This is a genomic window from Streptomyces sp. NBC_00490 (assembly GCF_036013645.1).
Lineage (GTDB): Bacteria > Actinomycetota > Actinomycetes > Streptomycetales > Streptomycetaceae > Streptomyces > Streptomyces canus_F.
On sequence record NZ_CP107869.1, the window covers coordinates 4,435,407 to 4,493,077 of the forward strand.

General features: G+C 69.3%; 39 protein-coding genes, 3 rRNA genes and 3 pseudogenes (2 of these 45 cut by a window edge). 23 read left to right on the plus strand and 22 right to left on the minus strand.

Annotation, left to right across the window (positions count from 1 at the left end; genetic code table 11):
* From OG381_RS19955 to OG381_RS19975, 5 genes are all read left to right on the plus strand, one after another.
* Positions 1-476, plus strand: the end of a protein-coding gene (locus OG381_RS19955; RefSeq protein WP_327717427.1) for an ABC transporter substrate-binding protein. Its footprint begins 898 nt before the window's first position; only the last 476 of its 1,374 coding nucleotides appear in the window; the start codon falls outside the window, past its left edge; it ends in the stop codon at positions 474-476.
* 4 nt (positions 477-480) lie between these two features.
* Positions 481-1,833 carry a carbohydrate ABC transporter permease gene (locus OG381_RS19960; RefSeq protein WP_327717428.1) on the plus strand — a complete coding sequence of 451 codons (1,353 nt, stop codon included), beginning with the start codon at positions 481-483 and terminating at the stop codon, positions 1,831-1,833.
* Positions 1,830-2,711 (plus strand): carbohydrate ABC transporter permease, encoded by an 882-nt coding sequence (locus OG381_RS19965; protein WP_327717429.1) that lies wholly within the window; start codon positions 1,830-1,832, stop codon positions 2,709-2,711. The genes OG381_RS19960 and OG381_RS19965 overlap by 4 nt, the downstream gene beginning before the upstream one ends.
* A 164-nt stretch (positions 2,712-2,875) precedes the next feature.
* Positions 2,876-5,134, plus strand: a complete 2,259-nt coding sequence (locus OG381_RS19970) for a bifunctional glycosyltransferase/CDP-glycerol:glycerophosphate glycerophosphotransferase (RefSeq protein ID WP_327717430.1) — start codon at positions 2,876-2,878, stop codon at positions 5,132-5,134.
* Positions 5,135-5,321: 187 nt separating this feature from the next.
* On the plus strand, positions 5,322-6,710 hold the full coding sequence (locus tag OG381_RS19975; RefSeq protein ID WP_327717431.1) for a hypothetical protein: 1,389 nt from the start codon (positions 5,322-5,324) through the stop codon (positions 6,708-6,710).
* On the opposite strand, the gene OG381_RS19980 is transcribed toward OG381_RS19975, so the two are convergent.
* Positions 6,700-7,113 carry an organic hydroperoxide resistance protein gene (locus OG381_RS19980; protein ID WP_327717432.1) on the minus strand — a complete coding sequence of 138 codons (414 nt, stop codon included), beginning with the start codon at positions 7,111-7,113 and terminating at the stop codon, positions 6,700-6,702. The genes OG381_RS19975 and OG381_RS19980 overlap by 11 nt on opposite strands.
* A gap of 137 nt (positions 7,114-7,250) precedes the next feature.
* Here OG381_RS19980 and OG381_RS19985 point away from each other — a divergent pair, with 137 nt between their 5' ends.
* From OG381_RS19985 to OG381_RS20000, 4 genes and pseudogenes are all read left to right on the plus strand, one after another.
* Positions 7,251-7,718, plus strand: a complete 468-nt coding sequence (locus tag OG381_RS19985; RefSeq protein ID WP_307029931.1) for a MarR family winged helix-turn-helix transcriptional regulator — start codon at positions 7,251-7,253, stop codon at positions 7,716-7,718.
* 163 nt (positions 7,719-7,881) lie between these two features.
* A pseudogene (locus OG381_RS19990) lies at positions 7,882-8,541 on the plus strand (glycosyltransferase family 2 protein); the annotation flags it as partial.
* Between the two features lie 159 nt (positions 8,542-8,700).
* Entirely contained in the window at positions 8,701-9,717 is a 1,017-nt protein-coding gene (gene galE, locus OG381_RS19995) for a UDP-glucose 4-epimerase GalE (RefSeq protein ID WP_327717433.1), read from the plus strand.
* A 99-nt stretch (positions 9,718-9,816) separates the two neighbouring features.
* Positions 9,817-10,749, plus strand: a complete 933-nt coding sequence (locus OG381_RS20000; RefSeq protein WP_327717434.1) for an ADP-ribosylglycohydrolase family protein — start codon at positions 9,817-9,819, stop codon at positions 10,747-10,749.
* Positions 10,750-10,940: 191 nt separating this feature from the next.
* Here the strand turns inward: OG381_RS20000 and OG381_RS20005 are convergent, their stop codons facing one another.
* Positions 10,941-11,567, minus strand: coding sequence for a TetR/AcrR family transcriptional regulator (locus OG381_RS20005; protein WP_327717435.1), 627 nt, complete (start codon positions 11,565-11,567; stop codon positions 10,941-10,943).
* A gap of 197 nt (positions 11,568-11,764) precedes the next feature.
* Here OG381_RS20005 and OG381_RS20010 point away from each other — a divergent pair, with 197 nt between their 5' ends.
* Positions 11,765-12,694 (plus strand): ABC transporter permease, encoded by a 930-nt coding sequence (locus OG381_RS20010; RefSeq protein WP_327717436.1) that lies wholly within the window; start codon positions 11,765-11,767, stop codon positions 12,692-12,694.
* Positions 12,687-13,547: an ABC transporter ATP-binding protein gene (locus tag OG381_RS20015; protein WP_327717437.1), complete on the plus strand. Its 861-nt coding sequence runs from the start codon at positions 12,687-12,689 to the stop codon at positions 13,545-13,547. Before OG381_RS20010 ends, OG381_RS20015 begins: the two co-directional genes overlap by 8 nt.
* Here the strand turns inward: OG381_RS20015 and OG381_RS20020 are convergent.
* Together OG381_RS20020 and OG381_RS20025 are read right to left on the minus strand one after the other, a co-directional pair.
* Positions 13,544-14,005, minus strand: a complete 462-nt coding sequence (locus tag OG381_RS20020) for a GtrA family protein (RefSeq protein ID WP_327717438.1) — start codon at positions 14,003-14,005, stop codon at positions 13,544-13,546. The genes OG381_RS20015 and OG381_RS20020 overlap by 4 nt on opposite strands.
* A 126-nt stretch (positions 14,006-14,131) precedes the next feature.
* Positions 14,132-19,063 (minus strand): NAD-glutamate dehydrogenase, encoded by a 4,932-nt coding sequence (locus OG381_RS20025; RefSeq protein ID WP_327717439.1) that lies wholly within the window; start codon positions 19,061-19,063, stop codon positions 14,132-14,134.
* 509 nt (positions 19,064-19,572) lie between these two features.
* Between OG381_RS20025 and OG381_RS20030 the strand changes: the two genes are divergently transcribed.
* Positions 19,573-20,139 carry a DJ-1/PfpI family protein gene (locus OG381_RS20030; protein WP_327717440.1) on the plus strand — a complete coding sequence of 189 codons (567 nt, stop codon included), beginning with the start codon at positions 19,573-19,575 and terminating at the stop codon, positions 20,137-20,139.
* Positions 20,140-20,282: 143 nt separating this feature from the next.
* Here the strand turns inward: OG381_RS20030 and OG381_RS20035 are convergent, their stop codons facing one another.
* Together OG381_RS20035 and OG381_RS20040 are read right to left on the minus strand one after the other, a co-directional pair.
* Entirely contained in the window at positions 20,283-20,957 is a 675-nt protein-coding gene (locus OG381_RS20035) for an HAD family hydrolase (protein ID WP_327717441.1), read from the minus strand.
* A gap of 69 nt (positions 20,958-21,026) precedes the next feature.
* Positions 21,027-21,542 carry a DUF6912 family protein gene (locus OG381_RS20040; RefSeq protein WP_327717442.1) on the minus strand — a complete coding sequence of 172 codons (516 nt, stop codon included), beginning with the start codon at positions 21,540-21,542 and terminating at the stop codon, positions 21,027-21,029.
* A gap of 317 nt (positions 21,543-21,859) precedes the next feature.
* On the opposite strand from OG381_RS20040, the pseudogene OG381_RS20045 reads away from it, so the two are divergent.
* Positions 21,860-22,470 (plus strand): annotated as a pseudogene (locus OG381_RS20045) (Rv3235 family protein); the annotation flags it as partial.
* 77 nt (positions 22,471-22,547) lie between these two features.
* Here OG381_RS20045 and secA read toward each other — a convergent pair.
* Complete coding sequence (gene secA / locus OG381_RS20050) at positions 22,548-25,385, minus strand: preprotein translocase subunit SecA (protein ID WP_327717443.1); 2,838 nt, start codon at positions 25,383-25,385, stop codon at positions 22,548-22,550.
* A gap of 270 nt (positions 25,386-25,655) precedes the next feature.
* Between secA and OG381_RS20055 the strand changes: the two genes are divergently transcribed.
* Positions 25,656-26,249: a GNAT family N-acetyltransferase gene (locus tag OG381_RS20055; protein WP_327717444.1), complete on the plus strand. Its 594-nt coding sequence runs from the start codon at positions 25,656-25,658 to the stop codon at positions 26,247-26,249.
* A gap of 137 nt (positions 26,250-26,386) precedes the next feature.
* Positions 26,387-27,559, plus strand: coding sequence for a winged helix-turn-helix domain-containing protein (locus OG381_RS20060; RefSeq protein WP_327717445.1), 1,173 nt, complete (start codon positions 26,387-26,389; stop codon positions 27,557-27,559).
* 25 nt (positions 27,560-27,584) lie between these two features.
* Here OG381_RS20060 and OG381_RS20065 read toward each other — a convergent pair whose 3' ends face one another.
* The 7 genes and pseudogenes from OG381_RS20065 to mtnA all read right to left on the minus strand — a co-directional run bounded on the left by OG381_RS20065 (position 27,585) and on the right by mtnA (position 37,107).
* Positions 27,585-28,331 carry a response regulator transcription factor gene (locus tag OG381_RS20065; protein ID WP_327717446.1) on the minus strand — a complete coding sequence of 249 codons (747 nt, stop codon included), beginning with the start codon at positions 28,329-28,331 and terminating at the stop codon, positions 27,585-27,587.
* Between the two features lie 203 nt (positions 28,332-28,534).
* Positions 28,535-29,227 carry a ribosome hibernation-promoting factor, HPF/YfiA family gene (hpf, locus tag OG381_RS20070; protein WP_373463824.1) on the minus strand — a complete coding sequence of 231 codons (693 nt, stop codon included), beginning with the start codon at positions 29,225-29,227 and terminating at the stop codon, positions 28,535-28,537.
* A 1,517-nt stretch (positions 29,228-30,744) separates the two neighbouring features.
* Positions 30,745-31,065 (minus strand): annotated as a pseudogene (locus tag OG381_RS20080) (ComF family protein); the annotation flags it as partial.
* Positions 31,066-31,197: 132 nt separating this feature from the next.
* Positions 31,198-33,042 (minus strand): LpqB family beta-propeller domain-containing protein, encoded by a 1,845-nt coding sequence (locus OG381_RS20085; RefSeq protein ID WP_327717447.1) that lies wholly within the window; start codon positions 33,040-33,042, stop codon positions 31,198-31,200.
* Complete coding sequence (gene mtrB, locus OG381_RS20090; RefSeq protein WP_327717448.1) at positions 33,032-35,062, minus strand: MtrAB system histidine kinase MtrB; 2,031 nt, start codon at positions 35,060-35,062, stop codon at positions 33,032-33,034. The genes OG381_RS20085 and mtrB overlap by 11 nt, the downstream gene beginning before the upstream one ends.
* A 1-nt stretch (position 35,063) precedes the next feature.
* Complete coding sequence (gene mtrA / locus OG381_RS20095) at positions 35,064-35,753, minus strand: two-component system response regulator MtrA (RefSeq protein WP_199924729.1); 690 nt, start codon at positions 35,751-35,753, stop codon at positions 35,064-35,066.
* A gap of 211 nt (positions 35,754-35,964) precedes the next feature.
* Positions 35,965-37,107 carry an S-methyl-5-thioribose-1-phosphate isomerase gene (mtnA, locus tag OG381_RS20100; protein WP_327717449.1) on the minus strand — a complete coding sequence of 381 codons (1,143 nt, stop codon included), beginning with the start codon at positions 37,105-37,107 and terminating at the stop codon, positions 35,965-35,967.
* 140 nt (positions 37,108-37,247) lie between these two features.
* Here mtnA and OG381_RS20105 point away from each other — a divergent pair, with 140 nt between their 5' ends.
* Genes OG381_RS20105 through OG381_RS20125 form a run of 5 tightly spaced genes read left to right on the plus strand, consistent with a single transcriptional unit; the run spans position 37,248 to position 42,825 of the window.
* Positions 37,248-38,576, plus strand: a complete 1,329-nt coding sequence (locus tag OG381_RS20105; protein WP_327717450.1) for a hypothetical protein — start codon at positions 37,248-37,250, stop codon at positions 38,574-38,576.
* Positions 38,577-38,619: 43 nt separating this feature from the next.
* Entirely contained in the window at positions 38,620-39,342 is a 723-nt protein-coding gene (locus OG381_RS20110) for a DUF4129 domain-containing protein (RefSeq protein ID WP_327722514.1), read from the plus strand.
* Complete coding sequence (locus OG381_RS20115) at positions 39,339-40,526, plus strand: DUF4350 domain-containing protein (protein ID WP_327717451.1); 1,188 nt, start codon at positions 39,339-39,341, stop codon at positions 40,524-40,526. The genes OG381_RS20110 and OG381_RS20115 overlap by 4 nt, the downstream gene beginning before the upstream one ends.
* Positions 40,526-41,515 carry an AAA family ATPase gene (locus tag OG381_RS20120; protein WP_327717452.1) on the plus strand — a complete coding sequence of 330 codons (990 nt, stop codon included), beginning with the start codon at positions 40,526-40,528 and terminating at the stop codon, positions 41,513-41,515. The genes OG381_RS20115 and OG381_RS20120 overlap by 1 nt, the downstream gene beginning before the upstream one ends.
* A complete protein-coding gene (locus tag OG381_RS20125; RefSeq protein ID WP_327717453.1) occupies positions 41,515-42,825 on the plus strand; it encodes a DUF58 domain-containing protein in 1,311 nt (436 codons plus the stop codon). Before OG381_RS20120 ends, OG381_RS20125 begins: the two co-directional genes overlap by 1 nt.
* 91 nt (positions 42,826-42,916) lie before the next feature.
* Here the strand turns inward: OG381_RS20125 and rrf are convergent.
* The 4 genes from rrf to OG381_RS20145 all read right to left on the minus strand — a co-directional run bounded on the left by rrf (position 42,917) and on the right by OG381_RS20145 (position 49,650).
* Positions 42,917-43,033, minus strand: a 5S ribosomal RNA gene (rrf, locus tag OG381_RS20130).
* A 96-nt stretch (positions 43,034-43,129) separates the two neighbouring features.
* Positions 43,130-46,253 (minus strand): 23S ribosomal RNA (locus tag OG381_RS20135).
* Between the two features lie 304 nt (positions 46,254-46,557).
* Positions 46,558-48,083: ribosomal RNA gene (locus OG381_RS20140) — 16S ribosomal RNA — on the minus strand.
* Together the 16S, 23S and 5S rRNA genes form the textbook arrangement of a ribosomal RNA operon.
* 559 nt (positions 48,084-48,642) lie before the next feature.
* Positions 48,643-49,650, minus strand: a complete 1,008-nt coding sequence (locus OG381_RS20145; protein ID WP_327717454.1) for a stage II sporulation protein M — start codon at positions 49,648-49,650, stop codon at positions 48,643-48,645.
* 127 nt (positions 49,651-49,777) lie between these two features.
* Here OG381_RS20145 and OG381_RS20150 point away from each other — a divergent pair, with 127 nt between their 5' ends.
* On the plus strand, positions 49,778-50,710 hold the full coding sequence (locus OG381_RS20150; protein WP_327717455.1) for an RDD family protein: 933 nt from the start codon (positions 49,778-49,780) through the stop codon (positions 50,708-50,710).
* Positions 50,711-50,737: 27 nt separating this feature from the next.
* Here the strand turns inward: OG381_RS20150 and OG381_RS20155 are convergent, their stop codons facing one another.
* Together OG381_RS20155 and ahcY are read right to left on the minus strand one after the other, a co-directional pair.
* Positions 50,738-51,352 (minus strand): hypothetical protein, encoded by a 615-nt coding sequence (locus OG381_RS20155; RefSeq protein WP_327717456.1) that lies wholly within the window; start codon positions 51,350-51,352, stop codon positions 50,738-50,740.
* A 110-nt stretch (positions 51,353-51,462) separates the two neighbouring features.
* Positions 51,463-52,920, minus strand: a complete 1,458-nt coding sequence (gene ahcY / locus OG381_RS20160; RefSeq protein ID WP_327717457.1) for an adenosylhomocysteinase — start codon at positions 52,918-52,920, stop codon at positions 51,463-51,465.
* 471 nt (positions 52,921-53,391) lie between these two features.
* Here ahcY and OG381_RS20165 point away from each other — a divergent pair, with 471 nt between their 5' ends.
* The gene (locus OG381_RS20165; RefSeq protein ID WP_327717458.1) at positions 53,392-55,446 is read left to right on the plus strand and encodes a fructose-specific PTS transporter subunit EIIC; all 2,055 of its coding nucleotides are present in this window, start codon (positions 53,392-53,394) and stop codon (positions 55,444-55,446) included.
* A 115-nt stretch (positions 55,447-55,561) separates the two neighbouring features.
* On the plus strand, positions 55,562-56,230 hold the full coding sequence (gene lepB / locus OG381_RS20170) for a signal peptidase I (protein ID WP_327717459.1): 669 nt from the start codon (positions 55,562-55,564) through the stop codon (positions 56,228-56,230).
* A 47-nt stretch (positions 56,231-56,277) separates the two neighbouring features.
* Here lepB and OG381_RS20175 read toward each other — a convergent pair whose 3' ends face one another.
* A complete protein-coding gene (locus tag OG381_RS20175) occupies positions 56,278-57,261 on the minus strand; it encodes a cation diffusion facilitator family transporter (protein WP_327717460.1) in 984 nt (327 codons plus the stop codon).
* A gap of 116 nt (positions 57,262-57,377) precedes the next feature.
* Positions 57,378-57,671, minus strand: partial view of a mannose-6-phosphate isomerase, class I gene (gene manA, locus OG381_RS20180; protein WP_327717461.1) — the 3' portion only. It continues 858 nt past the right edge of the window; 294 of the gene's 1,152 nt are visible here — the last part of the coding sequence; the start codon falls outside the window, past its right edge — the gene reads right to left on this strand; it ends in the stop codon at positions 57,378-57,380.

The window sequence follows — 57,671 nt, forward strand, 5'->3', positions numbered from 1 at the left end:
TCTTCGAGGGCGACTTCGTCACCGCGAACATCAACGCCGACACCAAGGCGAAGGTGGGCACGGACGCCAAGGTGTTCCCGTTCCCGGCGGTGGGCTCCGACTCCCCGGTGGTCAGCGGCGGCGACGTGGCCGTGGCGCTGAAGGACAGCAAGGGCGCCCAGGCGCTGCTGACCTTCCTCGCCTCGACGGACGCGGCCGAGGTCTGGGCGGCGCAGGGCGGCGTGCTCTCACCGAACAAGGAGATGGACCAGGGCACGTACAAGGACGACGTGACCCGGCAGATCGCGAAGGCGCTCATCGACGCGGGTGACGACTTCCGGTTCGACATGTCCGACCAGGCACCGGCGGCCTTCGGCGGCACCCAGGGCACCGGCGAGTGGAAGGACCTGCAGGACTTCCTCAACAACCCGAGCGATGTCGCGGGCGCCCAGCGGAAGCTGGAGGCCGACGCCGCCAAGGCGTACGGGGCCGGCTGACGCCATGGCCTCCGTGGCGAACTCGACGGGGGGCGCCGGCGCACTGCCGACGCCCTCCGTGTCTCCGCGCAAGAGCGTGACGAAGACGCGGCTGTGGGTGGCGGTGCTGTTCCTGCTGCCCGCGCTGGTCCTTCTCGGCGCGCTCGTGGTCTACCCGATCGGGTGGTCGGTCTGGCGCAGTCTCTACGACGCCGACGGCTCCGGCTTCGTCGGCCTGGACAACTACGGCGACATCTTCAGCAACGACGCGACGCTGACCGCGGTCAAGAACACCGCGATCTGGGTCGCGGTCGCCCCGGCCGTGGTCACGGCGCTCGGTCTGATCTTCGCGGTGCTCACCGAACGGGTGCGCTGGGGCACGGCGTTCAAGCTGATCGTCTTCATGCCGATGGCGATCTCGATGCTGGCCGCGGGCATCATCTTCCGGCTGGTGTACTCGGCGGACCCGGACCAGGGTGTCGCCAACGCGGTGGTGACGACCGTGCACGACACGTTCGTGGACTCCTCGGTCTATCCGAAGGCCCGGCCGAACGCGGCGGTGAGCGATCTGAAGGCCTCGGGCGGCGGCTCGTTCACCTCGACCGGCACGGTGCGGGCGGGCACGCCGGCGCTGCTCCCGCTCGTCGGTATCGCGCCCAACAAGCTCCCCGGCAGCCCCGAGGGCGCCAAGGCGGCCACCGGTGACGGTGTCACGGGCACCGTCTGGCTGGACTTCAAACTGGGCGGCGGCGGCACGAAGGGGCAGATCGACGCCGGTGAGAAGGCGCTGAAGGGCGTGAAGGTCGAGGCGGTGAAGGACGGCAAGGTCGTCGCCTCGACGAAGAGCGGCGCCGACGGCACCTTCAATCTGCCCGGCGAGGCCGACGGGGCCCAACTGCGGCTGCCCGGCTCGAACTTCTCGGCGCCCTACAACGGCATCGACTGGCTCGGCCCGGCGCTGATCACCCCGGCGATCATCGGGGCGTACGTGTGGATGTGGGCGGGCTTCGCGATGATCCTCATCGCGGCCGGACTCGCGGGGGTGGACCGCAACCTCCTGGAGGCGGCCCGGGTCGACGGTGCCAACGAGTGGCAGGTGTTCAGAAAGGTCACGGTGCCCATGCTGGCGCCGGTCCTGGTCGTCGTCCTCGTCACGCTGATGATCAACGTGATGAAGATCTTCGACCTGGTCTACATCATCGCCCCGCAGCCCAGTCAGGACGACGCCAACGTGCTGGCGCTGCAACTGTTCCAGTCGTCGTTCGGCGGCGGCGCCAGCTACGGCATCGGCAGCGCGATCGGCGTCATCCTGCTGCTGCTCGTGCTGCCGGTGATGTGGGTCAACCTCCGTCGGCTGCGGAAGGAGCGTGAGCGGTGACCGTTCTCGACACGACCGTGCGCGCCAAGCGCTCGCTCGCCGCCCGGGTGGTGAGCGGGGCGGCCGGCGGGGCGATGCGGGTCTTCCTGATCGTCATCGCGCTGGTGTGGCTGGTGCCGACCTTCGGGCTGCTGGTCTCCTCGTTCCGCGATCCGACCGACATCGCCACCTCGGGCTGGTGGAAGGTGTTCACGGCACCGGGCCAGCTGACCGCGAACAGCTACGAGACGATCCTGAAGAACGACACGATCACCAGCTCCCTGTTCAACACCATCTGGATCACCGTCCCCTCGACCCTGCTCGTCGTGATCATCGGGGCGATGGCGGGATACGCCTTCGCGTGGATGGACTTCAAGGGCCGGGACACGTGGTTCATGGTCGTGGTGGGGCTGCTGGTGGTGCCGGTGCAGATCGCGCTGATCCCGCTGACGTTCCTCTTCCGCGACATCGGGATCTTCGGCGACATCATCGCCGCCGTCCTCTTCCACGTCGCCTTCGGACTGCCGTTCGCGATCTTCCTGCTGCGCAACTTCTTCGCGGAGATCCCCCGGGAGCTCCTGGAGGCGGCGCGCCTGGACGGGGCGGGCGAGGCCCGGCTGTTCACGACGGTGGTCATGCCGCTGGCGGCACCCGCGCTCGCCTCGCTGGGCATCTTCCAGTTCCTGTGGGTGTGGAACGACATGCTGGTGGCGCTGGTGTTCACCAACGCCGACTCGCAGCCGCTGACGGTCGCCCTGCAGCAGCAGGTACGGCAGTTCGGCAGCAACATCGAGATCCTGGCGACCGGCGCCTTCATCTCGATGGTGATCCCGCTGCTCGTGTTCTTCGCGTTCCAGCGGCAGTTCGTGACCGGGGTGATGGCGGGCGCGGTCAAGTAGCCCGTACGGCAGCCCAATTGAGGGGGCGGACCGGAGCCGGTCCGCCTCTTCGTTTTCCCCGGAATTCCCCCGTATGCCGCACACCACGTAACCAAGTCACCTCACCGGCGGTTCCCGGGCAAGGCCGACACGGCCCACCGTCCGCGCCGACTCTTGGATGTGCCTTGCCCCGGTTCAGTGTCATCGTCCCCGCATACAAGGTTCAGGCGTATCTGCACGAGTGCCTGGACTCGGTGCTCTCCCAGTCGTGTCCTGATCTGGAACTGATCGCCGTCGACGACCGCTCGCCGGACGCCTGTGGGGCGATCGTCGACGAGTTCGCGGCCCGGGACCCGCGTGTGCGGCCCGTGCACCTGGTCGGAAACCGGGGACCGGGCGGCGCGCGCAACGCCGGTCTGGCGGCGGCGACCGGTGACTACCTGGTGTTCCTGGACGGCGACGACACCCTCACCCCGGACGCGCTGCGGGCGATCGCCGACCGGCTGAAGGAGACGGGCGACCCGGATGTCCTGGTGCACGACCACGCGCTGACCGACTGGACGGGCGCGGCGGTCCGCGACGGCTTCGCCACGCAGCTCACCGAGGAGGGCCCGGCGCCCTTCCGGCTGGAGGACCGCCCGGGTCTGCTGCGCCTGCCGGCGGTGGCCTGGAACAAGGTGTACCGCCGGGAGTTCGTGGAGCGCGCGGACTTCTCCTTCCCGCCGGGCCGGCACCAGGACATCGCCTGGACGTATCCGGCCCTGATGGCGGCGGAGACCCTCGCGACCCTGGACCGGGTGTGCGTCCACCACCGCCGACGCCGCCAGGGCACCGCCCCCGGCACGAGCCGCGGCCACTTCGATGTCTTCGACCAGTACGACAGGGTCTTCGCGTACGTCGACCAGCACCCCGAACTCGACCGGTGGCGCCCGGTGTTGTCCCGCCGCATGGTCGACCACCTGTCGGCGCTCTTCACCGACCGGCACCGGCTGCCGCGCCGTGTCCGGGCCGAGTTCCTGCTCAAGGCCCGCGCCCACTACCGCCGTTACCGCACCCCGGGCCACCCCGTCCCGGTGCGCGCCCGCCTGCGCCACACCCTGGTCCGTCTGGGTCTGCACCGCACCTACCGGGCACTGGAGTTGGCCAAGAGGCTCAGCCGCCGGACCGCCCACCGTGCCACCCGCCTCGCCAAGGCCCTGCGCACCGCGGCCCTCCGCCTCCACTACCGCGTCCAGCGCCGCCTCCCCCTGCGCGCGGACCACGCCGTCTTCGCCGCCTACGGCAACCGCGGCCACAGCTGCAACCCGGGCGCCCTGGAGCAGGCGTTCCGCACCCACGCGCCGCACATCCGCACGGCGTGGATCGCCGGCGCCGAGCACCACCACACGATCCCCACCGCCACCCGCCGGCTGCGCCCCGGCTCGGCCGCGTACTGGACGGCACTCGCCCGCTCCAAGTACCTGGTCAACAACACCGACTTCGACCACCGCCTGGTCAAGCGCCCCGGCCAGGTCCTGGTCCAGACCCAGCACGGCACGCCCCTCAAGCACATGGGCCTGGACCTCCAGGAACGCCCGGCGGCCGCCCGCGGCATGGACTTCACGGCCCTCCTCGACGACGTCGACAAGTGGGACTACCTGCTGTCCGCCAACCGCCACACCACCCTGACCTGGGAGCGCGTCTACCCGGGCACGTACACGACGCTCGAGTACGGCTACCCCCGCAACGACGTGTTCCAGCAGGCGACTTCACAGGACGTACGCCGGCTGCGCGAGTCGCTCGGCATCCCGGAGGGCACGGTCGCGATCCTGTACGCCCCCACCCACCGCGACTACCGCCGCACCCAGCGCCCCGCCCTCGACCTGGACCGCGTGCTGCGCCGCCTGGGCCCCCGCTTCGTCGTCCTGGCCCGCGCCCACCACCGGCACGGCGGCCCCCTCGCGACGAGCACCGGCAGGATCATCGACGTCACCGACCACCCGAGCGTCGAGTCCCTGTGTCTGGCCTCGGACGCCCTGGTGACGGACTACTCGTCCCTGATGTTCGACTACGCCAACCTGGACCGCCCGATCGTGATCCACTCCGACGACCGGGAGGCGTACGAGGCGTCCCGCGGCACCTACTTCGACCTGCGCGCCTTCCCGCCGGGCGCGGTCGCGCGCAGCGAGGACGAGTTGACCGACATCTTCGCCAGCGGCCACTGGCGGGGCTCGCGCTCCACACAGCTGCGCTCGGCGTTCCGTGAGCGCTTCTGCCCTTACGACGACGGACGCGCCGCCGAGCGGGTCGTACGCCATGTGGTTCTGGGCCAGACCGAACCGGCACCCTTCCTGCCGCTCGCCGAGCGCTTCCCGGTACCGTCCGCGGCGGCGGTGCTCGAACTGCCGCCGCAGGCGACCGTGGAGCGGGCCGCGGCTCCGTCGCTCGTCGCCGAAACCGTCTGAACGCCGTCCTCATCCAGGGGAGTTCCCATGCCCTCCAGCCCGTCGCGGCCCACCCCGACCCGCCCCCACACCTGGCGCCCGGCCGGCCGCCCCGGCCGCTGACCCGCCGGGCGACCGGGGAGAGCGGCGCTGCGCCAGGCGTGTGATGCCAGGCGCGGCGGCCGGCCCGGACGGGAAGGCTGGGGCGGTGAGCAGCGGTCTTCTGAGCCGGCGGTCTCTTCGTGGCGCGACGGCGCTGCGCGGCGGCCGTTCCTGGCGTCCCGGCCCGTATCCAGTCTTCGGCTTCCTGTGCTGGCTGGTGATGTCGCTGGCGTACTGGGCGGCGCCGCTGTGCTGCGAGGCGGGTCTGCACGCGGCGGTGATCGAGCGGCTGCGGGTGGACCTGTGGCATCCGCGGCATCCCCTGGCGGATCTGCCGGGTGCGGGCAGCCCGTACTACTCGCCGTACGCGGTGGCGCAGGGCCTGTTCGCGCGGCTGACGGGGCTGGGTGGCTGGGAGGTCGTGCGACTGGCCGGGCCACTGAACCTGTTGGTGCTGCTGACCGGCCTCGGCCGTCTGGCGCGGGTGCTGACGTCCCGGCCGTGGGCACCGGTCCTGGCGCTGCCGCTCCTGCTGATGGCTGGGGATCCCAGCTCCCCGGTCGTTTTCGCGGCCGGGCTGAGCCTGTGGGCCTGGGCGCTGACGGGGGCGCGGGCGCGGAACGACGGGGCGCTGCGGTATGTGGGCCCGAGCGGGCTGCCGGGGATCGCCGGGTACGCGGGGGCGGGCGTGCTGTACGGGGCGGTCCTGCTGATCGCTCCGGTCTCGGCGGTGGGGGCGGTCGCGGGGGCCGTCGCCTTTGTCGCGGGGTGGCAGCGGGGGTGGGGGCGGGCCGTCGGGGTGCGCTGGGCGGTGACGGCCGGTGTGGCGGTGCTGGTCGCCGTGGGGTGGCCGTACTTCGACCTGGTCGCGCCGGAGCGGGTGCCGGTGCCCTGGCGGTTCTGGCCGGTGCTGGCGGGGCTGCCGGCGCTGTGGGCGCGGGGGCGGCGGGATCCGCTGACGGTGATGTTCGTCCTCGGCTGCGCGGTCGCGGCGTGCGGGTACGGCGGGATCGCCGGGGTCGCGGCCCTGGTGTGCGCGGCAGCCGTGGAACTGGCGGCGCCCCGGCCGTGGGGTGCGCGGCGCGGGGTGTACGGCGGGGTGGTGGCCGCGGCGGCCTGTCTCGGGCTTCTCACGGCGCCGAGGCCGGCGGCGCCGTCGACGTACGAGTGGGCGGCGCGGCACATCGGCCGCGGTGAGGTGGTCCTCACGGCCGACCGCCACGCCGCCCTGGCGCTCGCGGGGTTCGGGGCGAATCTCGTCCCGCCCGGCCCGGTGGCGAAGGGCCACGTGCCGGACGTACGGGACTATCTCTCCCCGGCGTCGACCCGCGCCGACCGTGCCGCCGTGGTCCGGCGCCACCAGGTGCGCTGGCTGCTGCTGACGCGGCAGGACAGGGTGCCCGGGGAGGCGGTGGTGGTGGCGTGGAGCGCGCGCACGGGGGATGTGCTGGCGCGAGTCGTCGGAGCGGCGCCGGTGGCGGTGACTACTCGATGACGAGCTCGACCTCGATGTTGCCGCGGGTGGCGTTGGAGTAGGGGCAGACCTGGTGGGCGGCCTCGACGAGCTTGCGGCCGGTCGCCTCGTCCAGGGTGTCGGGCAGCTCGACGCGGAGCACGACGGCGAGACCGAAGCCCTCGCCCTCCTTGCCTATGGAGACCTCGGCGGTCACCGCGGCGTCGCTGACGTCGACCTTGGCCTGGCGGCCGACGAGACCGAGGGCGCTGCCGAAACAGGCGGCGTAGCCGGCGGCGAACAGCTGCTCGGGGTTGGTGCCCTGACCGTTGCCGCCCAGCGCGGCCGGCGGGGCCAGCTGGAGGTCGATCTGACCGTCGTTGCTGACGGCACGACCGTCGCGGCCGTGGGTGGCGGTGGCGACAGCGGTGTAGAGCGCGTCCATGGGTTCCATCCCTCTCAAAACGTGGTGACGGGGGCGGCCGGCCCGTTCTCTGCGGTCCGGGCCGTCTCACGACCACAAGTAGAGCACACAATTCAGTTGTGCACAACTAAATGGTGGACTAGCGCTACTCTGGAGGCATGACCACGCCTCCGCCCACCACCGACTGGCTCCGCCTCGACCAGCAGATCTGCTTCTCCCTGAACGCCGCCTCGCGCGCCTTCGGCGGCGTCTACCGCGTGATCCTCAAGGACCTCGGGCTCACGTATCCGCAGTACCTGGTGATGCTGGTGCTGTGGGAGCACGGCGACCTGCCCGTCAAGAAGCTCGGCGAGCACCTCCGCCTCGACTCCGGCACGCTCTCCCCGCTGCTCAAGCGGCTGGAGTCGGCGGGCCTGGTGCGCCGTGAGCGCAGCGCCCGCGACGAGCGTTCCGTGGAGGTCCGGCTCACCGAGGAGGGCGTCGCGCTGCGCGAGCGCGCGCTGGAGGTGCCGCGCCGGATCGCCGCGGCGACCTCCTTCGACATGGACGAGATCCGCGAGCTGCGGGCACGGCTGGACGAGCTGACCACGGCGCTGGACTCGGCTCAGCTGGACGAGAACTCCTGACGCCTGCGACGTAGCGGCGGAAGGCGGAAGGTCACACCGCCACGGCCGTACTCCCCCTTCGGTGTGCATTCCCGTCCCGCGCCCGCGGATGAACCCGGCGTGCCTTCCCACCGTCTTCCGGATCGAGCGCCTCCCCTTCACGCGATTCCGGAACACGACCCCCATGGACGCTCACGCCCCCCAGGCCTGTGCCGTCGTGGCCGGCTACGACGACGCCCCGCGCGTGCGGGCCACCGTGCGCTCCGTGCTCGCCCAGGGGCCCGCGGTCCGCGAGGTCCTCGTCGTCGACGACGGCTCGACGGACGGCGGCGCGGTGCTGGCCCGCCTCGCTTCGATCGACCCACGCGTGCGCGTGCTCCGGCGCCGGGTGCACAGCGGCGGCCGGGGCACCCCGCGCAACACCGGGCTGGACCGGGTGACGTCGCCGTACGTGATGTTCCTGGACGGCGGGGACGCGCTGCTGCCCGGCGCGGTGCGGGCGCTGCTGGGGGCGCGCGCGGAGGTCGCGAGCGGGTTGTGCGCGCGTCCCGCGCAGCGCCCTCCCCTGGTGCACGACACCGTCTGCGGCAACAAGCTCTACCGCACCGACTTCCTGCACGACCACGGCATCCGCTTCCCCGAGGGCCGCTTCGCCCACGAGGACGTCGTCTTCCACGCGCGCGTGCTGGCCGCGAGCCCGGACATCGCGCTCGTGCCGAAGCGGGTGTACGTGCCGCGCGCCCCGCAGGCCCCCGACAGCGGAGCCCTCACGGAGGCGTACCGGCTGGCGTACGACATCCTGCTGGCCGCCGGACGGGAGGAGCTGGCGCGGGCGGTGCGCGCCGGGCAGGGGGCGGCGGAACCGGTACCGCACGTGGTGTCCCGCTCACGGGGAGTTGTCGCGGTTGTCCGCGGTGTGCTCCGGCGCCTGGTTGACTGAAGCCGGTGTCCGACCGCGCACCACACGCACATCTCGCTCCATCTGACGAGGGGACGGCCGTACATGACCTGGCTGATCACCGGCGGCGCCGGCTACATCGGAGCGCACGTCGTACGGGCGATGACCGAGGCGGGCGAGCGCGCGGTGGTGTACGACGACCTGTCCACGGGAATCGCCGAGCGCGTCCCGGACGGGGTGCCGCTGGTCGTGGGTTCCACCCTGGACGCGGAGCGCGTGTCGCGCGCCCTCGCGGACCACGCCGTCACCGGGGTCGTGCATCTGGCGGCGAAGAAGCAGGTGGGCGAGTCGGTCGATCTGCCGCTGCACTACTACCGGGAGAACGTCGAGGGTCTGCGGGTCCTGCTGGAGCAGGTGACCGGGGCCGGGGCGCCGGGAGCGCCCGGTGCGCCCGGTGCGTCCGGGGTGTCCTCCTTCGTGTTCTCGTCCTCGGCGGCGGTCTACGGCATGCCGGACGTGGAGCTGGTCACGGAGGAGACGCCGTGCGTGCCCATGTCGCCCTACGGCGAGACGAAGCTGGCCGGCGAGTGGCTGGTCCGCGCGACAGGCCGGGCGACGGGCCTGGCCACGGCCTCCCTGCGCTACTTCAACGTGGCGGGCGCGGCGACCCCGCACCTCGCGGACACCGGCGTCTTCAACCTGATCCCGATGGTCTTCGAGAAGCTGACGGAGAACACGCCCCCTCGCATCTTCGGCGACGACTACGCCACCCCGGACGGCACCTGCGTCCGCGACTACATCCACGTGCTCGACCTGGCCGACGCCCATGTCGCCACGGCCCGCGCCCTGCGCTCCTCCCCCGGCCGCGACCTCACCCTCAACGTCGGCCGCGGCGAGGGCGTCTCGGTCCGCGAGATGATCGACCACATCAACGCCGTCACGGGCTACGACCGCCCCCCGACCGTCACCCCCCGCCGCCCCGGCGACCCGTCCCGAGTCGTCGCCTCCGCCGACCGCATCACCGCCGAGCTGGGCTGGAAGGCCAAGCACGACATCCAGGACATGATCACCTCGGCCTGGGAGGGCTGGGTACGACTGCATCCGGAGGCGGCTCGGGGGTAGGGGGCAGGGGTTGCGCGAAGGCTGGGTCCGCCCGCGCTCCGCGGTCCGCCGAGCGACCCCGTCCGACGGCCCGCGCCGGACAGGCCCTAGCCTGCCCCGATGACCGACCTCACCTCGCGCGCCCTGGGCGCCGTCATCGGCTCCGCCGTCGGCGACGCGCTGGGCGCCCCCTTCGAGTTCGGCCCCGAGGGCGCCTTCTCCGCCCGCTTTCCCCACCCGGGGCACGGCGGCGAGATGTGCGGGGGCGGCGGCTGGGAGCCGGGCGAGGCGACCGACGACACGCAGATGGCCGTGCTGGTCGCCGAGTCACTGCTGGAGCACGGCGGCCTCGAACTCCCGGACGTCTTCCACCGGTTCCGGCGCTGGGCCGCCGCGGACCCCAAGGACATCGGCCTGCAGACGGAGGCCGTGCTGAGCAGCGGCGACCCCTGGGACCTGGCCGCCGCCCTGCACTTCCAGACCAGCCAACGGGGCGCCGGGAACGGCGCGTTGATGCGGGCGGCGCCCTCCGCGGTCTTCTTCGCGCCCCAGGGGCGGGAGTCCACCATGGACGCCGCCCGCCGCCTCTCCGCCCTCACCCACGGCGACCGGGCGGCCTGGGAAGGCACCGCGATCCTCCATGAGCTGATCCGCACGGCCCTCACCGGCGCCGACCCGCTCGCCGCCCTCCCCGCCACCCTCGCCGCGGTACACCCCGACCACCGGGAGAGGTACGCCACCGTCCTCGCCCCTGACTGGCACCCCGACCGGGCGACAGAGTTCAACGGCGCGGTCTGGCCCTGCCTCGGCTCCGCCGTCTGGGCCCTGCGCACCACCTCCTCGTACGAGGAGGCCGTCCGCGCCGCGATCGACCTCGGCGGCGACACGGACACCGTCGCCGCGGTCACCGGCGGGCTCGCGGGAGCGGTCCACGGCATCGAAGCCGTCCCCGCCCGATGGACGCAGGCACTCCATGTCCCGCTTCCCGGCTTCGGCGGACGGGTCCTGCGCGCACCGGAGCTGGCAGGTCTCGCGCGTCGACTGCTCGGCTGAGGGCCCGGGACCGGCGCCCCCTCACGAACCAACCGCACCTCGACGCCGACGCGAACACAGCACCGGCTGACGGACACCGCGGCGCTGCTTGCCGCCGACGGACGCATGGAGGTGCTCGTCCCGGGACTCCTCGCCCCGCGCGCGGCACCGGCCGCCCGGCGGCACGACTCGGACTGAGCCCGGCCGCCCGGCTACAGCGCCTTGAGCGCCGCGGCCGTCCCGCGTGCCAGCGCGTCCAGATAGCCCTTCGGCAGCTTAGGGCTCCGGATCACCACGGACCGCCAGTACAGCGGCCCGGAGATCAGATCGAGCGCCAGCTCGTCATCGAGCCCCGCCCGGACCTCTCCCCGCTGCTCCGCCGCCACGAGGATCTTGCTGGCGACACCCTCCTGCCCGTCCCTCAGCGCCTTCTGCACCGCTTCGGCGATCTCGGGGTTGCGGGCCGACTCGGCCTGGAGGTCCGGGAGGATCTGCGAGGCCACGGGGTGGCGCAGCGCACGGGAGGTCACCTCGTACAGCAGCCGCAGATCGCTCTCCAGCGCGCCGGTGTCCGGCGCGGGCAGCCCCTGCACGGCGAGGGCCGACACCACATCCAAGACGAGATGCAGCTTGGAGCGCCAGCGCCGGTAGACCGCGGTCTTGCCGACCCCCGCCCGGCGCGCGATCCCCTCGATGGACATCCGCGCGTAGCCGACGGCCGCGAGCTCCTCGAAGACGGCCGCCCGGATGGCCTCCGTGACGTCCTCCCGGAGCACGGCGGCTCCGGCGGGGGCCCGGCGGCGCGGACGGGTCTGCGGCTCGTCGGCGTTCGTCGTCATGCGAACCAGCATAGGGCGTTACGACGATACGGTCCCGTCCCCACGCAGAACGTCACGACGAAACGGTTGCGTTCCGACGCCCACTCGGCCTACGCTCACGTTGCGACGATACGGTCCCGTCCCGACGTAAGAGAACGTGAAGAGAAGCGTAAGGAAACGTCGGGTGACGGACACACCCCCAACCGAAAGCAGCGGATGTGAGCCAGGTCCTCCACACACCGCCTCCGACGACGGCGACCCTCCCCCCGACCGCCGAAGGCGACCTCGCGGCCCTCGCCGCCCGTCACGGCCTCTCCGTCAGCGGTGCCCGCCCGACCCTGTCCGAGTACATCCGCCAGCTGTGGGCCCGGCGCCACTTCATCACCGCGTTCTCGACCGCCAAGCTCACCGCCCAGTACAGCCAGGCGAAGCTCGGCCAGATCTGGCAGGTGATGAACCCGCTGCTCAACGCGGCGGTGTACTTCTTCATCTTCGGCGTGCTGCTGGGCACCAAGAAGGGCGTGCCGGACTACGTCCCGTTCCTGGTGACGGGCGTGTTCATCTGGACCTTCACCCAGAGCTCGATCCTCACGGGCACCCGCGCCATCTCCGGCAACCTCGGCCTGGTGCGCGCCCTGCACTTCCCGCGGGCCGCGCTGCCGCTCTCCTTCTGCCTCCAGCAGCTCCAGCAGCTGCTGTTCTCGATGGCCGCCCTGGTCGTGATCCTGCTCTGCTTCGGCGTGCCGGTCTCGGTCTCCTGGCTGCTGGCGATCCCGGCACTGGTGCTGCAGTTCACCTTCAACGCCGGCGTCTCGATGATCGTGGCCCGGGTCGGCGCCAAGACGCCGGACATCGCCCAGCTGATGCCGTTCATCCTGCGCACGTGGATGTACGTGTCCGGCGTCATGTGGAGCATCGACCACCTGGCGGCCAAGCACACCCACTGGCCGTCCTGGGTGGTCCCCGTCCTCCAGGCCAACCCGGCCGCCATCTACATCGACCTGATGCGCTTCGCGCTGATCGACAGCTTCCACTCCAGCCAACTGCCGCAACACGTCTGGCTGATCGCCACGGGCTGGGCCCTGCTCGCCGGCGTCGGCGGCTTCATCTACTTCTGGAAGGCTGAGGAGACGTACGGCCGTGGCTGAGAACCTCGAGAACCCCGCAACCCAGACCGCGTCCCCGATCGGCCTGGCCCCCACCGTCGTCGCCGACAACGTCGACATTGTCTACCGCGTCAACGGCACCGGTGCCGGCCGCGGCTCCGCGACCGCCGCCCTCAACCGCATCCTGCGCCGCGAGAAGACCGAGAGGGCGTCCGGCGTACGCAAGGTCCACGCGGTGAAGAAGGTCTCCTTCGTCGCCTACCGCGGCGAGGCCATCGGCCTGATCGGTACCAACGGCTCCGGCAAGTCGACCCTGCTCAAGGCGGTCGCCGGTCTGCTGCCGGTGGAGAGCGGCGCCATCTACACCGACGGCCAGCCCTCCCTCCTCGGCGTGAACGCGGCCCTGATGGGCGACCTGACCGGCGAGCGCAACGTCTACCTCGGCGGCCTCGCGATGGGCATGTCCCGCGAGCAGGTCAAGGAGCGCTACCAGGAGATCGTCGACTTCTCCGGCATCAACGAGAAGGGCGACTTCATCACCCTGCCCATGCGCACGTACTCCTCCGGCATGGGCGCCCGCCTCCGCTTCTCCATCGCCGCCGCCAAGGACCACGACGTCCTCCTCATCGACGAGGCCCTCGCCACCGGCGACCGCGCCTTCCAGAAGCGCTCCGAGCAGCGCATCCGCGAGCTGCGCAAGCACGCCGGCACGGTGTTCCTGGTCAGCCACAACAACAAGTCGATCCGCGACACCTGCGACCGCGTGCTGTGGCTGGAACGCGGCGAACTGCGCATGGACGGCCCGACCGAGGACGTCCTGAAGGAGTACGAGGCCTTCACCGGCGACAAGACCACGAAGCCGAAGCCCAAGCCGAAGCCGAAGGTCGCCGTCTAGCGCACCTCGTGCTGGAACACCCACGTCCGGTAGACCAGGAACCGGAAGGCGGAGGCCAGCACGATCGACGTGGCCTTCACGGCGTTCGACGCGAGCGGGCCGTGAAGGCCGAGGCCGTGATAGCCGACGTAGAAGAGGCCGCTCTCCATCGCCACACCGATGGCGCTGAAGACGAAGAACAGCACGACCTGCTGACGTGTGCGCGAGTCCCGGTCGCGATAGGTGAAGAAGCGGAAGCCGAGGTAGTTCGTGCCCATGGCGACGAGGCTCGCCAGCACCGTCGCCACCATCGCCCGTCGGCCGAGGCCGTGCAGCAGCACGTTGAAGACGAGGAAGTTCACCACGACACCGCTGCCGCCGACGACCCCGAAGTTCACCACTTCACGGACGATCCGCCGGAGCCGCTCGAGCGGCACGGCGGCGGCAGCCGCTCGCTCCTCGGACAGGTTCACAGTCACCGCACAAGGCTTAGTCGCCCCGGGTAAGCCACCCGCCGGATTTTCCCTAAGCCAGACCAAAAGCCGGGCCAAGAAAGGGGCGCCCCGAGCCATGACGGCCCGGGGCGCCCTCTCTCGTCGTATCGCCTACGAATGCGTCCGCAGCAGTGTGCGCATGGTCCGCATCGCCACCGACAGGTTGGCGAGGTCGAACGCCTCCGAGCCCTGGATCTCCTCCAGGGTCGAGCGCGCCCGGCCCAGGATCGCCGCGTTCTTCTCCTCCCACGCCTTGAAGCGCTGCTCGGGAGTCGAGGTGCCGTTGCCCACCGCGAGCACGTCGGCGGTCAGCGCCGCGTGGGCCGCGTAGAGGTCCTCGCGGATGGAGGCGCGGGCCATGGACTGCCAGCGGTCGGCGCGGGGCAGCTCGATGATGCGGTCCATGAGCTGGGTGATCCGCAGCCGGTCGCCGAGGTCGTAGTAGACCTCCGCGACATCCAGCGGCTCGCGGCCCATGCGGTCGGCCACCAGGACGATGTCGAGCGTCGGGAAGGCGGAGGAGAACCCGGACACGCGCGTGGCGAGTTCGTCCGGGACGCCGGCGCCGGTCAGCTCGTCGTAGATCTGCTGGTACCACTCCAGATCCGCGCCCCGCAGCAGCTTCGGCAGCTGCGACCAGACCTGGTCGACGCGCTCGGAGAAGAACTCGACCGTCTCGGCGAGCTGCAACGGCTGCGGCCGGTTGTTGAGCAGCCAGCGCGTGCCGCGCTCGACGAGCCGGCGCGAGTGCAGCCGGATCCGGGTCTGCACGGCGGCCTCGACCTGGTTGTCGAGCGCCTCCACCGCGTCCCACACCACGGCCGAGCGGAAGATCGCGCGGGCCGCGGTCTGCGCCCGGACGATCTCCTCGAGGGAAGCGCCGGTCTCCTCGCGCAGCCGGTGCAGATAGGTCGTACCGCCCGTGTTGACCGTGTCGTTGACCAGCACCGTCGTGATGATCTCGCGGCGCAGCGGGTGGCTGTCGATGTGCTCGGCGAACTTCTCGCGCAGCGCGCTCGGGAAGTAGGAGTCGAGCAGACCGCGCAGGTACGGGTCGTCCGGGAGCGAGGTGTGCAGCAGCTCGTCGGAGACCGTGATCTTGGTGTACGCCAGGAGGACGGCCGTCTCCGGGCCGGTCAGGCCCTGTGCGGCGCCGAGGCGTTCCCGGATCTGGCGGTCGGTGGGCAGGAACTCCAGGGCCCGGTCCAGCAGGCCCGCGCGCACCAGGTGGCGCAGGTAGCGCTGCTGGGCGTGGAGCATGTCCTTGGACTGGGCCAGCGCGTTGGCGATGGCCGTGTTCTGCGCGTAGTTGTTGCGCAGCACCAGTCGGCCGACCTCGTCGGTCATCTCGGCGAGCTGCTTGTTGCGCTGCTTGACGGTCATGTCGCCGTCCGCGACCACGCCGTTGAGCAGGATCTTGATGTTCACCTCGTGGTCGGAGGTGTCCACGCCCGCGCTGTTGTCGATGGCGTCGGTGTTGATCTTCCCGCCGGTGAGCGAGAACTCGATCCGGCCGAGCTGGGTGAGCCCCAGGTTGCCGCCCTCGCCGACGACCTTGACCCGCAGGTCGGCGCCGTCGACCCGGATCGGGTCGTTGGCCTTGTCGCCGACGTCGGCGTGGGTCTCGGTGGAGGCCTTGACGTACGTGCCGATGCCGCCGTTCCACAGCAGGTCCACCGGCGCCTTGAGGATGGCCTTCATCAGGTCGGCCGGCGTCATCTTGGCGACCTTGCCCTCGATCCCGAGGGCCTCGCGGATGTGCGCGTTGACCGGGATGGCCTTGGCGCTGCGGGGGAACACACCGCCTCCGGCCGAGATGAGCTCGGCGTTGTAGTCGGCCCAGCTGGAGCGCGGCAGCTCGAAGACGCGGCGGCGCTCGGCGTAGGAGGTGGCCGCGTCCGGCTTCGGGTCGATGAAGATGTGCCGGTGGTCGAAGGCGGCGACCAGGCGGATGTGCTCGCTGAGGAGCATGCCGTTGCCGAACACGTCACCGGACATGTCACCGATACCGACGACCGTGAAGTCCTCGGCCTGCGTGTTCACACCCAGTTCCCGGAAGTGCCGCTTGACGGACTCCCAGGCACCGCGCGCGGTGATGCCCATGCCCTTGTGGTCGTAGCCCGCCGAGCCACCGGAGGCGAAGGCGTCGCCGAGCCAGAAGTTGTACGACTCGGCGACCCCGTTGGCGATGTCCGAGAAGGTCGCGGTGCCCTTGTCGGCGGCGACGACGAGGTAGGTGTCGTCCTCGTCGTGCCGGACGACGTCGGCGGGCGGCACGACCTCGCCGGCCACCATGTTGTCGGTGATGTCGAGCAGCGCCGAGATGAACGTCTTGTAGCTGGCGATGCCCTCGGCCAGCCACGCGTCCCGGTCCACGCTCGGGTCGGGCAGCTGCTTGGCGACGAAGCCGCCCTTGGCACCGACCGGCACGATGACGGTGTTCTTCACCATCTGCGCCTTGACCAGGCCGAGGATCTCGGTCCTGAAGTCCTCACGCCGGTCGGACCAGCGCAGACCACCGCGAGCGACCTTGCCGAACCGCAGGTGCACACCCTCGACGCGCGGCGAGTAGACCCAGATCTCGAACGCCGGGCGCGGCGCCGGCAGGTCCGGGATCATCTGCGGGTCGAACTTCATGGACACGTATTCGTGCGGCTTGCCGCCGAGCGCCTCCTGGAAGAAGTTCGTGCGCAGGGTCGCCTTGATGACGGTCAGGAACGACCGCAGGATCCGGTCCTCGTCGAGGCTCGCCACCTGGTCGAGGGCGGCGTCGACCTCTTCGAGGAGGGCGTCCACGATCTCGTGCCCGGCGCGCTGCCGGTCCGGTGACATCCGCGCCTCGAACAGGGAGACGAGCAGCCGGGTGGTGTGGACGTTGTTGCGGAGGGTGTCCTCCATGTAGTCCTGCGAGAAGGTGGAGCCCGCCTGCCGCAGGTACTTGGCGTACGCCCGCAGCACCGTCGCCTGGCGCCAGTTCAGCCCGGCGCTCAGCACGAGGGCGTTGAAGCCGTCGTTCTCCGCCTGCCCGGTCCAGGTCGCGGCGAAGGCCTCCTGGAAGCGCTCGCGGCCGTCGTCGCCCAGGTAGTCCCCGGCGCCGTTCTGCGACTTGGGCATGCGCAGCCCGAAGTCGTAGATCCAGGCGATGCTGCGGTCCGAGCAGCGCAGCTCGTAGGGCCGCTCGTCGATGACCTCGACACCGAGCCGGTTGAGGACCGGCAGCACGGCGGACAGGGTGATCGCGGCACCCTTGCGGTAGATCTTGAAGCGGCGCTCCTCGGGGGCGGCGCCGACCGGCTCGTACAGGCTCAGCGCGAAGTTGTTGTCCTCGGTGAGCTTCTCCAGGTGGACGAGGTCGGCGACCGCGGAGCGCGAGGTGTGGTCGGCCTTGTAGCCCTCCGGGAAGGCGTTGCCGTACCGGCGCAGCAGCTCGGCGGCGCGCTCCTCGCCGAGTTCGTTGTTGAGGGCCTCGGCGAAGCCGTCGGCCCAGGAGCGGGCGGCCTCGACGAGCCGCGCCTCGATGCGCTCCTTGTCGAGGTCGGAGAGCTCCGGCAGCTCGGTGCCCTGCGGGACCCGGACCACGAAGTGCAGCCGGGACAGGATCGACTCGGTGTTCCAGGCGGTGAAGTCGACGCTGGTGCCGCCGAGTTCCTCCTTGAGGATGTCGATGATCCGCAGCCGGACGCCGGTGGTGTACCGGTCGCGCGGCAGGTAGACGAGGGCGGAGTAGTAGCGCCCGTACTCGTCCTGGCGCAGGTAGAGCCGCAGCCGCCGCCGCTCCTGGAGGTACAGCACGGAGGTGACGATCGACTGCAGTTCGTCGGGCGGGGTCTGGAAGAGCTCGTCGCGCGGGTAGGTCTCCAGGATCTGGAGCAGGTCGCGCCCGTCGTGGCTGTTGGGAGAGAAGCCCGCGCGCTGCAGCACCTCCTCGACCTTGCGGCGGATGACGGGGACCCGGCGGACGGACTCGGTGTAGGCGGCGGAGGAGAAGAGCCCGAGGAAGCGGCGCTCGCCGACGACATTGCCCTCGGCGTCGAACTTCTTCACACCGATGTAGTCCAGGTACGACGGCCGGTGCACGGTCGCCCGGCTGTTGGCCTTGGTCAGCACCAGGAGTTTGTGCTCGCGCGCCTTGGCGCGGGCGTCGGCGGGCAGCCGCTCGAAGGAGGGGCTGACGGGGTGGCTCTCGTCCTCGGCGTGATGCGGGTCGGAGCGCAGGATGCCGAGGCCGGTGCCCGGCACGGCGACGAGGGAGTCGTCCTCGCGGAGCTGGTACTCGCGGTAGCCGAGGAAGGTGAAGTGATCGGCGGCCAGCCAGCGCAGCAGCTCGCGGGCCTCCTCGATGTCCTGCTCGCGCAGGTCGGAGGCGACGGGCTCGGCGGGCAGCTCCTCGGCCATCCGCAGCGCCGCGTCCCGCATCTTCTCCCAGTCCTCGACGGTCTCGCGGACGTCCGACAGGACGCGCAGCAGATCGGCGGTGATCTGCTTCAGGTCCGCGCGGTCGGTCTCGCGGTCGATCTCGACGTGGATCCAGGACTCGGTGTGCGCGTCGTGCGGAAGCTCACCGCTGGGTCGCTGGGCGAGCACCTCGATGAGCTTGCCGGTGACGTCCCGCCGGACGACGACCTGCGGGTGGATGACGACATGGATGCCGCGCCCCTGCCGGGTCAGCTCATTGGTGACGGAGTCGACGAGGAAGGGCATGTCGTCGGTGACGACCTCGACGATCGAATGCGTGCACGCCCATCCGTTCTCTTCCACGGTGGGCGTGAGGACCCGCACACTGGCGGTGCCCTGCGGCCGGTTCTCGGCCAGCCGATAGTGCGAGTAGGCGGCTCCGAAGACATCGACCGGGTCGCGATCGGTGAGATCCTCCGGGGCGGTGTGCAGGTAGTAGCGCTGGAGGAACGCGAGCACGGTCTCCCGGTCAGGGGTGCTCTCGTCCGTCGTCCCGGTCGGTAGGTGCCCCCCGACCGGGCTGTTCTCAGCTACCCGGGCGGCCCTCTCGAGCAGCTCGGCCTTGGCTTCGTCCAGCTTGGTCTGCATTGTCCTCTGGCTCCTGTCGCGCGCCGTTGCGTGACGTTGAAGGAAGTACGGTCTCTTCCCCTGGGACGTAACGCCGCGACACGGGGTGTCCGGTCTGCTCCGACGCTATGCCGCAAGGTGAGATGAGCGGGGGGTTATCAGCCATTCTTGGCACGCCCGACGGATGTGACGCTGCTCTCTGCGACGCCGCTCCAGGGGATGTGCGCGGCGCCCCGGGGGCCCATGTGCCCCCGCCCCGCCCGCGAAGACCAGCGACCGCCGCCCGGTCACGGATGTCGTCCGTGCTCTCCGGGCGCAGGGCAGGGGCAACGATGCCCCCGCGAACTATCGCGCTGATCACGCCACTAAGGCTATCGCTCCTTACAGGGGGCCCGTCATGAGCCGTATGTGTACAAAACCGGGGGTCGAACTTTGACGTTCTGCACAGGGGCAGGAAGCGGCGCGGCATGCGGTGGGCGTCCTCGACCGGCCCCCTTGGCAAGGGCCCGCTCCGGAGGCACATTGCCGACATGACAGCCAAAATCCTGATCGTCACCGGCGACGCGGCGGAGTCACTGGAGGTCCTGTACCCCTACCAGCGCCTCCGCGAAGAGGGCTACGACGTCCATATCGCGGCCCCCACCCGCAAGAAGCTCCGGTTCGTGGTCCACGACTTCGAACCCGGCTTCGACACCTACACCGAGAAGCCCGGCTACACCTGGCCCGCCGACCTGGCCTTCGCCGAGGTCGACCCCGGTCAGTACGCCGCGATCGTCATCCCCGGCGGCCGCGCCCCCGAGTACCTGCGCAACGACCCCGAACTCCGCAAGATCCTCAAGTCCTTCTTCGACGCGGACAAGCCGGTCGCCCAGATCTGCCACGGCCCCCTGCTCACCGCCGCGGTCGACGGCCTCCGCGGCCGCCGCGTGACGGCCTACCCCGCCCTGGAACTCGACATGCAGGCGGCCGGCGCCACCTTCCAGGACGCCGAGACGGTGGTCGACGGCACGCTGGTCTCCGCCCGGGCCTGGCCGGACCACTCCCGCTGGATGCGCGAGTTTTTGACGATCCTGCGGGCGAAGGCGCCGGTGACATGAGGGGTATGAGGGACATGCCACCGAGGTAGTCGTTCGACTGAGGCTGAGTGGGGGCCGGTCGCGCGATTCCCCGACCCACGCACCGCCACCGCTCAGCCCTCACCCGCACCGCCCCCGGGGAACCCGACGAGCCGGCCCCGCCGCTACGCCGCGAGCCGCTCCGCCTCCACCACGGCCTCCGCCAGGGTGTCCACCACCGGCACCCCCACCTCCTCCAGGCTGGCCCGGCTGTGCGAACCCCCCGTGTACAGCACGGCCCGCGCCCCCACGTGCCGCGCCGCCACCGCGTCGTCGGCCGCGTCCCCGATCACCACGGTCCGCGCGGGGTCCACTCCCGCCACCCCCGTCAGTTCCGCGAGGTGCCGGGTCATGTGCTCGGCCTTGCTGCCTCCGGAGGGCCCGGTCCGTCCGTCGACGCGTATGAAGTGCGCCTCGATCCCGAACCCCCGGACCAGCGGAAGCAGTTCCTCGTGCCCGTACATGCTGAGGATCGACTGGCTGCGCCCCGCCGACCGCCACTTTGCGAGCAGCTCGGCCGCGCCGGCCGTCAGCCCGCAGCCGACCCGATGCACGGTGTAGTACCGATGGAAGGTCTCGTCCATGACGGCCCACTCGGCCTCGGTCGGCAGCCGCCCCAGCAACCGCTCGTAGAACTTCGGCACCGGCACGCAGTACAACGCCCGGTACCGCTCCATCGTGATCGGCGCGAGTCCCAGCTCGGCGAACGCCGCGTTCGTCGCCCCGATGATCGCGTCATTGTCGTGGAACAGCGTCCCGTTCCAGTCCCACACAATGTGCGCGCCCGTTTGCATCCCCATGTCGAAAAAATGTACCCGCCGTCACTGACAATCAAGTGACTCGCAGGTCACAGAGGCACGGCCGGCGCCTCAGTTCCCGAGCCCGACCAGGTTCGGGATCTCCTGCGTGGCGAACCAGAGCAGTTCGTGGTCCCCGGCTCCGTCCACGACGAACTGCGCGTCGTCGTCCCCGCCCTCCGCCGCCGCGAGCGCCTGCGCGGCCGCGGTCACGTCCGTCTCGGCGTCACTCGCGTCCACGTGCACGGCGGCCGCCTTGCCGAGCGGTACGGTCCGGTCGACCCGCACCTCGCCCAGCGCGGTCGGGTCGAGCCCCCGGTCGGGGTCGGAGAACGCCGCGCCGTCGGGCACGTCGACGGCGACCACGACCCGGCGCCGCACGGCCTCGGGGTCGGCCGCCAGCAGCCGCAGCGAGGCGAGCGCGGCCCGGTTCAGCGCCGCGTACTCCAGTTCCTCGATGTCGTCGGAGAGGTACCACTCGCGCAACGCGGGCGTCACGGCATAGGCGACGAGCGGTCCGGGCCCCAGCTCGCCCGTCTTGTACGCCTCGGCGAGACCGGAGAGGGTCAGGGGGACGTAGACACGCATGGCTGCCGCTTTCGTGGTCGGGGGCGGGGTCGCAGTGCTCCGCGGGGGCCTCGGTGAGGGCCTTCAGGATACGTGCGGGCGTCCCCTTTCGAGTCCCTGCCTCTACGTCCGCAGGCGTCCACCCCGGTACGGAAACTCACCCGGTGCGCCCCCGCGGTCACGGCCTTCGGCCCGCCTCGGTCACTCGGATAAGTGAACGTTCCGGCCGCTCGACCCGGCCCCCGCCTTCCTTGCCGCGGCCGCCCGCGGCCCCGTACAAGATCCCCAACACAAAGTTACCGCCCGGTACAACGCCGGGCCCACCGAACGGGGACCCCATGAACAAGGTCATGACCAGGGCACAGAACCGTCCGGGCACCCGCCCCCGGGCCGCCGTGACGCACGCCGCCCGGGCACCACCCCGCCCCGCACCCCGACCGGCGGCACGCCCCGCACGACCGCGGACGACGGCCGCCCGCCGGGCTCACGGACCGGCACCGGCCCGCACACCGCCCCTGCCGACAACCGCCCGCCGACGACCCGCTCAGAGGCCCGCGAACGGCCCCTCGGCGCCCCTGTCGTCCCCTCCCAGGCCCCGCGCAGGCCGATCCTCCAGCCCCGCCCCACCGACCTCTTCGCCGACCTCCTCCTCGCGGTCCTCAGCGGCCAGCGCCCCGTCCACTCGATGCTCCGGCACACCGTCGGCCAGGCCTACGACGAACTCGCCGTGCTCGCCGAACGCGGTCCCCTCCGCACCCGCGGCACCCGCCCCGTCATCCGCGACATCGGCTACTACGTGCCCCGCGACGGCGCGGTCGAGGCCTTCGCCCGTATCGGCGCCGGCGACCAGCTCCGCGCGATGGCCTTCCGCCTGGAACTGGGCCGGGACCGCCGCTGGCGCTGCGCGGCGGTCGAACTGGGCGGCCCCAGGGCCGGCCGCACGGACGAACGCCTGACACCGCCCGCCGACGAACGCGGAAGGGCCGGGCCACCCCAGGTGGCCCGGCCCTTCACACCGCTACAGCGTCACTTCTTGCGGCGGCGCCCACGCGACTGCTTGCGCCGCTCCGCGCGCGTAAGACCGTCCGCCTCGGACCGCACCGGCTCTTCGTCGTCGGCGAACTCACCCTCGACGACACCGCCCTCGCCGTCCACGGTCGGCGCGGAGAAGTGCAGATCCCGGCGCTGCGGAGCGTCGAGCCCCTTCGCACGGATCTCCGGACGCGAACCCGCCTGCGCCGGCACCGAGTCCTGCTTGTCGAGCGACGGCTTGTCGTCCTGGACCGGGACTTCCTCGACCTGCTGCTCGACCTGGACCTCCAGGTTGAACAGGTAGCCGACGGACTCCTCCTTGATGCCCTCCATCATGGCGGTGAACATGTCGAAGCCCTCGCGCTGGTACTCGACCAGCGGGTCCTTCTGCGCCATCGCGCGCAGGCCGATGCCCTCCTGGAGGTAGTCCATCTCGTAGAGGTGCTCGCGCCACTTGCGGTCCAGAACCGACAGCACGACCCGGCGCTCCAGCTCACGCATGATCTCGGAGCCGAGCTGCGCCTCGCGCCCCTCGTACTGCTCGTGGATGTCGTCCTTGATGGACTCGGAGATGAAGTCGGCGGTCAGCCCGGCCCGGTCGCCGGCCGCGTCCTCCAGCTCCTCGACGGTGATCTTCACCGGGTAGAGCTGCTTGAACGCGCCCCACAGCCGGTCGAGGTCCCAGTCCTCCGCGAAGCCCTCGGCGGTCTCCGCCGCGATGTACGCGTCGATCGTGTCGTCCATGAAGTGCACGATCTGCTCCTGCAGATCCTCGCCCTCCAGGACGCGGCGCCGCTCGCCGTAGATGACCTCACGCTGGCGGTTGAGGACCTCGTCGTACTTCAGGACGTTCTTACGGGTCTCGAAGTTCTGCTGCTCGACCTGCGACTGGGCGGACGCGATCGCGCGCGTGACCATCTTGTTCTCGATCGGCACGTCGTCCGGGACGTTCGCCATCGACATCACGCGCTCGACCATCTGGGCCTTGAACAGACGCATCAGGTCGTCGCCGAGCGACAGGTAGAAGCGGGACTCACCCGGGTCGCCCTGACGGCCGGAGCGACCGCGCAGCTGGTTGTCGATACGACGCGACTCGTGCCGCTCGGTGCCGAGGACGTAGAGCCCGCCGAGGTCCTTGACCTCTTCGAACTCCGCCTTGACGGCCTGCTCGGCACGCTCCAGGGCGGCGGGCAGAGCCTGCGCCCACTCCTCGATGTGCTCCTCGGGGTCGAGGCCGCGCTGGCGCAGCTCCGCCTCGGCGAGGTCCTCGGGGTTGCCGCCGAGCTTGATGTCGGTACCGCGGCCGGCCATGTTGGTGGCCACGGTCACGGCGCCCTTGCGGCCGGCCTGGGCGACGATCGTCGCCTCCCGGTCGTGCTGCTTGGCGTTCAGCACCTCGTGCTGGACTCCGCGCTTGCTGAGCTGCTGCGAGAGGTACTCGGACTTCTCGACCGACGTCGTACCGACGAGGATCGGCTGGCCCTTCTCGTGCTTCTCGACGATGTCGTCGACGACCGCCTCGAACTTCGCGACCTCGGTGCGGTAGATCAGGTCCGACTGGTCCTTGCGGACCATGGGCCGGTTGGTCGGGATCGGGACGACGCCGAGCTTGTAGATCTGGTGGAACTCGGCGGCCTCGGTCATCGCCGTACCGGTCATGCCGCAGAGGCCGGGCTGCTCCTTGCCGCTGTGGTCGTGGCGCTTGTAGAGGCGGAAGAAGTTCTGGAGGGTGATCGTGGCGAGCGTCTGGTTCTCGTCCTTGATGTCCACCCCTTCCTTCGCCTCGATCGCCTGGTGCATGCCCTCGTTGTAGCGGCGGCCGGCGAGGATACGGCCGGTGTGCTCGTCGACGATCATGACTTCGCCGTCCATGACGACGTAGTCCTTGTCCTTCTTGAAGAGCTCCTTCGCCTTGATGGCGTTGTTCAGGTAGCCCACCAGAGGGGTGTTCACCGACTCGTAGAGGTTGTCGATGCCCAGCCAGTCCTCGACCTTGGCGACACCGGACTCGTGGATGGCGACCGTGCGCTTCTTCTCGTCGACCTCGTAGTCGCCGGTCTCCTCGATGCCCTTGAGCTGGTTGCCGGCCTCGCCCTTCTTCAGGCGGGTGACCAGCTTGGCGAAGTCGCCGTACCACTTGGTCGCCTGGTCGGCCGGGCCGGAGATGATCAGCGGCGTACGGGCCTCGTCGACCAGGATGGAGTCGACCTCGTCGACGATGGCGAAGTTGTGGCCGCGCTGGACGAGCTCGTCCTTGGACCACGCCATGTTGTCGCGCAGGTAGTCGAAGCCGAACTCGTTGTTCGTGCCGTACGTGATGTCGCACGCGTACTGCTCACGGCGCTGGGCGGGCGTCATGTTGGCGAGGATGCAACCGACTTCCAGGCCCAGGAACTTGTGGACGCGGCCCATCATCTCGGAGTCGCGCTCGGCCAGATAGTCGTTGACCGTGATCAGGTGGACGCCCTTGCCGGACAGCGCGTTCAGATACGCGGGCAGGGTGCCGACGAGGGTCTTGCCCTCGCCGGTCTTCATCTCGGCCACGTAGCCGAGGTGGAGGGCGGCGCCGCCCATGATCTGCACGTCGTAATGACGCTGGCCGAGCGCGCGCTTGGCGCCCTCGCGCACGGTGGCGAACGCCTCGGGCAGCAGGTCGTCCAGCGTCTCACCATCGATGTACCGCTGCTTGTACTCATCAGTGAGGGCCCGCAGCTCGGCGTCGGAGAGGTCGACGAAGTCCTCTTCGATGGAGTTGACCTGGTCCGCGATGCGGTGCAGCTTGCGCAGGATCTTGCCTTCGCCTGCACGCATGATCTTCGAGAGGACGGACACGGGGGTAAGTCTCCTTGCCGGTCGGGCCTGGGACGGTCGTTTTCCATTTGACTTGACTGAGCAACGGCCATCGTATGCGAGGACCCGGCCACGCCGGGAGCCTGCCGAGGGCGCCGACCGTCCGCTGCTTCAAATCTCCGTCAAAGGGGACAACGGACGGAGGTTGCGGATGGTGCCGCGTCCCTCCGACGTTTTGCGCGAACTGTGATCACCCGCTCACACAGAGCAAAAGGATGGCGTCCACGCCCGCACTCCGAGCAGAATCGGCCGATGGAACCCGTCACGCTCACCACCGGCCGCCTGGTTCTGCGCACCGTCGGTCCCGACGACACCGACGCCGTGCACGCCGCCGCCCAGGACCCCGAGATGCAGCGCTGGCTCTCCCAGTTCCCCTCGCCCTACCTCCACGAGCACGCGCGCGCCTTCACGGAACAGTTCGCCCCCGACGGCTGGGCCAACGACTCCATGTTCACCTTCGGCGTCTTCCTCCCCACCGGCGAACTCGTCGGCATGCTCGGCCTCACCATGCGCTCCCTCGGCGTCGCCGAGATCGGCTTCTGGGCCACGAAGGAACACCGCGGCAACGGCTACATCACCGAGGCCACCACCACGACCGCCCGCTGGGCCTTCACCGCCCTCTCCATCGACCGCATCGAATGGCGCGCGGAAGTGGGCAACACCCCCTCCCTCGCGGTGGCGGAACACGCCGGCTTCACCCTCGAAGGCACCCTCCGCGCCGCGATCAACAACAGAGGCGTACGACGCGACTGCTGGGTGGGTTCCCTACTCCCCTCGGACCTGGGCCTGCCGTCAACGGCGCCTTACCTACCGGCACGACCACACTCCAGCGCCCCCAACACCTGACCCCGCCGGGGACTCAGCGCCCCTGGAGGACGGGACGGCGGGGGCGCAAGCCTCACCGGCACCCCAACACCGCGCACTCCCCGAAGAACCCCGAGGTCATCCCCCGCTGTCAGTCCCACCTCCTATCGTGCGGAAGCATGACGACCCCGCGCCCCACCGCAGCGCTCTCCGCAGACGAGGCCCGCCGCATCGCCCTCCACGCCCAGGGCTTCCTCGGCACCCCCAACCGCAAGGCCGGCGTCCGCGGCATCCTCCGCCACCTCGGCGCGGTCCAACTCGACACCATCTCGGTCCTGGCCCGCTCCCACGAACTCATCCCGTACGCCCGCCTGGGCGCCGTCGGCCGCAAAACGGTCGAGGACGCCTATTGGACGGACACACACGCCTTCGAGTACTGGTCCCACGCCGCCTGCATCCTCCCCATCGAGGAATGGCCCCACTTCGCCTTCCGCCGCCGCGCCTACCGCAACCGCCCGCACTGGAACCACACCCTCCCGGACGGCACCTACGACCAGGTCATCAAGCAACTCCGCTCCGAAGGCCCCCTCACCGCCACGGAGTTGGGCGGCGCGAAGAAGACCAGCGAATGGTGGGACTGGTCCGGCACCAAGGTCGCCGTGGAGCGCGCGCTGATGTACGGCGAGGTGGTCTGCGTGGAGCGCCGCGGCTGGAAGCGCGTGTACGACCTGGCAGAACGCGCCGTCCCCACGGCCCTGCTGCACGACGACCTGGACGACACCGAGTGCCTGCGCACCCTCGTCCGCCTCGCCGGCAAGTCCCTCGGCGTCGGCACCCGCGCGGACATCGCCGACTACCACCGCCTCAAGGGCGACCAGGTCGACGCGGTGATCGACGACTCGGGCCTGGTCCCGGTCACGGTCGAGGGCTGGTCCAAGCCGGCCTGGGCGGACCCCGCGGCCCTGGAGACACCCCCGCGCGGCCGCCACCGTACGACGCTCCTGTCGCCCTTCGACTCCCTGATCTGGGAACGCGCGCGCACGGAGCGGATCTTCGGCTTCACCCACCGCCTGGAGGCCTACGTCCCCAAGCCGAAGCGGGTGTACGGCTACTTCGCGATGCCGGTCCTGGCCGGCGGCCGTCTCGTCGGCCGCGTCGACCCGGCACGCGAGGGCCGCACCCTCGTCGCCAGGCAGGTCACCCTGGACGGCCCGAAGGCGGTCCCGGCGGTGGCCCAGGCGCTGGTCGAGGCGGCGAGCTGGGTGGACTGCACGGACGTACGCGTCGAAAGAGTGGACGCACCGGATCTCCGCGATCCCCTGACCAGTGAACTCGCCCGAGCACTGGCTTGACGGAACCGCCGGGCCTCAACGGACCTCAGCGGATCTCGAGGATCTTCTCCCGCATCGCATAGACGACGGCCTCCATCCTGGAGTGCAGCTGCAGCTTCTCCAGGATGTTGCGCACATGGTTCTTCACGGTGTTCTCGGAGATGAACAACTCCTTGGCGATATCGCGGTTGTTCATACCGGTGGCGACGAGTTTGAGAACCTCGAGCTCCCGGTCCGTCAGCCGCGGCGCGGGCACAAGTCGGCGTTCGTCCGTCCGCTGGATCATCGATTTGAACTCGGTGAGCAGTTTCGACGCCATGGACGGGCTGATCTGCGACTGCCCGTCGGCCACCGCGCGAATGGCGGTGGCCACCTCGTCCGTGGAGATCTCCTTGAGGAGATATCCGGTCGCGCCCGCCTTGATCGCCTCGTAGAGGTCGGCTTCCTCATCGCTGATCGTCAACATGATGATCTTGGCGCTGGGTGCCACCTCCTTGATGGAGGTGCACGCCTCGATACCGCCCCGCTTGGGCATCCGTACGTCCATCAGGACGATGTCGGGCAGCAGATCGGCGGCCTTGTCGACGGCCTCGGCGCCGTCGCCCGCCTCGCCCACGACCTGGATGTCCTCCTCGGCCGCGAGCACGATCTCGAGTCCCCGTCGGAAGAGGGCATGGTCGTCGACGACCAGGACACGGATGGGCTCCTTGCGTGGTGAGCCCGCGTCCGATCCCATGCTGACAACGCCGTCGTCGGCGCCCTCGGCATGCATCGGTCCGAAGCTGTCCGCCATCGTTCCTCCCCCTGAAGGCTGTGGCTGGTCATGTGCCATCGCCAACCCAAGGCAACGGCCCACCGGTTGGGCCGATGCGGCCATGATTCCATGCCCGGACGACACTGCGGTGACGTAGCCGGGCGTGAAGTGGTCGCACACCGGTGCCCCTGGGGGCGCACACGCGCTCCAGGGGCACCGCTCAGCCGTCAGCCGGGCGCGTGTCAGCCACCCAGCGTGCCGCCGGCCGCGGGAGGCGGCGCCTGGGCGACCATGGGGTCCGTGCTGAGGTGGATGACGCCGTAGTCGTAGGCGTGCCGCCGGTAGACGACACTCGGTTCCTTGGTCTCGGAGTCGACGAACAGGTAGAAGTCGTGCCCGACCAGCTCCATCTCGTACAGAGCCTGGTCAAGGGTCATTGGGGAGGCGACGTGGGTCTTCTCGCGGACGATGAGGGGGCCTTCGCCCTTCACTTCCAGCGAGCCGATCTTCTTGGTGGGTACGCCGTCCGGCTCCTGCTCGTGGACCGGGTCGCCGTTTCCGTTGAGCGTCGCCGCGCCCGGGACGTGGTCGGGAACCTCGGCCGCCGTGAGCCGGCGTGAGCCGCGACGGGAGTAACGCTTGTCGTGCTGCTTGCGCAGCCGGGCGTCGAGCTTTTCCGCCGCCAGGTCGAGCGCCGCGTACGGATCACTTGCTGCCGCCTCCGCCCGGATCACCGGACCGCGGGAGCGGAGCGTGATCTCCACTCGGTCACAGCGGTCGGCCTGTCGGGGGTTCGGCTCCTTGGACACCTCGACGTCGAGGCTGATCACCTTGCCGTCGAGCTTCTGGATCTTCTCCAGCTTCAGCTTCTCGGCCACGTGCTTGCGGAACCGCTCGGGCACCTCGGTCTTGCGGCCCTTGACGACGATGTCCACGCAGAACTCCGTTCCCGGATCACTCCGCGCCACTGGCGGAGCATCTCCCTTTTGCACCAGGTCCCGGTGAGCCCCGGAACCTCGGACTCGGTGACGTCCACCTCCTCCCCCGTGGGCAGGATCTCCACTCCACCGGGACGGGTGATTGTGAAAAACCCGCGGCACGGCAATCGGATATGAGAGGTGTGGCCTGGGCCTTTCCTCACAACCGAACATATCTCGCCCGGACGGATGTCGTCACCCTCTACCGCGGCGTACCTCCGTTCAGGTGAATTGGCCCTCTTATTACCTGCAACGATGCAACTTCGCAGTCAGTTCCGGTTTATTTCGAAAGAACTTGGCGATGCCGCGACCACAGCCGCGCAGATGACGTCACCGGCACGATAGGTCTGCACCATTCCTGGCCCACCGCCCACGTCTGCCTCCGCCGATCGATTCCTCCGTCCCCCTGTGCCTTCCCGAGCAGCCGTGCCGTACACAGGTGTTACGGCTGAGCCGTACGCGACCGAGCCACTGGCCCGCCCCCGCGCGACCGCCTCCGCGGCCACAGCCGTCGCCGCCCGCACGGCACGCGCCGCCTCCGTCAGGGAGGCGCCGGTCGTCATCAGGTCGTCGACGAGCACGACCGGCCCTCCGAGAAGCAACCGCCCACCACCGGGAACGACCTCGAGCGCACCCGAGAGATTCTCCAGCCGCTCCCGCGAGTCGAGCCCCGACTGATCAGCCACGGCCCGCCGCTGCCGCAACACACCGACCACCCGCGCCGCCACCCCACCACGCCGCAGCTCCCCCGCCGCCGCCAGCGCGATCCGCCGCGCCGGATCATGCCCCCGAGCCCCCACCACCCGCCGCGCGGACGGCACAGGAACAAGCAACACGACCCGGTCCCCCGCTCCTGAACCCCCGACTCCCGCTGCCGCCCCACCCCCGGAACCGCCTCCCGCCGACCCCACCCCAGGCCCCACAGCAACCCCAGCAAACCCCGCAGCCCCACCCACAGACCCCGCGCCGCCACTCGCTGCTCCCCGACCACCGACCCCCGCCGAACCGCCGCAGCGCTCCGCCCCGGCGCCCGCAGAACCGCCGCCACGCCCCGCGGCGGCACTCAAGGAATCTCGACCATCCGTCCCCACCAAGCCGCCACCGCACTCCGCGCCGGCAGGCAAGAAACCTCGACCACCCGCCCCCGCCAGGCCACCACCACGCCCCACCGAGGCACGCTCCGCCCCCCAGCCGACACCTACCGCGAGACCACCCGTCGGCCCCTCCACGGGCGCCGCCAGCCCCCACCCCTCGGCCCCCGCGACACCTCCAGTCCACCCAGGCCCTACGGACTCCCGACCAGCACCCCCTGTCAGGTCGCCGAACGCGCCACCGGCTCCCACAGGCCCCTCGCCGGAGCACCCCGGCCCCACGACACGTCGCCCCCGCTCCGCCCCCTCAGGACCCCACGCAGGCCCCTCAGAGCCCCAGCCGGCCCCCGTCGGCCCCGCACCAGCCCGGGTCACCGCACCACAGCCGACCGCCCCGCCCCCGGCCCACGCCTCCCGCAGCCCCGCCCGCACGGCCCCCGCCAGAGCCGCGCCCAGCGGTGCCGCCAAGGTCAGTGCGCCGCGTTCCTTGTGTGCCAGCAGCACCGCCCGCACCTCGTCGGCGTACGGCGCGGCCGCGTGCACCGCCGGCAGCCCCGCCGGCTCCGGCTCCGGTCGCACCCGGCACGGCACGGTCCCGCTCAGGGCGGCACGGCACTCCGGACAGAGCACCGTGCGAGCCCTCCCGCAGCCTCCGCACTCGGCCGGCAGCACCAGATCGGTCAGGTCCCGCCACCACCCCCGCATGCCCACCACTGTGCCAACGCCCGCGCCACCCGGCCAGCCCTGTGGACAACCCCCTGCGCCGCTCGTGCCCCGGTCGGAAACCGCCCACCGCACCGACCGGGCCTCACCGATCCACGTCGCGCCGCGCCGCGCCTACCCGGGATAGACCGGCGCCGTCCCGTCCTTCACCACCTGCTGCCACTTCGCCCCGGCCAGAAGCCGGACGATGCCGTCCTCCTCCGAGTACGCCATCAACGGCAGTTGCTCGTCCTCGGACGAGGCCAGGACCTTCACACCTGTCAGTGCGGCAGGCGCCGACCCCACCGGAGTGGAGCCGTCGACCTGGACGTACGCCATCTGCTGCACGCCACCGTCCTCGCGTCCCACCACCACGAGCCGGCTGTCCCCGGCCCACGACATGGCGGTGACCTCCACCAACTGCGGTGCCACCGAGCGAGGTTCGACGACCGCGATGGGCTTCTGCCCGCTCGCCTTGTCACCCCGCTCGATCCGCCCGACGTAGAGGGACTTCTTGCTGCCCTTCTCCACGATGAGTGCGATCCGCACTCCATCGGCGGCCATGCGCACCGCGTCGATGCGTCCGTCGAGCCCCGTGGTGTCGACCTCGATGGGCTCGCCCGCGCCGTTCTTCAGGAGCAGCAGCCGAGGATGGTCGGGATCGCGGTCGGCCACCCACAGGTCGCCCTCGCCGTCCCAACTGGGCGTGGTGAGACGGTCGTTCTGGGTCTTGCCGTCGCTGTGCAGGACCGGCTCGCCGAGCGAGGCCCCCGACACCAGCGACCCGACGTACAGGTCGCTGCCGTCCAGGGACACCCCGGCCGCCTTGCGCTCGTCCCGGGAGACCGCGGCCGACCGCAGCTCCTTCTCACCCTCACCGAGCGCACCCGGCACCGCCGCGAAGGACTCCGGGTTCGTGCTCGCGCTCGCCAGCCTGACGAGGCGGTGCTTGCTGTCGATGAAGTACTGGTAGCCGTCCTTCGCGACCTCGTGCACCACCGCGGTCTCGGCGTCGCTCTCGTTGAGGGGGCCGCACAGCTGGGTGCCGTCGGAGCGCTGCAGTTCGACCGAGCTCACCCCCGTGGGGGTCAGGTCCCGCAGTGTGAAAAGGAGTTGCGCGGCCATCTCCTGGCACTTCTTCGAACCGACCCGGTCCGCCTTGGCATTCAGCGGCACTGTCAGCCGGTTCTGGTCGTCGGGCGTCAGTTGGGTGACGTCCTTCTTCAGCGCCGTACCCGTGGGGAAGCTCGACCGGACGACCGGGTTCAGCCAGCGAGAGGGCCCGGCGAGCAGCAGACTCACGGTCTGTGTCATCGGGTCGACCTTCTTGCGCACATAGACGGGGTCGGCGACGGCCACCGGCTGGCCGTCCGACTCGGTCGAGGAGTTCGAGGCGAAGTAGTACCTGTTGACCGACGTGTAGTTGCGCAGGAAGTCCGACTTGCCCATGACCACGCCCCGCGGCGGCGAGTCGATCCGCCACTGCTTGGACTTCTTCTCACGCACGAGGTGCAGCGTCTTGTCGTACTGGCCGCCGGCGGGCGAGTACACCTGCTGTCCGTCGACGGTGGCGACCTTCTCGCCCGTCAGCGAGAACACCGCGTCGGACGAGTCCTTCCCGCCGCTCGAAAGCTTCTCGGACGAGTCCGGCCCGTCCGCGAGCACCGTGAGAGACGCCTCGGGCTTCCAGGTGCGCGCGACGTTGGCGGTCAGATACTTTCGCGCCGTCTCGAAATCCGGGTCGTCACTGGTCAGCGCTTCGAGAAAGCCGTCCACGATCTCCGGCGCCTCAGCGTTCTCCCGGGGCGGCTGTGCGTAGACCCGTACCTGCGGGTCCTGCCGCGGTGTGGACTCCACCCCGCGCAGGTCCCCGCTGTCCGGCATCGAGGCGCACCCCGCCAGCAGTACGGCGCCGCAGGCGACCGACACCACCGTGCGCACCGGTCCCCGCCGGCCGCCCCCCACGCGGTCAGCGCCCACGACTTGCCTCCCCTTGTTTGTTCCGGCCCTCCGGACCGCCGTTGCGGGCATCCGAGGACTGCGCGTCCGCGGCGCCCGTGTCGTCCGCCGGCCTCGCTCCCCCGGTGGGCCGCGGGACCACGCGCGCGCCGTTGCCGGGCAGCGCCGTCGGATCCGCGGTGGGGGCGGCGGACGCCCTCGGCGTGAGGGGCGCCGGCTCGCTCGACGTCTGCACCGGCACGGTGGCGCGCTTCTCCCCGTCCCCCGCGCGCGGCAAGCCGGCGTCATTGAGTCCACGATTGCGGCGTGAGTCCTTGGGCTCCAGCGGTATCGGCGAGCCCCGCAACGGCTCGTCCGCCGTCCTGGGCAGCGTCAGCCGGAACTGCGAGCCACCACCCGGCTCACCCCACGCCTGCAGCCAGCCGCCGTGCAGCCGCGCGTCCTCCAGGGCGATGGACAGCCCCAGGCCCGTACCACCGGTCGTACGCGCGCGTGCCGGGTCGGCCCGCCAGAAGCGGCTGAAGACCCGGGTCGCCTCACCGGGCTTGAGCCCTACGCCGTAGTCGCGCACCGCGACCGCGACCGCTCCGCCCGCCGAGGCCAGCTTGACCACGACATCCTTGCCCTCGCTGTGCTCCACGGCGTTGACGACGAGATTGCGCAGCACCCGCTCCACCCGCCGGGCGTCGGCCTCGGCGACGACGGGCTGCTGGTCGCCCACGAGCCGTATCCGCGTGCTCTTGCGCTCGGCGAGCGGCGCGGCCCCGCTGACGACCCGCTGCACGACCACGCGCAGATCGATCGGCTCCGCCTCCAGCGCCGCCGCACCCGCGTCGAACCGGCTGATCTCCAGCAGGTCGGCGAGCAGCGACTCGAACCGGTCCAGCTGGTCGGCCAGCAGCTCCGCCGACCGCGCGGTCACCGGATCGAAGTCCTCCCGCGCGTCATGGATGACGTCAGCGGCCATACGTACGGTCGTCAGCGGCGTCCGCAGCTCGTGCGACACGTCGGACACGAACCGCCGCTGCATCCGTGACAGGTCCTCCAGCTGCTGGATCTTCAGCTGAAGGTTCTGCGCCATCTTGTTGAAGGCCTCACCGAGCCGGGCGATGTCGTCCTCACCGGTGACCTTCATACGTTCCTGCAGACGCCCCGCGGACAGCCGCTCGGCGATCCCGGCCGCCATCCGCACCGGCGTGACGACCTGGCGCACCACCAGCCAGGCAATGGCCCCGAGGAGTACGACGACGAAGAGCCCGGCCGTCGCCAGCGTCCCCTTGACCAGGCTCAGCGACTTCTCCTCCTGGGTGAGCGGGAAGAGGTAGTAGAGCTGGTACGGCTCGTTGTTCGGGTCGTTGACCTGCTTGCCGATGATCAACGCGGGCTGCGACTCCTGACCGTTGGTGTACACGATCCGGGTGTAGCTCTGGGCCGGGAGCAGGCTGCTGTCGACGCGGTCCCGCAGGTCCTGGGGCACACTCGCCGGCGGAAAGACGTAGCCGGAGGCACGCGGACCGCGCCCCCCGCTGTCTCCACCCGCAGGCAGCGTGACGACGTCGAAGGCGCCCTGGCCGCCACTGGAGAGGGACTCCACGAGGTCGCCCATCCACTGGCTGACGTTCTGGTTGGCACGCCCGTCCTCGCCGCCTGCGCTCACCGCCGCGTCGGCCTCCTGCTTGGCCACCGAGAAACCACCCGCGGCCTGGCTCTGCGACGCCTTCACCTTGGCGTCGAGCAGCCCGTTGCGGACCTGTCCGATGACGACGAAGCCGAGCAGCAGCACCACGCCCAGCGACATCAGCAGCGTGGTGGCGACGACCTTGAGCTGGATGTTGCGCCGCCACAGCCGCATGACGGGCAGCAGCGGCCGGCGCACCCAGCGCATGAACAGCCTCAGGACCGGGCTGCCCTGGACTCCGCCCTGCAGCAGCCCGCCCTCGAAGAAGCGTCCCCAGCGGGAGCCCGAGGTCTTCCGACCGACAGGCCGCTCCGCACGGGCCCCGGTCCGCCCGGGCGACGAAGCGGCACTGTCTCCGGACATGTCAGCTGGGTCCTGCCTTGTATCCCACGCCACGAACGGTCACCACGATCTCGGGCCGCTCCGGGTCCTTCTCGACCTTGGAGCGCAGCCGCTGCACATGCACGTTGACCAGACGGGTGTCGGCCGCGTGCCGGTAACCCCACACCTGCTCGAGCAGCACCTCACGGGTGAACACCTGCCACGGCTTGCGCGCCAGCGCGACCAGCAGGTCGAACTCCAGCGGCGTCAGCGCGATCGACTGCCCGTCCCGCTTCACGGAGTGACCGGCCACGTCGATGACGAGGTCGCCGATGGAGAGCTGCTCGGGCGCCGGCTCCTCCGACCTCCGCAGCCGCGCCCGGATACGGGCGACGAGCTCCTTCGGCTTGAACGGCTTCACGATGTAGTCATCGGCACCCGACTCCAGGCCCACGACGACGTCGACGGTGTCGCTCTTCGCCGTGAGCATCACGATCGGCACCCCGGACTCCGCCCTGATCAGGCGGCACACCTCGATGCCGTCCCGACCGGGCAGCATCAGGTCCAGGAGCACCAGGTCGGGTTTGGTCTCACGGAATGCGGCCAGCGCCTTGTCGCCGTCGGCTACGAAAGACGGCTCAAAACCTTCACCACGCAGCACAATGCCGAGCATCTCGGCCAGTGCGGTGTCGTCGTCGACGACAAGGACTCGTCCCTTCATAAACGCCATCATCCCATTCTCATAACAGTGACAGAGGCGCTGGTGAGCAGGGTCACTGGCCCGTGACGATAGTCGTACCAGGTCGTCACTGTCTGCCCCCGTCCGGCGACGTCGATGTCAGTAACGGATGTCAGCTACTACTGACATCGACCCAGCGTAGGCGCACCCTCACACCATGGTCGGCCCCACGGCTTTCGGCCAGGCCTCGCCCGCCGTGGGACCGCTAGCCGATCGTCACCTCGCGCGACCTGGCGCACAGCTCCTCCAGCGCCTCCGCCGTCACCGGCGAGACAACGCCCTCCTCCGTGACGATCGCCGTGATCAGCTCGGGCGGCGTCACATCGAACGCCGGGTTGTACGCCGTCGTCCCCAGCGGCGCCACCGGCATCCCGCCCCCCGCTCCCGTCACCGGTACCTGCGGCGCGGCGATCTCCGTCACCTCGAACCCAGGGCGCTGCTCGACCTCGATGGAGGCCCCGTCCGGCGTGTCCGGATCCACCGTCGTCACCGGCGCCACCACGATGAACGGCACATGGTGGTACCGCGCGAGCACCGCGAGCGGATAGCTCCCCACCTTGTTCGCCACCGACCCGTCGGCCGCGATCCGGTCCGCCCCGATCAGCACCGCGTCCACCTCCCCCGCCGCGAACAGCGAGCCCGCCGCGTTGTCGGTGAGCAGGGTGTACGCCATCCCGCTGCGCGCCGCCTCGTACGCCGTCAGACGGGCACCCTGCAGCAGCGGACGCGTCTCGTCCACCCACAGGCGCCTCAGCCGCCCCACCCGATGCGCCGCGAGCGCGACCGCGAACGCCGTCCCCTCGCCACCCGACACCAGCGAACCGGTGTTGCAGTGCGTGAGGATCCGATGCCCGCCGCCGGGCAGCAACTCGTCCAGCAGCGCCAGCCCGCGCTCCGCCATCCGTGCGCTGGCCTCGGCGTCCTCCCGGTGCAGCGCCCGTGCCGCGACCAGCGCCGCGATCGCGGCCTGCCCCGCGTCCCCGCTCTTGGCGAGCGCCGCCCGGTACGCGGACAGCGCCCGCCGCACCCCGACAGAGAGGTTCACCGCGGTGGGCCGGGCACCCGCGAGCCCCGTCGCGGCCTCGTCCACGTCGAAGCCGCGCGCGGCGGCGAGCGCGACGCCGTACGCCCCCGCGATGCCGAGCACGGGGGCCCCGCGCACGGCGAGCGAACGGATCGCCTCCACCAGCGCGGGTGCGTCCGTACAGACCAGCTCGACCTCCTCGGCCGGCAGCCTCGTCTGGTCCAGAAGGACCACGACGGGACCTTCGGGTGGCTCTTCCCAGCGGATCGTCGGTATGTCGGTCGGCCTGCTGTCCTCGCCGGATTGCGCGTACTGATCAGCCATGCGGTCAGTCTGCCCCGTATCCGGCGGACAATTGAAGGTGTGCAGCCGATACCTTGCCCGGTCCCCCGGCCACCACCCCATGGCACGATGGCTGCCAACCTGCCACCGCGACCGCGGACGGGCACCGTGAAGGAGCGACGATGAAAGACACTCCGGGCTGGGCCTCGCCCGGATCTGCCCCGTCCGACGGGCAGGAACCCGGCGCGTCCGGCCCTGCCGAGCCCGCAGACCGTCCCGGCCCCGCGGACCAGCCCGGTGCGGACCCGCAGGGCCCCGGCTCGAAGTGGTCCAAGGAGCAGCCGCCACCCGCCCAGTGGTCGGCACCGACCGGCCCGGCGCACCCCGGCCAGACCCCGCCGCCCCCACCACCGGGCCCCGGCTGGGGCGCCCGTCCCCCGGCCGGCCCCGGTGGTCCCGGTAATGGCCAGGGCGGACACGGCGGGTACGGCGGCTGGGGAAGCGGCTGGGGCGGCCCCCCGCCGGCGGCCAAACCCGGTGTGATCCCGCTGCGCCCGCTCGGCGTGGGCGAGATCCTCGACGGCGCGGTCTCCACCATGCGCACCTACTGGCGCACGGTCCTGGGCATCTCCCTGACCGTCGCGGTCGTCACGCAGATCGTCGTCATCCTCCTCGAGGGCCTGGTCCTCAACGACGCCAGCACCGCGGCTCTTGACGACCCCAGCGCCAGCGTCGACGAGCTGACCCGCGCCCTGGGCGACGCCATGCTCAGCACCGGTGTCGTCTTCCTGATCTCGCTGATCGGCACGATCGTGGCGACCGCCCTGCTCACGACGGTCACCAGCCGCGCGGTCCTCGGCAAGTCGGTGACCACCGGCGAGGCCTGGCGCGACGCCCGACCCCAGGTGGCCAAGCTCTTCGGCCTGATCTTCCTGCTGATCCTCATCGCCGTCGCCGTCGTCGCGGTGGGAGCCCTGCCGGGCATCCTCGCCGTCGTCGCGGGAGCCGGTGACGGGGGAGCGGCCCTCGCCGTCCTCGGCAGCTTCGCCACCGGCGTCGTCGCCCTGTGGCTGATGGTCCGCTTCTCCCTCGCCTCGCCCGCGCTGATGCTGGAGAAGCAGGGCATCCTCAAGTCGCTGAGCCGCTCCGCGAAGCTGGTCCGCGGCTCCTGGTGGCGCGTCTTCGGCATCCAGCTGCTCGCCACGCTCATCGCCAACATCGTCGCCTCGATCGTCGTCCTCCCCTTCGCCTTCATCGCCTCCGCCCTGGATGGCGAGGGCTTCACCGGCCTCGTGAACAGCGGAAGCGATTTCGGCTGGACGTACCTCATCGTCAGCGGCGTCGGCTCGGTGATCGGCGCCATGATCACCTTCCCGATCACCGCGGGCGTCACCGTGCTCCTCTACATCGACCAGCGCATCCGCCGCGAGGCCCTCGACATCGACCTCGCCCGCGCGGCAGGCATCCAGGACTCCGGCTCCGGCACCGCCGGTCCCACGCCCGGAGGCTGATGCGGTGAGCCTGACGGGGGGAGTTCCGGCATCGCTGCCGACGATGCCGGGCGCAGTCGTGCGCGCCGGCGACACCTTCGTGCTGTCACTGTCACGCTCCGACGGCGAGCCGCCGATCACCATCCCGCGTGATCCCGCGCGCGAGGCGGCGCGACGCGAACTGTCCAAGCGCCTGTACCACGAGAACGACCCCAGCTGGTTCCAGCGTGCCCTCGACGCCTTCTGGGACTGGGTCGGCAAGCTGTTCAGTACAGCCGCGACCGCGACCCCCGGCGGAGCGCTCGGCCTGGTCGTCGTCATCCTGGCCGTCATCGCGGTCCTGGGCGCCCTGTGGTGGCGCCTCGGCACCCCGCGCCGCGAACCCGCCTCCTCCGCCACCCTGTTCGACGACCGCCCCCGCAGCGCCGCCGAACACCGCGCGACCGCCGAGGCACACGCCGCCCAGGGCCACTGGAACCAGGCCGTCCAGGAACGCATGCGAGCTATCGTCCGCTCCCTGGAGGAACGCGCCCTCCTCGACATCCGCCCCGGCCGCACCGCCGACGAGGCCGCCGCGGAAGCCGCCCGCGCCCTGCCCTCCCGTGCGGACCGGCTGCACACCGCGGCCCGCGACTTCGACGACGTCACATACGGCGGCCGCAGGGCGAGCCGGCAGTCGTACCAGCGCATCGCCGACCTCGACCGCGACCTGGAACGCACCAAGCCCCAACTCGCGAGCAGCACCCACAGCGCGGCCCCCAACCCCCGCCGGGGAGCCGCCGAATGACCACCGAGGCCACCCTCCCGTCCACCTCGGCCTCGCCCACGGCACGCCAGGTATGGACCCGCACGCGAGGCATCGCGCTCGCCCTCGTTGCCCTGCTGGCCGCCGCCGTCACGATCGCCGTGATGCGCTCCGACGCCCGGCACGGCGACCTCGACCCGCGCTCCGCCGACCCCTACGGCAGCCGTGCCGTCGCCGAACTCCTCGCCGACCGCGGGGTGTCCACCCGCGTGGTCACCACCCTGGACGAAGCACGCGCCGCAGCCGGCCCGGACACGACCCTCCTGGTCGCCCTCCCCGATCTGCTGACGCACCGTCAACAGGCCCGTCTGCACTCCACGATCGCCGAATCCGGCGGCCGCACGGTCCTCGTCGCCCCCGGCGGCGCGTCCGTCGAAGGGCTCGCCCCCGACGTCACGGCAGACCCCGCCACCAGCGCCGACTCCACGCTCGAGCCCGACTGCGACCTGCCCGCCGCCCGGCGCGCGGGCGCCGCCGACACCGGCGGCATCCGCTACACCACCACCCACCTCGACGCCGACTCCTGCTACCCCAGCCAGCGCCTGGCCACCCTGCTGCGCGTCCCGACGCCCAGAGGCGGCGACACCGTCGTACTCGGCGCGCCCGACATCCTCCGCAACGACCGCCTCGACGAGCAGGGCAACGCCTCCCTCGCCCTCCAACTCCTCGGCTCCCGCCCCCATCTGGTCTGGTACCTCCCCTCGCTCTCCGACGCGTCGGCCGCCGCCGACGAACGCAGCTTCTTCGACCTGCTCCCCTCGGGCTGGCGATGGGGCACCCTGCAACTCTTCGTCGCCGCAGCCCTGGCCGCCCTCTGGCGGGCACGCCGACTCGGCCCCCTCGTACCCGAAAGACTCCCCGTGGCGATCCGCGCCTCCGAAACCGTCGAAGGCCGAGCCCGCCTCTACCGCAATGCCAACGCCCGCGACCGCGCGGCCGCCGCTCTCCGCTCCACCACCCGCACCCGCCTCGCCCCCCTCGTAGGCGTCCCCGTCTCCCAGGCACACGCGCCCGAAGCCCTGCTCCCCGCCCTGTCCGCGCATCTCCACAACGACGGACAGACCCTGCCCGCCCTGCTCTTCGGCCCGCCGCCCGGCGACGACGCAGCCCTCGTCTCTCTCGCCGACCAACTCGACGCCCTCGAAAGAGAGGTACGCCGTTCATGATGGCCCCGACCACTGACAACGCCGGGTACTCCGGGGACCCGGACGCCGCCCGGGCCTCCCTGGAAGCCCTGCGCGCCGAGATCGCCAAAGCCGTGGTCGGCCAGGACCCCGCCGTGACCGGCCTTGTCGTCGCCCTCCTCTGCCGCGGACACGTTCTCCTAGAAGGAGTCCCTGGGGTCGCCAAAACGTTGCTCGTCCGCGCCCTCGCATCCGCACTCGAACTCGACACCAAGCGCATCCAGTTCACCCCGGACCTCATGCCGAGCGATGTGACGGGCTCCCTCGTCTACGACACCCGATCCGCCGAGTTCTCCTTCCAGCCCGGCCCGGTCTTCACCAACCTCCTCCTCGCGGACGAGATCAACCGCACGCCTCCCAAGACCCAGTCGTCCCTCCTCGAAGCGATGGAGGAACGCCAGGTCACGGTCGACGGCACCCCCCGCCCGCTTCCGAACCCCTTCCTCGTCGCCGCGACCCAGAACCCGGTGGAGTACGAGGGCACCTACCCTCTCCCCGAAGCGCAGCTGGACCGCTTCCTTCTCAAACTCACCATCCCCCTCCCCTCCCGCCAGGACGAGATCGACGTCCTCACCCGCCACGCCGAAGGCTTCAACCCCCGCGACCTGCACGCCGCCGGCATCCGCCCGGTAGCAGGCCCCGCAGACCTTGAAGCCGCCCGAGCAGCGGTCGCGAAGACGACCATCTCCCCCGAGATCACGGCCTACGTCGTCGACATCTGCCGCGCCACCCGCGAATCCCCGTCCCTGACCCTCGGCGTGTCCCCCCGAGGCGCCACGGCCCTCCTCGCGACCTCCCGCGCCTGGGCCTGGCTGACGGGTCGCGACTACGTCATCCCCGACGACGTGAAGGCCCTCGCGCTCCCCACCCTCCGGCACCGCGTACAACTCCGACCGGAGGCCGAGATGGAGGGCGTGACAGCCGACTCCGTCATCCACGCGATCCTCGCCCACGTCCCCGTCCCCCGCTGATGGCTCTCACCGGACGCGCCGCACTCCTCGCGGCCCTGGGCTCGATCCCCGTCGGCATCTGGGAACCGGGCCTGACGGGCCTCCTCGCGGTGAACGCCCCCCTGGCCCTGGCCTGCGCCTGCGACTTCGCCCTCGCGGCCCCCGTACGCCGCCTGCGCCTGACCCGCTCCGGCGACACCTCCGTACGCCTGGGAGAGACGGCCGACGTCACCCTGACGGTCACCAACCCATCCAACCGCCCGCTCCGGGCCCACCTGCGCGACGCCTGGCCCCCCAGCAGCTGGCTCCCCGGCACAGAGACAGCGGCCTCCCGCCACCGCCTCACGGTCCCCGCAGGTGAACGCCGCCGCCTCACCACCCGGCTGCGCCCCACCCGCCGAGGCGACCGCCAGGCCGACCGCGTGACGATCCGCTCCTACGGCCCCCTCGGCCTCTTCAACCGCCAAGGCACCCACAACGCGCCCTGGACGGTACGCGTCCTGCCTCCGTTCACCAGCCGCAAGCACCTCCCCTCGAAGCTCGCCCGACTACGCGAACTCGACGGCCGCACCAGCGTGCTCACCCGCGGCGAGGGCACGGAATTCGACAGCCTTCGCGAATACGTCCCCGGCGACGACACCCGCTCCATCGACTGGCGCGCCACCGCCCGCCAGTCCGCGGTCGCCGTCCGCACCTGGCGCCCCGAACGCGACCGCCACATCCTCCTCGTCCTCGACACCGGCCGTACGTCAGCCGGCCGTGTGGACGACGCCCCACGCCTCGACGCCTCCATGGACGCGGCACTACTCCTGGCAGCACTCGCCTCCCGCGCCGGCGACCGAGTCGACCTCCTCGCCTACGACCGCCGACTACGCGCCCTGGTCCAGGGCCGCACAGCAAGCGACGTCCTGCCGTCCCTGGTCAACGCGATGGCGACACTCGAACCGGAACTCGTCGAAACAGACGCACGCGGTCTTACAGCCACTGCGCTCAGGACGGCCCCACGCCGCTCCCTGATCGTGCTGCTGACAACCCTCGACGCCGCCCCGGTCGAAGAAGGGCTGCTTCCCGTCCTCGCCCAGCTCACCCAGCGGCACACCGTCCTCGTGGCATCCGTGGCCGACCCCCACGTCACCCGCATGGCCAAAGCCCGCGGAAACACCGACGCCGTCTACGAAGCCGCATCAGCCGCACAAGCACAGAGCGAACGCCATCGCACCGCGGAACAGCTCCGACGGCACGGTGTCACCGTCGTCGACGCAACACCGGATGAGCTGGCGCCGGCACTGGCGGATGCATATCTGGCCCTGAAGACGACGGGCCGTCTGTAATTCAGCACTCGGAAAGAGAATCGGAAGGAAAAGAAAGGCCCTAAACGCAAAAAAGGCCCACGCCTGATGGCGTGGGCCTTTTCTAAAATTGGTTCGGCGGTGTCCTACTCTCCCACAGGGTCCCCCCTGCAGTACCATCGGCGCTGTAAGGCTTAGCTTCCGGGTTCGGAATGTAACCGGGCGTTTCCCTCACGCTATGACCACCGAAACACTATGAAACTGTCGAACAATGCCGCACCACACCCGAATTATGGGTATGGGGCTGTTCGTGGTTTCAGAACCAACACAGTGGACGCGAGCAACTGAGGACAAGCCCTCGGCCTATTAGTACCGGTCACCTCCGCACGTTACCGTGCTTCCAGATCCGGCCTATCAACCCAGTCGTCTACTGGGAGCCTTAACCCCTCAAAGGGGGTGGGAATACTCATCTCGAAGCAGGCTTCCCGCTTAGATGCTTTCAGCGGTTATCCCTCCCGAACGTAGCCAACCAGCCATGCCCTTGGCAGAACAACTGGCACACCAGAGGTTCGTCCGTCCCGGTCCTCTCGTACTAGGGACAGCCCTTCTCAATATTCCTGCGCGCGCAGCGGATAGGGACCGAACTGTCTCACGACGTTCTAAACCCAGCTCGCGTACCGCTTTAATGGGCGAACAGCCCAACCCTTGGGACCGACTCCAGCCCCAGGATGCGACGAGCCGACATCGAGGTGCCAAACCATCCCGTCGATATGGACTCTTGGGGAAGATCAGCCTGTTATCCCCGGGGTACCTTTTATCCGTTGAGCGACGGCGCTTCCACAAGCCACCGCCGGATCACTAGTCCCGACTTTCGTCCCTGCTCGACCCGTCGGTCTCACAGTCAAGCTCCCTTGTGCACTTACACTCAACACCTGATTGCCAACCAGGCTGAGGGAACCTTTGGGCGCCTCCGTTACTCTTTAGGAGGCAACCGCCCCAGTTAAACTACCCATCAGACACTGTCCCTGATCCGGATCACGGACCCAGGTTAGACATCCAGCACGACCAGACTGGTATTTCAACGACGACTCCCCCTGAACTGGCGTCCAGAGTTCACAGTCTCCCAGCTATCCTACACAAGCCGAACCGAACACCAATATCAAACTGTAGTAAAGGTCCCGGGGTCTTTCCGTCCTGCTGCGCGAAACGAGCATCTTTACTCGTAGTGCAATTTCACCGGGCCTATGGTTGAGACAGTCGAGAAGTCGTTACGCCATTCGTGCAGGTCGGAACTTACCCGACAAGGAATTTCGCTACCTTAGGATGGTTATAGTTACCACCGCCGTTTACTGGCGCTTAAGTTCTCAGCTTCGCCAAGACGAATCTTGACTAACCGGTCCCCTTAACGTTCCAGCACCGGGCAGGCGTCAGTCCGTATACATCGCCTTACGGCTTCGCACGGACCTGTGTTTTTAGTAAACAGTCGCTTCTCGCTGGTCTCTGCGGCCACCCCCAGCTCACCGAGTAAATCGGATCACCAGTGATGGCCCCCCTTCTCCCGAAGTTACGGGGGCATTTTGCCGAGTTCCTTAACCATAGTTCACCCGAACGCCTCGGTATTCTCTACCTGACCACCTGAGTCGGTTTAGGGTACGGGCCGCCATGAAACTCGCTAGAGGCTTTTCTCGACAGCATAGGATCATCCACTTCACCACAATCGGCTCGGCATCAGGTCTCAGCCTTGATGAGCGGCGGATTTACCTACCACTCGGCCTACACCCTTACCCCGGGACAACCACCGCCCGGGATGGACTACCTTCCTGCGTCACCCCATCACTCACCTACTACCACCGTGGTTCGGCGGCTCCACCACTTTCCATTCCCCGAAGGGTCCGGAACGGCTTCACGGCCTTAGCATTAATGGGTTCGATGTTTGACGCTTCACAGCGGGTACCGGAATATCAACCGGTTATCCATCGACTACGCCTGTCGGCCTCGCCTTAGGTCCCGACTTACCCTGGGCAGATCAGCTTGACCCAGGAACCCTTAGTCAATCGGCGCACACGTTTCTCACGTGTGTATCGCTACTCATGCCTGCATTCTCACTCGTGAACCGTCCACCACTAGCTTCCGCTGCGGCTTCACCCGGCACACGACGCTCCCCTACCCATCCATACGGGCGTTGGCCCTATTGTATGAATGACACGACTTCGGCGGTACGCTTGAGCCCCGCTACATTGTCGGCGCGGAATCACTAGACCAGTGAGCTATTACGCACTCTTTCAAGGGTGGCTGCTTCTAAGCCAACCTCCTGGTTGTCTGTGCGACTCCACATCCTTTCCCACTTAGCGTACGCTTAGGGGCCTTAGTCGATGCTCTGGGCTGTTTCCCTCTCGACCATGGAGCTTATCCCCCACAGTCTCACTGCCGTGCTCTCACTTACCGGCATTCGGAGTTTGGCTAAGGTCAGTAACCCGGTAGGGCCCATCGCCTATCCAGTGCTCTACCTCCGGCAAGAAACACACGACGCTGCACCTAAATGCATTTCGGGGAGAACCAGCTATCACGGAGTTTGATTGGCCTTTCACCCCTAACCACAGGTCATCCCCCAGGTTTTCAACCCTGGTGGGTTCGGTCCTCCACGAAGTCTTACCTCCGCTTCAACCTGCCCATGGCTAGATCACTCCGCTTCGGGTCTTGAGCGCGCTACTAAATCGCCCTATTCGGACTCGCTTTCGCTACGGCTTCCCCACACGGGTTAACCTCGCAACACACCGCAAACTCGCAGGCTCATTCTTCAAAAGGCACGCAGTCACGACTGTATGTGCAAGCACATACAGCGACGCTCCCACGGCTTGTAGGCACACGGTTTCAGGTACTATTTCACTCCGCTCCCGCGGTACTTTTCACCATTCCCTCACGGTACTATCCGCTATCGGTCACCAGGGAATATTTAGGCTTAGCGGGTGGTCCCGCCAGATTCACACGGGATTTCTCGGGCCCCGTGCTACTTGGGTGTCTCTCAAACGAGCCGTACAGATTTCAGCTACGGGGGTCTTACCCTCTACGCCGGACCTTTCGCATGTCCTTCGCCTATCCCTACGGTTTCTGACTCGTCTCACAGCCGGCAGACTGTGAAAGAGAGATCCCACAACCCCCACGACGCAACCCCTGCCGGGTCTCACACGTCGTAGGTTTGGCCTCATCCGGTTTCGCTCGCCACTACTCCCGGAATCACGGTTGTTTTCTCTTCCTGCGGGTACTGAGATGTTTCACTTCCCCGCGTTCCCTCCACATACCCTATGTGTTCAGGTATGGGTGACAGCCCATGACGACTGCCGGGTTTCCCCATTCGGAAACCCCCGGATCAAAGCCTGGTTGACGGCTCCCCGGGGACTATCGTGGCCTCCCACGTCCTTCATCGGTTCCTGGTGCCAAGGCATCCACCGTGCGCCCTTAAAAACTTGGCCACAGATGCTCGCGTCCACTGTGCAGTTCTCAAACAACGACCAGCCACCCATCACCCCCAACCTGAGCTGGAGTTCACTGGGGCCGGCGTCGAGGGGGTTCATTCCCTCAGACACCCAACAGCGTGCCCGACACCCTCGCCACTCTGGTCAGCTTTCCACGCTCCGAAGAGCAGTACTTGCAGCCCGAGATGACTGAGAGTGCCGAATAATCAACGTTCCACCCTTGAGCAACCACCGCAGAACATTTGCCTGCGTAATGGTCTCTGAGCCTGTCCCGAAGGACCGACTAAGAAGTGCTCCTTAGAAAGGAGGTGATCCAGCCGCACCTTCCGGTACGGCTACCTTGTTACGACTTCGTCCCAATCGCCAGTCCCACCTTCGACAGCTCCCTCCCACAAGGGGTTGGGCCACCGGCTTCGGGTGTTACCGACTTTCGTGACGTGACGGGCGGTGTGTACAAGGCCCGGGAACGTATTCACCGCAGCAATGCTGATCTGCGATTACTAGCAACTCCGACTTCATGGGGTCGAGTTGCAGACCCCAATCCGAACTGAGACAGGCTTTTTGAGATTCGCTCCACCTCACGGTTTCGCAGCTCATTGTACCTGCCATTGTAGCACGTGTGCAGCCCAAGACATAAGGGGCATGATGACTTGACGTCGTCCCCACCTTCCTCCGAGTTGACCCCGGCGGTCTCCTGTGAGTCCCCATCACCCCGAAGGGCATGCTGGCAACACAGGACAAGGGTTGCGCTCGTTGCGGGACTTAACCCAACATCTCACGACACGAGCTGACGACAGCCATGCACCACCTGTACACCGACCACAAGGGGGGCACCATCTCTGATGCTTTCCGGCGTATGTCAAGCCTTGGTAAGGTTCTTCGCGTTGCGTCGAATTAAGCCACATGCTCCGCTGCTTGTGCGGGCCCCCGTCAATTCCTTTGAGTTTTAGCCTTGCGGCCGTACTCCCCAGGCGGGGAACTTAATGCGTTAGCTGCGGCACCGACGACGTGGAATGTCGCCAACACCTAGTTCCCACCGTTTACGGCGTGGACTACCAGGGTATCTAATCCTGTTCGCTCCCCACGCTTTCGCTCCTCAGCGTCAGTAATGGCCCAGAGATCCGCCTTCGCCACCGGTGTTCCTCCTGATATCTGCGCATTTCACCGCTACACCAGGAATTCCGATCTCCCCTACCACACTCTAGCTAGCCCGTATCGAATGCAGACCCGGGGTTAAGCCCCGGGCTTTCACACCCGACGTGACAAGCCGCCTACGAGCTCTTTACGCCCAATAATTCCGGACAACGCTTGCGCCCTACGTATTACCGCGGCTGCTGGCACGTAGTTAGCCGGCGCTTCTTCTGCAGGTACCGTCACTTTCGCTTCTTCCCTGCTGAAAGAGGTTTACAACCCGAAGGCCGTCATCCCTCACGCGGCGTCGCTGCATCAGGCTTTCGCCCATTGTGCAATATTCCCCACTGCTGCCTCCCGTAGGAGTCTGGGCCGTGTCTCAGTCCCAGTGTGGCCGGTCGCCCTCTCAGGCCGGCTACCCGTCGTCGCCTTGGTGAGCCATTACCTCACCAACAAGCTGATAGGCCGCGGGCTCATCCTTCACCGCCGGAGCTTTCAACCACCACAGATGCCTGCGGTAGTGGTATCCGGTATTAGACCCCGTTTCCAGGGCTTGTCCCAGAGTGAAGGGCAGATTGCCCACGTGTTACTCACCCGTTCGCCACTAATCCCCACCGAAGTGGTTCATCGTTCGACTTGCATGTGTTAAGCACGCCGCCAGCGTTCGTCCTGAGCCAGGATCAAACTCTCCGTGAATGTTTACCCGTAATCGGGTGCACACATCACGAGAGCGGAACCACCGGCGGAATAAGCCGATGGTTCACAGCGTCCTCGCTGTGTTTTTCTTCAAAGGAACCTCATCTACGACCATGACGGCCGGAGACGGGGTATCAACTAATCTGGCGTTGATTTTTGGCACGCTGTTGAGTTCTCAAGGAACGGACGCTTCCTTTGTACTCACCCTCTCGGGCTTTCCTCCGGGCTTTTCCCTTCGGTCTTGCGTTTCCGACTCTATCAGACCGTTTCCGGTTCCGATTTCCTCGGTGCTTTCCAGGTTCCCGCTTTCGCGTTTCCCTTTCCGGCGGCTCCGACTTTATCAGAAGTTCCGGGCCGGACTGACCGGCCGCTCATTTCCGAATTATCGGGAGTGGCTTCTTCGAAACGACGTTTCAAGAAGCAGACAGACACTCACTGCTGCCGACCGGGCTAGACCCAGTTCTAGGCAACTGTTTGAATCTACCTCCCCGCTCTCTCCGTGTCAACGGTTCCTGCGGGGCGAAGAGGACACTAGCAGCTCGGCCGCCCCGTACGCACATCAGGCCGCCATGGGGACCGTGGCGCTGCGTTCGGCCTCCGCGACGTCGCCCGATTCTCCGGTGCGGGCAGCGCGCCCGCCGAGGATGTAGACGTACGCGAGGAAGGCCAGTTCGGCGACGACCCCGATGCTGATGCGCGCCCAGGTGGGCAGGCCGGACGGGGTGACGAAGCCTTCGATGGCTCCGGAGATGAAGAGGATCAGGGCAAGGCCGATGGCCATGCCGATCGCCGCTCGGCCTTCCTCTGCGAGGGCGGCTCGACGCGTGCGTGGGCCCGGGTCGATGACGGTCCAGCCGAGGCGCATGCCTGTTCCCGCGGCGACGAACACCGCGGTCAGTTCCAGCAGACCGTGGGGCAGGACCAGGCCGAGGAAGGTGTCGAGGCGGCCTGCCGAGGACATCAGGCCGAAGCCGACTCCGAGGTTGAGCATGTTCTGGAAGAGAATCCAGAGGACCGGGAGGCCGAGGAAGACCCCGAGGATCAGGCACTGCGCGGCGGCCCACGCGTTGTTCGTCCAGACCTGGGCGGCGAAGGAGGCCGCGGGGTGGCTCGAGTAGTAGGACTCGTACTGCCCGCCCGGGCGGGTGAGCTCGCGGAGTTCGCTGGGGGCCGCGATGGTGGCCTGTACTTCCGGGTGGGTGCCGATCCACCAGCCCAGGAGGGCTGCCACGGCTGTGGAGAGAAGCGCGGTGGGCACCCACCAGTGGCGTGCTCTGTAGACCGCCGCGGGAAAGCCGTACGCCAGGAAGCGCGTGACGTCCCGCCAGGAGGCGCGACGGGTGCCTGTCACAGCACTACGCGCGCGTGCCACCAGTTGGCTGAGCCGGCCCGTCAGCTGTGGGTCGGGGGCACTGGACTGGATCAGGGAGAGGTGCGTGGCCGTGCGTTGATAGAGAGTGACGAGTTCGTCGGCCTCGGTGCCGGTCAGCCGCCGCTGGCGTCGGAGCAGGGCGTCGAGGCGGTCCCACTCCGCTCGGTGAGCGGAGACGAAGACGTCGAGGTCCATCGGTTCGGCTGCTCCTCGGGCTCGTCGGCGACTCGTCGTGGGTGTCAGCTTGTCGTACTGCGGTGCGATGCGCCCTCAGCTTGGCAGACTGACCGTTCTCGGAGCGGGTCAGGGAAGGACGGCGGACGTGAGTGAGCTGGTGACGGGCGAGGCGGTGGCGCTGGAGCTGCGTCCTGCGCGGCTGCCGAGCAGGGCGTTGGCCGTGCTGCTCGATCTGCTGGTGGGCGTGATCGTCTACGTGGTCGTGACCATCGCGCTGGTGGCTTCCACGGCCTCCCTGGACGAGGCGGCCCAGTTCGCGGTGTCTCTCGCGGCGTTCGTGCTGGTCATGGTGGGCGGTCCCATCGCGGTCGAGACGCTCAGCCACGGTCGTTCGCTCGGGAAGTTGGCGTGCGGGCTGCGGGTGGTACGCGACGACGGCGGACCGATCCGGTTCCGGCACGCGCTGGTGCGCGGCGGGATCGGTGTCATCGAGATCCTGCTGACGTTCGGGGTCGTCGCCTGTGTCGCGTCACTCGTCTCGGCGCGGGGGCGACGGCTCGGGGACGTGTTCGCGGGGACTCTGGTCGTACGGGAGCGGGTTCCGGTCGCGCACACGGGATTCCTGCCTCCGCCGCCGCCCTGGCTGGCCGGACGTTTCTCCGGGCTGGACCTTTCCGCCGTTCCGGACGGGTTGTGGCTCGCCATCCGGCAGTACCTGGGGCGGATGCAGCAGTTGGACCCGCAGGTCGGCTGGGCGATGGCCGAGCGGCTCGCCGCGGACGTCGCGGTGCGTACGGGGACCCCGGCGCCGCAGGGTGTTCCGCCGGCTGCGTATCTCGCGGCGGTGGTGCAGGAGCGCCAGGCCCGGGAGGCTCGGCGGGCTTTCGGGAACGGATCGGCGGCGGCGTACGGAACGCAGCCTGCTCAGCCACCTTCGCTCTCACCGGCTGCGGCTAGCCCCGCTCCCCCTCCCCACTACGGTCCCGCCGCAGTGCCTCCGCCTCCGTCACCCGAGGCCGGGCCCGCGGAGACGCCGTCGCCTGAGCGTCCTGGTACCGGATTCGCGCCTCCTGCGTAAGCCTTACCGCCGTACTGCCCCCCCTGCTCACGCGAAGACGGACGGCGGCGATTCGAGGTCCTCCAGCTCGATGCCTGGAGCCGAGAGGACCACGTCCCCGGCGATGTGCACGGTGTGCTGCTCTCCCGTGTCCAGGGCTGTGACCTGGTATTCGTCCACGGTCAGGGGGCCGTTGTCAGTGGCGTGTGCTTCGCTTTTCATCAGCGCCCAGGACTGGTCCACGGTGCGCGGGGCGAGGACCGGATCCGTGAAGGCGACGAGTCGTACGCGGGTGGCTGATGCGGAAGGGGTGAGGCGTAGGAGTCGGGTGGTGGCGATGAGGAATGCCGGGGATGTGCCGGTGAAGGCGTGGGCGGGGACATTGCCTTCCGTGGCGTGAGCTCCGGTGGGGTCTGTACGGACCCAGGTGACGCCGTCGAGAGCGGCGCCGCGTACCTGCCAGCCACCGGCGTGGAGTTCCAGACGGATGGGGCGGCCGAGTTCGTCGAGGGCCAGGTCGACGGAGCCGGAGTGGTCGCCCGCGGGGTTCGTCAGCTGGGCGACGTAGCGCCAGCCGGAGGGGCCGGGGGCGCAGTGGAAGTGCTCTTCTGCGAGGGGGGTGTGATCGTGCGGATCATGGAGCGAATAGCGGCCGCGGGGCATGGAAGTCCTGGGTCTTGACGGGCTGGTCGGGCCGGAGCGGCCAAAGGGGCAGGCCCCCGGCACGGGGGTGCGGGGGCCTGCCTCGAAGGTCCTGCTGCTGAGGAGAGTGCTCAGTAGCGGTAGTGGTCCGGCTTGTACGGTCCGTCGACGTCGACGCCGATGTAGGAGGCCTGCTCCGGGCGCAGCGTCGTCAGCTTCACGCCGAGCGCGTCCAGGTGGAGGCGGGCGACCTTCTCGTCCAGGTGCTTGGGCAGCGTGTAGACGCCGATCGGGTACTCCGACTGCTTGGTGTACAGCTCGATCTGGGCCAGCGTCTGGTCCGCGAACGAGTTGGACATCACGAACGACGGGTGACCGGTGGCGTTGCCCAGGTTCAGCAGACGGCCCTCGGACAGGACGATCAGGACCTTGCCGTCGGGGAACTTCCAGGTGTGGACCTGGGGCTTGACCTCGTCCTTGACGATGCCGGGGATCTTGGCGAGGCCGGCCATGTCGATCTCGTTGTCGAAGTGGCCGATGTTCCCGACGATGGCCTGGTGCTTCATCTTGGCCATGTCGCTGGCCATGATGATGTCCTTGTTGCCGGTCGTGGTGATGAAGATGTCGGCCTTGTCGATGACCTCGTCGAGGGTCGTGACCTGGTAGCCGTCCATCGCCGCCTGAAGGGCGCAGATCGGGTCGATCTCGGTGACGATGACGCGGGCGCCCTGACCGCGCAGGGACTCCGCACAGCCCTTGCCGACGTCGCCGTAGCCGCAGACGACCGCGGTCTTGCCGCCGATGAGGACGTCGGTGGCGCGGTTGATGCCGTCGATCAGGGAGTGCCGGCAGCCGTACTTGTTGTCGAACTTCGACTTCGTGACGGCGTCGTTCACGTTGATCGCCGGGAAGAGGAGGAGGCCGTCGCGCATCATCTCGTACAGGCGGTGGACGCCGGTGGTGGTCTCCTCGGTCACGCCGCGGATCTCCGAGGCGAGCTGGGTCCACTTCTGGGAGCCGTCGGTGATGGTGCGGTTCAGGAGTTCGAGGACGACGCGGTGCTCGTCGTTCTCGGCGGTGTCGACCGAGGGGACCTTGCCGGCCTTCTCGTACTCGACGCCCTTGTGGACGAGGAGGGTGGCGTCACCGCCGTCGTCGAGGATCATGTTCGGGCCACCGGTGAGGGTGTTCGGCCAGGTCAGAGCCTGCTCCGTGCACCACCAGTACTCCTCCAGGGTCTCGCCCTTCCAGGCGAAGACGGGGATGCCCTGCGGGTTCTCGGGCGTCCCGTTCGGGCCTACCGCGACGGCGGCGGCCGCGTGGTCCTGGGTGGAGAAGATGTTGCAGGACACCCAGCGGACCTCGGCGCCCAGAGCGACCAGGGTCTCGATCAGGACGGCGGTCTGCACGGTCATGTGCAGGGAGCCCATGATGCGGGCGCCGGCCAGCGGCTGGGTGGCGGCGAATTCCTTGCGGATCGCCATCAGGCCGGGCATCTCGTGCTCGGCAAGGGTGATCTCCTTGCGGCCGAACTCGGCCAGGGAGAGATCGGCGACCTTGAAGTCCTGTCGGTTGTCGACAGTCGTCATTACGGGCTGCTCCTCAAGGTTGGGGCGAGGTGGACACGGCTGGTCTGCGCGGCGGCGGACACGGGGGTGCCCGAAAGAGGACACAGGCATGCCCGGTGCGCGCAGCGCAGTCCGTCGGAGGCCCTCTCTCCCTCGGACGATCCGCATCGGGATCGCCCGACCGCCATCAGCAGCGACGTCTGGCTCCGTCCCAAGCTACACCGGTACGCCCGGGTGCCCCCAGTCCACCTCCGAACACATCGAGCCGATCACGAGGCAGCCGCGAGAGGAGGGTCGGGGTGGCCGCGCCATCGATAACAGGACACCCACGATCGTCGGACCAGGAGCCAACAGGCCGTGACAATCCGGGATTTTTGAACCTTTGAGCGGGGCGGCACGTGCTGCAGGATGCAGGGGATCGGGAACAGCTGATCGATCTTGCGGGGCGTCCGGGACGGCGTTCCGTGCGAACAATGGCGTTAGGAGATCGACGTGACCAGTCCGGCCGGCCCTCCCCCCACGGGCGGCGGCAGTGGCGAGCAGCAGAGGTTGAGGCTGCTCGCGGTGACCGCCTGCCCGACCGGCATCGCGCACACGTACATGGCGGCCGAGAAGCTCGCGCAGGCTGCCGAGAGCCGCGGCATCGACATGAAGGTGGAGACGCAAGGGTCCATCGGGGCCGAAAACGTACTTGATGACAACGATGTCAGCACCGCGGACGGCATCATCGTCGCCGCGGACAAGGATGTGGACCTGAGCCGTTTCGTGGGCAAGCGGGTCCTGACGGTCGGGGTGGCGGAGGGGATCCACCATCCCGAGCAGTTGATCGAGCGGGTGCGGTCGGCGCCCGTGCACCAGCCGGACGGGGCGAGTGCGCCCGCGGCCGGTGCGGGCGGTGGCAAGGAGCGCAGCGTCGGGTACAAGGCGCTGATGAACGGGGTCAGCTACATGATCCCGTTCGTGGTGGTCGGCGGGTTGCTGATCGCGATCTCGCTCTCGCTCGGCGGACACACGGACCCGTCGGGCGGTCTGGTCATCCCGAAGGACTCCTTCTGGATGGACGTGAACAACATCGGCGTCATCGGCTTCACGCTGATGGTGCCGATCCTGTCGGGATACATCGCGTACGCCATCGGCGACCGCCCCGCCCTCGTACCCGGCATGATCGGCGGCTGGATCGCCAACACCGGTTCGCTGTACGACTCCAAGGCGGGCGCCGGGTTCATCGGGGCGATCGTGACCGGGTTCCTCGCGGGGTATCTGGTGTTGTGGATCAAGAAGGTCAAGGTCCCCAAGTTCGTGCAGCCGATCATGCCGATCATCGTGATCCCGATCGTGGCGACCACGGCGCTGGGGCTGTTCTTCATCTACGTCATCGGGAAGCCGATCTCCTGGGTGTTCGAGCACCTGACCAGCTGGCTGAGCGGGATGACGGGCACGAGCGCGATCCTGCTCGGCGCGATTCTCGGGCTGATGATCGCCTTCGACATGGGCGGGCCGGTCAACAAGACGGCGTTCCTGTTCGGCACGGGGCTCATCGCGACCGGCAATCAGACGGTCATGGGCATGTGCGCGGCCGCGATCCCGGTCATGCCGTTGGGTCAGGGCCTGGCCACGCTGATACGCAAGCGGCTCTACACCGAGCAGGAGAGGGAGACCGGGCTCGCCGCCCTGTTCATGGGCTGCTTCGGTATCTCCGAGGGAGCGATCCCGTTCGCGGCGGCGCGGCCCGCGCAGGTCATCCCGGCGAACATGCTGGGCGGCGCGGTGGCCGGTGCGATAGCCGGGGTCGCCGGGGTCGAGGACGCGGTGCCGCACGGCGGGCCGATCGTGGCGGTGCTGGGCGCGGTGAGCGGTGTGCCGATGTTCTTCGTGGCCGTGGTGATCGGAACGGTCGTCACCGCGCTCACGACGGTCGCCCTCGTCGACATCGGCGAGCGGAGGCGGCGCGGCGAGGCGGGCGTCGGGGTGCCGTCGGTCGGGCCCGAGCCGGTGCTGGTCGGAGCGGGTGCGGGTGGGACGCCGGGTGGCGGGAGCGTCGTGGCGCAGAAGGTCGTACGTGAGTCCGTGGCGGCACCCGTCGCGAGCGCGGAGGTTCTCTCCGGGTATCTCACCGAGCAGACCGTGAAGACCGAGCTCGACGCGGTCGCCAAGGAGGCCGCCGTGCGGGAGATGGCCGGGCTGCTGGCGCGGACCGGCAAGGTCTCGGACGTCGACGAGCTGGTGACGACCGCGCTGCGACGGGAGGAGCAGGGCACGACCGGACTCGGTGAGGAGATCGCGATTCCGCACGCCAAGACGGACGCGGTGAGCGCGCCGGTCGTCGGGTTCGCGCGGTCCACCGAGGGCATCGAGTGGGGGTCGCTGGACGGTACGCGGGCCAGGTTGGTGTTCATGATCGCCGTACCGGAGGCGGCCGCGGGTGACGAGCATCTGCGGATCCTGGCGCTGCTGTCGCGGAAGTTGATGGACGCCGGGTTCCGGGAGCGGCTCACTGCGGCGCCGGACGAGCGGGCGGTGCTCGAGGTGCTGAGCGAGATCCGGTAGGACGGGGTGTGGTGCGTGCGGGCCCTGGCCACCGAGGTGGGGCCCGCACAAGCCATTCACAGCGGGGCGCTACCCTCTGCCGCCGCGGATGTTCCGTGTGGGGAGGGAGTGGCTGATGGGCAGGGCTCGGGGGCTGGGGATCGCGGCCGTCGTGGTGGGTCTGGTGGGGTTGCTCGCGGGGCTGGGCGGCGTCGGCTACGGACGGTATGCCTTCGGGGGTTCCGTCGTGTCGGGCGAGAGCATGGCGCCGACGTTCGGGCGGGGCGACCGGGTCGTCTTCGAGCGGATCGACGGGAGCGAGGTGCGGCGCGGGGACGTCGTGGTGTTCTCGGCGCCGGACCGGTACGGCGTCGACGCGCTGGTGATCGAGCGGGTCGTCGGAGTGGGCGGGGACCGGGTGACGTGCTGCACCGGGGACGCGCGGGTCACCTTGAACGGGGAGCCGCTGCGGGAGCCCTATCTCAAGGGCGCGGAGGCCGGCGGCGGATTCCCCGCCTACGACGTACGGGTCCCCGAGGGGCGGCTGTTCCTGCTGGGCGACCACCGTGCGAACGCCCGTGACTCGCGGGCCTTTCTCGACGATCACGGCGGGACGCTGCCGACGTCGGCGATCCGGGGGCGGGTGATCGACGACTACACCGTGCCGGTGGTCCTCGGGGTGGCGATGACGGCCGGCGTGGTGCTCGTGCTGGTCGCCGCCGGGCTGGGGATCGCCGCGATGGTCGTACGACGGAAGGCGCGGGCCGTGGTGCCGCCACCGCCGCCCTGGGCGGTGCGGGTCTGACAGCCGAGGGGGCCCACCGGAATTCCGGTGGGCCCCCTCGGTGGGTGTCAGTGGCCGGCGGCGTCGTGCTGCGCCGGTCCTCCGGGTGTCGCCTCTCGGTCGGCGCCCTTGGCGGCCTCGGACGCGCTGAAGATGTCCGGCTCGAGGTAGATCACGCGGGCGATCGGGACGGCCTCGCGGATACGGGCCTCGGCGGCGTTGATCGCGTTGGCGACCTCGGTGGCCGTGTCGTCGTGCTGGACGGCGATCTTGGCGGCGACCAGGAGCTCCTCGGGGCCGAGGTGGAGCGTGCGCATGTGGATGATGCCGGTGACGACGTCGCCGTCGACGATCGCGGCCTCGATCTTCTGGACCGCCTCGATGCCCGCGGACTCACCGAGGAGCAGCGACTTGGTCTCCACGGCCAGGACGAGCGCGATGAGGATGAGCAGGATGCCGATGCAGAGGGTGCCGATGCCGTCCCAGACGCCGTCGCCGGTGGCGAGGGCCAGGCCGACGCCGCCGAGGGCGAGGATCAGACCGATGAGCGCGCCGAGGTCCTCCAGGAGGACGACCGGCAGCTCGGGCGCCTTGGCGTGGCGGACGAACTGCTTCCAGGACTGCCCGCCGCGCAGGCCGTTGGACTCCTTGATGGCCGTCCGGAAGGAGTAGGCCTCGGCGATGATCGCGAAGACGAGGACGCCCACCGGCCAGTACCAGTGCTCGATCTCGTGCGGGTGCTTGATCTTCTCGTAGCCCTCGTAGACCGCGAACATGCCGCCGACCGAGAAGAGCACGATGGAGACGAGGAAGGCGTAGATGTAGCGCTCGCGGCCGTACCCGAACGGGTGTTGCGGGGTGGCCTCGCGCTGGGCCTTCTTGCCGCCGAGCAGCAGCAGGCCCTGGTTCCCGGAGTCGGCGAGGGAGTGGACGGACTCGGCGAGCATCGAGGACGAGCCGCTGAAGAGGAACGCCACGAACTTCGATGCCGCGATCGCGAGGTTGGCGCCAAGTGCCGCCACGATCGCCTTGGTTCCGCCTGTCGCGCTCATGTGTTCGCGTTGTCCCTTCGTATGTCCACGCAGTCCAGGCCTTTGCCCGTCCTTTGCCAGTGGGCCATTGTTGCAGCCCTTCCGGGCAGAGGTGTGTCAGGTGTCCACAGCCCCGGTCATACGATCACAGTGGCCCGGAAGACGGTGCCCGCCCCGGTCACGTCGGCCTTCTCACCTGCGGGAACGAAGACGGACTGACCGGGGTTCAGCTCGTGTTCCCCCGCCCGGACGGAACCCGCCGTGCACAGCAGGATCTGCGGGGTGGCGCGGGTGAGGTCGTGTGCGGCGCCGCCTTCGGGGAGGACGTACCGAGACAGCCGGAACTCGTCGATCGGCGTCTCGTAGACCTCTTCGCCGTCCGGGGACGCCTCGGGGCGCAGCACCCCCGCGTCGGCGGCCTCGAAGCGGAC

Coding starts and splice junctions, on each gene's coding strand:
- OG381_RS19960 (WP_327717428.1), top strand. CDS start 481: ATGGCCTCCGTGGCGAACTCGACGGGGGGCGCCGGCGCACTGCCGACG.
- OG381_RS19980 (WP_327717432.1), bottom strand. CDS start 7,113: ATGGACGCGCTCTACACCGCTGTCGCCACCGCCACCCACGGCCGCGAC.
- OG381_RS19985 (WP_307029931.1), top strand. CDS start 7,251: ATGACCACGCCTCCGCCCACCACCGACTGGCTCCGCCTCGACCAGCAG.
- galE (WP_327717433.1), top strand. CDS start 8,701: ATGACCTGGCTGATCACCGGCGGCGCCGGCTACATCGGAGCGCACGTC.
- OG381_RS20000 (WP_327717434.1), top strand. CDS start 9,817: ATGACCGACCTCACCTCGCGCGCCCTGGGCGCCGTCATCGGCTCCGCC.
- OG381_RS20005 (WP_327717435.1), bottom strand. CDS start 11,567: ATGACGACGAACGCCGACGAGCCGCAGACCCGTCCGCGCCGCCGGGCC.
- OG381_RS20025 (WP_327717439.1), bottom strand. CDS start 19,063: ATGCAGACCAAGCTGGACGAAGCCAAGGCCGAGCTGCTCGAGAGGGCC.
- OG381_RS20030 (WP_327717440.1), top strand. CDS start 19,573: ATGACAGCCAAAATCCTGATCGTCACCGGCGACGCGGCGGAGTCACTG.
- OG381_RS20035 (WP_327717441.1), bottom strand. CDS start 20,957: ATGGGGATGCAAACGGGCGCGCACATTGTGTGGGACTGGAACGGGACG.
- OG381_RS20040 (WP_327717442.1), bottom strand. CDS start 21,542: ATGCGTGTCTACGTCCCCCTGACCCTCTCCGGTCTCGCCGAGGCGTAC.
- OG381_RS20055 (WP_327717444.1), top strand. CDS start 25,656: ATGGAACCCGTCACGCTCACCACCGGCCGCCTGGTTCTGCGCACCGTC.
- OG381_RS20060 (WP_327717445.1), top strand. CDS start 26,387: ATGACGACCCCGCGCCCCACCGCAGCGCTCTCCGCAGACGAGGCCCGC.
- OG381_RS20065 (WP_327717446.1), bottom strand. CDS start 28,331: ATGGCGGACAGCTTCGGACCGATGCATGCCGAGGGCGCCGACGACGGC.
- mtrB (WP_327717448.1), bottom strand. CDS start 35,062: ATGTCCGGAGACAGTGCCGCTTCGTCGCCCGGGCGGACCGGGGCCCGT.
- mtrA (WP_199924729.1), bottom strand. CDS start 35,753: ATGATGGCGTTTATGAAGGGACGAGTCCTTGTCGTCGACGACGACACC.
- mtnA (WP_327717449.1), bottom strand. CDS start 37,107: ATGGCTGATCAGTACGCGCAATCCGGCGAGGACAGCAGGCCGACCGAC.
- OG381_RS20105 (WP_327717450.1), top strand. CDS start 37,248: ATGAAAGACACTCCGGGCTGGGCCTCGCCCGGATCTGCCCCGTCCGAC.
- OG381_RS20110 (WP_327722514.1), top strand. CDS start 38,620: ATGCCGGGCGCAGTCGTGCGCGCCGGCGACACCTTCGTGCTGTCACTG.
- OG381_RS20115 (WP_327717451.1), top strand. CDS start 39,339: ATGACCACCGAGGCCACCCTCCCGTCCACCTCGGCCTCGCCCACGGCA.
- OG381_RS20120 (WP_327717452.1), top strand. CDS start 40,526: ATGGCCCCGACCACTGACAACGCCGGGTACTCCGGGGACCCGGACGCC.
- OG381_RS20125 (WP_327717453.1), top strand. CDS start 41,515: ATGGCTCTCACCGGACGCGCCGCACTCCTCGCGGCCCTGGGCTCGATC.
- OG381_RS20145 (WP_327717454.1), bottom strand. CDS start 49,650: ATGGACCTCGACGTCTTCGTCTCCGCTCACCGAGCGGAGTGGGACCGC.
- OG381_RS20155 (WP_327717456.1), bottom strand. CDS start 51,352: ATGCCCCGCGGCCGCTATTCGCTCCATGATCCGCACGATCACACCCCC.
- ahcY (WP_327717457.1), bottom strand. CDS start 52,920: ATGACGACTGTCGACAACCGACAGGACTTCAAGGTCGCCGATCTCTCC.
- lepB (WP_327717459.1), top strand. CDS start 55,562: ATGGGCAGGGCTCGGGGGCTGGGGATCGCGGCCGTCGTGGTGGGTCTG.
- OG381_RS20175 (WP_327717460.1), bottom strand. CDS start 57,261: ATGAGCGCGACAGGCGGAACCAAGGCGATCGTGGCGGCACTTGGCGCC.